Annotated in this window: 53 protein-coding genes and 1 pseudogene (1 of these 54 only partly in view); 35 read left to right on the top strand and 19 right to left on the bottom strand. The window is 56.0% G+C overall.

Annotated features, from left to right (window positions below):
- Positions 1–358: the 5' portion of a fumarate reductase (quinol) flavoprotein subunit gene (frdA, locus tag ACT3TJ_RS07010; protein ID WP_444665539.1), read on the bottom strand. 1430 nt of this gene lie to the left of the window's left edge; 358 of the gene's 1788 nt are visible here — the first part of the coding sequence; its start codon is at positions 356–358; the stop codon falls past the left edge of the window.
- A gap of 276 nt (positions 359–634) precedes the next feature.
- On the opposite strand from frdA, the gene ACT3TJ_RS07005 reads away from it, so the two are divergent.
- Positions 635–2176, top strand: a complete 1542-nt coding sequence (locus ACT3TJ_RS07005) for an anion permease (protein ID WP_444665537.1) — start codon at positions 635–637, stop codon at positions 2174–2176.
- 19 nt (positions 2177–2195) lie between these two features.
- Here the strand turns inward: ACT3TJ_RS07005 and menH are convergent, their stop codons facing one another.
- From menH to ACT3TJ_RS06985, 4 genes are read right to left on the bottom strand one after another with little or no spacing between them, the layout of a single operon-like run.
- Entirely contained in the window at positions 2196–2963 is a 768-nt protein-coding gene (menH, locus tag ACT3TJ_RS07000) for a 2-succinyl-6-hydroxy-2,4-cyclohexadiene-1-carboxylate synthase (protein ID WP_192528233.1), read from the bottom strand.
- Entirely contained in the window at positions 2953–4725 is a 1773-nt protein-coding gene (gene menD, locus ACT3TJ_RS06995; protein WP_444665535.1) for a 2-succinyl-5-enolpyruvyl-6-hydroxy-3-cyclohexene-1-carboxylic-acid synthase, read from the bottom strand. The genes menH and menD overlap by 11 nt, the downstream gene beginning before the upstream one ends.
- A gap of 5 nt (positions 4726–4730) precedes the next feature.
- Positions 4731–6125 carry an isochorismate synthase gene (locus ACT3TJ_RS06990; protein WP_444665533.1) on the bottom strand — a complete coding sequence of 465 codons (1395 nt, stop codon included), beginning with the start codon at positions 6123–6125 and terminating at the stop codon, positions 4731–4733.
- A gap of 16 nt (positions 6126–6141) precedes the next feature.
- On the bottom strand, positions 6142–6642 hold the full coding sequence (locus ACT3TJ_RS06985; RefSeq protein WP_444665531.1) for a DoxX family membrane protein: 501 nt from the start codon (positions 6640–6642) through the stop codon (positions 6142–6144).
- A 152-nt stretch (positions 6643–6794) separates the two neighbouring features.
- Between ACT3TJ_RS06985 and ACT3TJ_RS06980 the strand changes: the two genes are divergently transcribed.
- A complete protein-coding gene (locus tag ACT3TJ_RS06980) occupies positions 6795–7721 on the top strand; it encodes a 1,4-dihydroxy-2-naphthoate polyprenyltransferase (protein WP_444665530.1) in 927 nt (308 codons plus the stop codon).
- A 25-nt stretch (positions 7722–7746) separates the two neighbouring features.
- On the opposite strand, the gene ACT3TJ_RS06975 is transcribed toward ACT3TJ_RS06980, so the two are convergent.
- From ACT3TJ_RS06975 to ACT3TJ_RS06960, 4 genes are all read right to left on the bottom strand, one after another.
- Entirely contained in the window at positions 7747–8049 is a 303-nt protein-coding gene (locus tag ACT3TJ_RS06975) for an antibiotic biosynthesis monooxygenase family protein (protein WP_444665529.1), read from the bottom strand.
- Positions 8050–8354: 305 nt separating this feature from the next.
- A complete protein-coding gene (gene gabT, locus ACT3TJ_RS06970; protein WP_444665528.1) occupies positions 8355–9626 on the bottom strand; it encodes a 4-aminobutyrate--2-oxoglutarate transaminase in 1272 nt (423 codons plus the stop codon).
- A gap of 11 nt (positions 9627–9637) precedes the next feature.
- On the bottom strand, positions 9638–11089 hold the full coding sequence (locus ACT3TJ_RS06965) for an NAD-dependent succinate-semialdehyde dehydrogenase (protein WP_444665527.1): 1452 nt from the start codon (positions 11087–11089) through the stop codon (positions 9638–9640).
- A 56-nt stretch (positions 11090–11145) separates the two neighbouring features.
- A complete protein-coding gene (locus ACT3TJ_RS06960) occupies positions 11146–12561 on the bottom strand; it encodes an APC family permease (protein ID WP_087110932.1) in 1416 nt (471 codons plus the stop codon).
- A 236-nt stretch (positions 12562–12797) separates the two neighbouring features.
- Between ACT3TJ_RS06960 and ACT3TJ_RS06955 the strand changes: the two genes are divergently transcribed.
- The 6 genes from ACT3TJ_RS06955 to ACT3TJ_RS06930 all read left to right on the top strand — a co-directional run bounded on the left by ACT3TJ_RS06955 (position 12798) and on the right by ACT3TJ_RS06930 (position 18339).
- A complete protein-coding gene (locus ACT3TJ_RS06955) occupies positions 12798–14216 on the top strand; it encodes an aminotransferase-like domain-containing protein (RefSeq protein ID WP_087110930.1) in 1419 nt (472 codons plus the stop codon).
- 73 nt (positions 14217–14289) lie between these two features.
- A complete protein-coding gene (locus tag ACT3TJ_RS06950) occupies positions 14290–14970 on the top strand; it encodes a transglycosylase SLT domain-containing protein (protein WP_192528240.1) in 681 nt (226 codons plus the stop codon).
- An 11-nt stretch (positions 14971–14981) separates the two neighbouring features.
- A complete protein-coding gene (locus ACT3TJ_RS06945) occupies positions 14982–15722 on the top strand; it encodes a sulfite exporter TauE/SafE family protein (protein WP_192528241.1) in 741 nt (246 codons plus the stop codon).
- A gap of 144 nt (positions 15723–15866) precedes the next feature.
- Positions 15867–16238: a hypothetical protein gene (locus tag ACT3TJ_RS06940; RefSeq protein ID WP_192528242.1), complete on the top strand. Its 372-nt coding sequence runs from the start codon at positions 15867–15869 to the stop codon at positions 16236–16238.
- A gap of 214 nt (positions 16239–16452) precedes the next feature.
- Entirely contained in the window at positions 16453–17571 is a 1119-nt protein-coding gene (locus tag ACT3TJ_RS06935; RefSeq protein ID WP_192528243.1) for an alkene reductase, read from the top strand.
- A gap of 162 nt (positions 17572–17733) precedes the next feature.
- Positions 17734–18339, top strand: a complete 606-nt coding sequence (locus ACT3TJ_RS06930) for a cell division protein ZipA C-terminal FtsZ-binding domain-containing protein (RefSeq protein ID WP_444665526.1) — start codon at positions 17734–17736, stop codon at positions 18337–18339.
- Positions 18340–18381: 42 nt separating this feature from the next.
- On the opposite strand, the gene ACT3TJ_RS06925 is transcribed toward ACT3TJ_RS06930, so the two are convergent.
- Complete coding sequence (locus ACT3TJ_RS06925) at positions 18382–19971, bottom strand: ABC-F family ATPase (RefSeq protein ID WP_192528245.1); 1590 nt, start codon at positions 19969–19971, stop codon at positions 18382–18384.
- 83 nt (positions 19972–20054) lie between these two features.
- Complete coding sequence (locus ACT3TJ_RS06920; RefSeq protein WP_193054691.1) at positions 20055–20918, bottom strand: sirohydrochlorin chelatase; 864 nt, start codon at positions 20916–20918, stop codon at positions 20055–20057.
- A 64-nt stretch (positions 20919–20982) separates the two neighbouring features.
- Here ACT3TJ_RS06920 and ACT3TJ_RS06915 point away from each other — a divergent pair, with 64 nt between their 5' ends.
- A complete protein-coding gene (locus ACT3TJ_RS06915) occupies positions 20983–21582 on the top strand; it encodes a gamma-glutamylcyclotransferase (RefSeq protein ID WP_172117873.1) in 600 nt (199 codons plus the stop codon).
- 23 nt (positions 21583–21605) lie between these two features.
- On the opposite strand, the gene ACT3TJ_RS06910 is transcribed toward ACT3TJ_RS06915, so the two are convergent.
- Positions 21606–22133 carry an HPP family protein gene (locus ACT3TJ_RS06910; RefSeq protein ID WP_172117872.1) on the bottom strand — a complete coding sequence of 176 codons (528 nt, stop codon included), beginning with the start codon at positions 22131–22133 and terminating at the stop codon, positions 21606–21608.
- Between the two features lie 174 nt (positions 22134–22307).
- Positions 22308–22601 carry a hypothetical protein gene (locus ACT3TJ_RS06905; RefSeq protein ID WP_172117871.1) on the bottom strand — a complete coding sequence of 98 codons (294 nt, stop codon included), beginning with the start codon at positions 22599–22601 and terminating at the stop codon, positions 22308–22310.
- 244 nt (positions 22602–22845) lie between these two features.
- Here ACT3TJ_RS06905 and ACT3TJ_RS06900 point away from each other — a divergent pair, with 244 nt between their 5' ends.
- The 5 genes from ACT3TJ_RS06900 to madM all read left to right on the top strand — a co-directional run bounded on the left by ACT3TJ_RS06900 (position 22846) and on the right by madM (position 28169).
- A complete protein-coding gene (locus tag ACT3TJ_RS06900; RefSeq protein ID WP_172117870.1) occupies positions 22846–23607 on the top strand; it encodes an SDR family NAD(P)-dependent oxidoreductase in 762 nt (253 codons plus the stop codon).
- Positions 23608–23923: 316 nt separating this feature from the next.
- On the top strand, positions 23924–25261 hold the full coding sequence (locus ACT3TJ_RS06895; RefSeq protein WP_172117869.1) for a malonyl-CoA decarboxylase: 1338 nt from the start codon (positions 23924–23926) through the stop codon (positions 25259–25261).
- Between the two features lie 35 nt (positions 25262–25296).
- The gene (locus tag ACT3TJ_RS06890; protein WP_193054692.1) at positions 25297–26832 is read left to right on the top strand and encodes a malonate--CoA ligase; all 1536 of its coding nucleotides are present in this window, start codon (positions 25297–25299) and stop codon (positions 26830–26832) included.
- Between the two features lie 89 nt (positions 26833–26921).
- A complete protein-coding gene (gene madL, locus ACT3TJ_RS06885; RefSeq protein ID WP_193054693.1) occupies positions 26922–27392 on the top strand; it encodes a malonate transporter subunit MadL in 471 nt (156 codons plus the stop codon).
- Between the two features lie 15 nt (positions 27393–27407).
- The gene (gene madM / locus ACT3TJ_RS06880; protein WP_193054694.1) at positions 27408–28169 is read left to right on the top strand and encodes a malonate transporter subunit MadM; all 762 of its coding nucleotides are present in this window, start codon (positions 27408–27410) and stop codon (positions 28167–28169) included.
- A gap of 8 nt (positions 28170–28177) precedes the next feature.
- Here madM and ACT3TJ_RS06875 read toward each other — a convergent pair whose 3' ends face one another.
- The 4 genes from ACT3TJ_RS06875 to ACT3TJ_RS06860 form a co-directional block, all read right to left on the bottom strand.
- A complete protein-coding gene (locus tag ACT3TJ_RS06875; RefSeq protein ID WP_087110902.1) occupies positions 28178–29875 on the bottom strand; it encodes an ABC transporter permease in 1698 nt (565 codons plus the stop codon).
- On the bottom strand, positions 29875–30858 hold the full coding sequence (locus tag ACT3TJ_RS06870) for an ABC transporter substrate-binding protein (protein WP_176372234.1): 984 nt from the start codon (positions 30856–30858) through the stop codon (positions 29875–29877). The genes ACT3TJ_RS06875 and ACT3TJ_RS06870 overlap by 1 nt, the downstream gene beginning before the upstream one ends.
- A gap of 29 nt (positions 30859–30887) precedes the next feature.
- Positions 30888–31979, bottom strand: a complete 1092-nt coding sequence (locus tag ACT3TJ_RS06865; RefSeq protein ID WP_193056669.1) for an ABC transporter ATP-binding protein — start codon at positions 31977–31979, stop codon at positions 30888–30890.
- A gap of 74 nt (positions 31980–32053) precedes the next feature.
- Positions 32054–32941: a LysR family transcriptional regulator ArgP gene (locus ACT3TJ_RS06860; RefSeq protein WP_193056668.1), complete on the bottom strand. Its 888-nt coding sequence runs from the start codon at positions 32939–32941 to the stop codon at positions 32054–32056.
- 94 nt (positions 32942–33035) lie between these two features.
- Between ACT3TJ_RS06860 and ACT3TJ_RS06855 the strand changes: the two genes are divergently transcribed.
- From ACT3TJ_RS06855 to ACT3TJ_RS06800, 12 genes and pseudogenes are all read left to right on the top strand, one after another.
- Entirely contained in the window at positions 33036–33638 is a 603-nt protein-coding gene (locus ACT3TJ_RS06855) for a LysE/ArgO family amino acid transporter (protein WP_193056667.1), read from the top strand.
- Positions 33639–33840: 202 nt separating this feature from the next.
- Positions 33841–34332: a YciE/YciF ferroxidase family protein gene (locus tag ACT3TJ_RS06850; RefSeq protein ID WP_193056666.1), complete on the top strand. Its 492-nt coding sequence runs from the start codon at positions 33841–33843 to the stop codon at positions 34330–34332.
- 304 nt (positions 34333–34636) lie between these two features.
- A complete protein-coding gene (gene hemP / locus ACT3TJ_RS06845) occupies positions 34637–34792 on the top strand; it encodes a hemin uptake protein HemP (protein WP_226912078.1) in 156 nt (51 codons plus the stop codon).
- Positions 34793–34913: 121 nt separating this feature from the next.
- The gene (locus ACT3TJ_RS06840) at positions 34914–36908 is read left to right on the top strand and encodes a TonB-dependent receptor domain-containing protein (protein WP_193056664.1); all 1995 of its coding nucleotides are present in this window, start codon (positions 34914–34916) and stop codon (positions 36906–36908) included.
- Between the two features lie 32 nt (positions 36909–36940).
- Positions 36941–37993 carry a ChuX/HutX family heme-like substrate-binding protein gene (locus tag ACT3TJ_RS06835; RefSeq protein ID WP_193056663.1) on the top strand — a complete coding sequence of 351 codons (1053 nt, stop codon included), beginning with the start codon at positions 36941–36943 and terminating at the stop codon, positions 37991–37993.
- Positions 37990–38859, top strand: coding sequence for a heme/hemin ABC transporter substrate-binding protein (locus ACT3TJ_RS06830; RefSeq protein ID WP_193056662.1), 870 nt, complete (start codon positions 37990–37992; stop codon positions 38857–38859). The genes ACT3TJ_RS06835 and ACT3TJ_RS06830 overlap by 4 nt, the downstream gene beginning before the upstream one ends.
- Positions 38859–39893, top strand: coding sequence for a FecCD family ABC transporter permease (locus ACT3TJ_RS06825; RefSeq protein ID WP_442353342.1), 1035 nt, complete (start codon positions 38859–38861; stop codon positions 39891–39893). Before ACT3TJ_RS06830 ends, ACT3TJ_RS06825 begins: the two co-directional genes overlap by 1 nt.
- The gene (locus tag ACT3TJ_RS06820) at positions 39887–40648 is read left to right on the top strand and encodes an ATP-binding cassette domain-containing protein (RefSeq protein ID WP_193056660.1); all 762 of its coding nucleotides are present in this window, start codon (positions 39887–39889) and stop codon (positions 40646–40648) included. The genes ACT3TJ_RS06825 and ACT3TJ_RS06820 overlap by 7 nt, the downstream gene beginning before the upstream one ends.
- Before the next feature lie 121 nt (positions 40649–40769).
- Positions 40770–41261, top strand: a pseudogene (locus ACT3TJ_RS06815) (RNA polymerase sigma factor); the annotation flags it as partial.
- On the top strand, positions 41254–42246 hold the full coding sequence (locus ACT3TJ_RS06810; protein WP_193054573.1) for a FecR family protein: 993 nt from the start codon (positions 41254–41256) through the stop codon (positions 42244–42246). The pseudogene ACT3TJ_RS06815 and the gene ACT3TJ_RS06810, both read left to right, overlap by 8 nt.
- An 87-nt stretch (positions 42247–42333) precedes the next feature.
- Complete coding sequence (locus ACT3TJ_RS06805; protein WP_192535742.1) at positions 42334–42954, top strand: biliverdin-producing heme oxygenase; 621 nt, start codon at positions 42334–42336, stop codon at positions 42952–42954.
- A 43-nt stretch (positions 42955–42997) separates the two neighbouring features.
- Positions 42998–43261 carry a hypothetical protein gene (locus ACT3TJ_RS06800; RefSeq protein ID WP_192535743.1) on the top strand — a complete coding sequence of 88 codons (264 nt, stop codon included), beginning with the start codon at positions 42998–43000 and terminating at the stop codon, positions 43259–43261.
- Positions 43262–43323: 62 nt separating this feature from the next.
- Here the strand turns inward: ACT3TJ_RS06800 and ACT3TJ_RS06795 are convergent, their stop codons facing one another.
- Positions 43324–43536, bottom strand: coding sequence for a hypothetical protein (locus ACT3TJ_RS06795; protein WP_192535744.1), 213 nt, complete (start codon positions 43534–43536; stop codon positions 43324–43326).
- Between the two features lie 436 nt (positions 43537–43972).
- Here ACT3TJ_RS06795 and ACT3TJ_RS06790 point away from each other — a divergent pair, with 436 nt between their 5' ends.
- The 6 genes from ACT3TJ_RS06790 to ACT3TJ_RS06765 all read left to right on the top strand — a co-directional run bounded on the left by ACT3TJ_RS06790 (position 43973) and on the right by ACT3TJ_RS06765 (position 52886).
- Entirely contained in the window at positions 43973–46969 is a 2997-nt protein-coding gene (locus tag ACT3TJ_RS06790; protein ID WP_444665525.1) for a TonB-dependent hemoglobin/transferrin/lactoferrin family receptor, read from the top strand.
- A 128-nt stretch (positions 46970–47097) separates the two neighbouring features.
- On the top strand, positions 47098–47673 hold the full coding sequence (locus tag ACT3TJ_RS06785; RefSeq protein WP_193056658.1) for a heme acquisition protein HasAp: 576 nt from the start codon (positions 47098–47100) through the stop codon (positions 47671–47673).
- A gap of 246 nt (positions 47674–47919) precedes the next feature.
- Positions 47920–49710: a type I secretion system permease/ATPase gene (locus ACT3TJ_RS06780; RefSeq protein WP_193056657.1), complete on the top strand. Its 1791-nt coding sequence runs from the start codon at positions 47920–47922 to the stop codon at positions 49708–49710.
- The gene (locus tag ACT3TJ_RS06775) at positions 49707–51071 is read left to right on the top strand and encodes an HlyD family type I secretion periplasmic adaptor subunit (RefSeq protein ID WP_193056656.1); all 1365 of its coding nucleotides are present in this window, start codon (positions 49707–49709) and stop codon (positions 51069–51071) included. Before ACT3TJ_RS06780 ends, ACT3TJ_RS06775 begins: the two co-directional genes overlap by 4 nt.
- Positions 51068–52417, top strand: coding sequence for a TolC family outer membrane protein (locus tag ACT3TJ_RS06770; RefSeq protein ID WP_444665524.1), 1350 nt, complete (start codon positions 51068–51070; stop codon positions 52415–52417). Before ACT3TJ_RS06775 ends, ACT3TJ_RS06770 begins: the two co-directional genes overlap by 4 nt.
- 43 nt (positions 52418–52460) lie before the next feature.
- The gene (locus tag ACT3TJ_RS06765; RefSeq protein WP_193053384.1) at positions 52461–52886 is read left to right on the top strand and encodes a YbaN family protein; all 426 of its coding nucleotides are present in this window, start codon (positions 52461–52463) and stop codon (positions 52884–52886) included.
- A 29-nt stretch (positions 52887–52915) separates the two neighbouring features.
- On the opposite strand, the gene ACT3TJ_RS06760 is transcribed toward ACT3TJ_RS06765, so the two are convergent.
- Entirely contained in the window at positions 52916–53602 is a 687-nt protein-coding gene (locus ACT3TJ_RS06760; RefSeq protein ID WP_193053383.1) for a GntR family transcriptional regulator, read from the bottom strand.
- Positions 53603–53887: 285 nt separating this feature from the next.
- Between ACT3TJ_RS06760 and ACT3TJ_RS06755 the strand changes: the two genes are divergently transcribed.
- From ACT3TJ_RS06755 to ACT3TJ_RS06745, 3 genes are all read left to right on the top strand, one after another.
- Complete coding sequence (locus ACT3TJ_RS06755; protein WP_444665523.1) at positions 53888–55282, top strand: flagellar biosynthesis protein FlgA; 1395 nt, start codon at positions 53888–53890, stop codon at positions 55280–55282.
- Positions 55283–55364: 82 nt separating this feature from the next.
- Positions 55365–56330, top strand: coding sequence for a tripartite tricarboxylate transporter substrate binding protein (locus tag ACT3TJ_RS06750; protein ID WP_444665522.1), 966 nt, complete (start codon positions 55365–55367; stop codon positions 56328–56330).
- A 101-nt stretch (positions 56331–56431) separates the two neighbouring features.
- Entirely contained in the window at positions 56432–56920 is a 489-nt protein-coding gene (locus ACT3TJ_RS06745) for a tripartite tricarboxylate transporter TctB family protein (RefSeq protein ID WP_193056653.1), read from the top strand.
- Positions 56921–56946: the final 26 nt, after the last annotated feature.

The following is a 56946-nucleotide window of genomic DNA, read 5'->3' as shown; positions in this document are numbered from 1 at the left end:
GGCGTACCTGCACATTACCATCCTCCTTGCGGCTCCAGGGGCAGCCCCAGCGCTCCATCTGCACCAGTTCCTGGTAGGCATGATGCACAAAATAGTCCACCACGCCTTGCTCAACCAGCCAGTCGCCGCCCGACACAGTGTCATCAAAATGCGCCTGATACGTATCCTCCTCGCTGGTTACCGCCGCCGCACCACCCTCAGCGGCAACGGTATGCGAGCGCATAGGATAGACCTTGGAAATTAGGGCGATACTTTGAGAAATGCCCTGTGCCTTGGCGCTTTCTGCTGCGGCGATAGCGGCACGTAAGCCTGCGCCGCCTCCACCCACAATCACGATATCGAAATCTCGATGCTGCATGACATTCCCTTACTGTAGCCAAGTCAAAGGCGGTAGTGGCGACACGCTTCGATGCGGTGTCTTTTGGTTGAACTTATCACACTCCAGGTACGTGCTATCCCCTCATGCCAAGCTCTATTGACGCATATCAAGAAATGCATCTTTAAGACAGGCGATGCTTTAACAAGAGTAGTTAAGTTTAATTTCTCATTTATTAATTTTAATAAAGAATTCCAACTACAATTTTAACTATTAGTCGCTATCGCCATTCTCTGCAACGTATGCAACCGCAAGCAGATGAAAATCAACAGCGTTAGCAGTGAAGAGACTCGGCTGCTTTCGCAGCCAATAAGAGGGGGGCAGCTTGATATGAACAGTAGCGTGCAATCAGCATTTGATTGGAAGTTGTTAGCGCCGCTTGTAGTGGCCATTATCGTTGCGTTGATACCCACGCCTGAGGGGGTTGCTCCTCACGCCTGGTACTTCTTCGCTATTTTTCTGGGCTGTGTGGTGGGGCTGATTTTTGAACCCTTGCCAGGCGCGGTCATTGGGTTAATCGGCGTGATTCTGGTGGCGCTACTCTCCCGCTGGGTGCTGTTTTCACCCGAACAGCTAGCGACCGAAGGCTTTAATGCTGCCAACCAGGCCTTTTCATGGGCCGTTTCGGGCTTCACCAACTCGACAGTGTGGCTGATTTTTGGCGCGTTTATGTTCGCGCTGGGGTATGAAAAAACCGGGCTAGGCAGGCGCATATCACTTTGGCTGGTCAAGGCCATGGGCAAGCGCACATTAACGTTGGGCTACGCGGTAATGATCGCCGATGCGGTGCTGGCGCCTTTTACACCTTCCAACACGGCGCGTAGCGGGGGCACCATTTATCCGGTCATTCGCAATCTGCCGCCGCTTTACGACTCCCAGCCCAATGACCCCAGCATGAAGCGCATGGGCAGTTTTCTGATGTGGACAGCGATCACCTCGACCTGTGTGACCAGCTCGCTGTTTCTAACCGCGCTTGCCCCCAACCTGTTGGCCATTGCTCTGACAGAAAGCGCTACCGGTATTCATATTAACTGGGGGCAGTGGTTTATCGCCGTAGCGCCCGCTGGCATTCTGCTGCTGTTGCTGGTCCCACTGCTCTGTTACTGGCTATGCGCGCCAGAAGTGAAAGCCGGTGAAGAAGTGTCCAACTGGGCGCGGGATGAGCTGAACAAACTGGGTGCGCTTACTCGCAACGAGATACTGCTGGTCATCATGGTCGTCACTGCGCTACTGCTGTGGATTTTTGCGGGCGATGTTGTGTCCGCATCCCTGGTAGGCCTGGTGGTGATTTGCTGCATGCTGCTGACCGGCATCGTGAGCTGGAACGATATCCTCGACAATCGAGCTGCCTGGAATACCTTTGTGTGGTTTGCAACACTGGTGGCGCTGGCAGGCGGGCTGAGCCAGGTCGGGTTCGTCAATTGGTTTGGTGGCATGGTGGGTGAACAAATAAGTCACTTTAACCCCGTAATGGCGATGGTGGCGCTCACGGTGATTTTCTATCTCCTGCACTACCTGTTTGCCAGCGTCACGGCCCACGTTACCGCCCTATTGCCGGTGATGCTGGCGGCGGCTTCCGGTATTGCAGGGTTGGATATGCAGATGTTTATCCTCCTGCTGCTCCCCACACTGGGCTTTATGGGCATTATTACCCCCTACGGCACCGGCCCAAGCCCGGTTTACTATGGCAGCGGTTATCTGCCAAGCGCCCTTTATTGGCGGCTAGGGGCTATTTTTGGTCTGCTGTTCTTAGTGGCCTGGCTGGCTATCGGTTTGCCGTGGCTGCTGTTGATTAACTGAATCCAGGTGAGCGAGCCGTTTAGCCGAGGCGTTGATACCATCGGCTAATCGGTTCGGCGATGCTTTTCGCTTGCTCTGTATGCAGGTTATGCCCACCTTCCAGCGCCATAAGGTGCACACGAGGGGCTACGTTAGCCAAGCGGTCGGCAAGTGCATGAAATTTAGTATCCTGCCGACCTGAAAAGTAACCAATGGGAAGTGACGTTTCAGCCAGCCACGGCCACTGAGATGACTGCCTGCCGAGCGACGTGCTTCGCAGCATTGTCGCCACGGACGGGCCATGATTGGCCAGCCGTCGTTCAATCTGCCGCGCTCGCTGCGTATGCGTAAGGTCAGCAAAGACGGATTGCCGATACCAGTCGGTAAGCACGCGTTCAAGAGGTTCCAGTGCAAAACGTTGTGCCCAGCGTGCATCATGAGCAATACGCTCATCGCGCTCGCTTTCCGGCAAGCCTGGATGAGCGCTCTCCAGCCAAAGCGCCTCAAGCCCCGCAGGTTGGCGGCTGGCGTGATCAAGCGCCAAACGCCCTCCCAGCGAGTAGCCCAGCAAGCAATAGCGGCGAATATCCTGCGCGGCCAACGTATCGGTTAGCCAGTGATGAAAAGCGGAGAAAGAGTTGACCGCCACCTGGTGATTTTGGCCGTGGCCCGGTAAATCCAACGCCAGGCACGGCACATCTTTCAACGCGGCGATGACCTCCGCCCAATCGTAGCGATCACCTAACAAGCCGTGCAGCATAACCAGCGTTGGGCATGGCTGGGCGTGCTCTTCATGTTCAGTCTTCATGGTTATCGAGCCTACCCAGCGTTGCCGCCAGCGCCACAAGATCGTCTGCAACCTGCTGATGCGGCACGTTAATCTCAATCAGTGTAACGCCACTTTCCAGGGCATGGGCATAGGTCGCATCGAAACTTTCCAGCGAGCCAGGTGCAGCGTAGGCAAGCCCAAACATTTGCGCCACGTACTCAAAGTTCAAACCGTGTGGCTGACGGAAATAATGCTCAAGTAGCTCACCTTCCTTAGGCACTGGCAGCATATGAAAGATGCTGCCGCCGTCATTGTTAAGAATGATCACCACCAGCGGTTGAACGGCCTGCTTCAACAGCGCCAAGCTATTAAGATCATGCAGCGCGCTGATATCGCCCACGATCAGTGTGGTGGGCTGGTCACTGGTAGCACTGGCGCCGTAGGCCGTGGCGATCAGCCCATCGATACCGGAAGCCCCGCGGTTGGTAAATACCCGCAAAGGCGCTGTGCGGTACGTACCCAGCATGTTCATCAGCCTTGCGGGCATACTGTTACCGACAAACAGCTGCCCGGCTGCCTGCTGCAACACCCGATGACAAATGCCCAGCTCTGAAAAGGTGTTACAGCGTTGATTCACGATATCGCTGATGCGCTGTTGGCACTGGTTAAGCTGGTGCCAAGGCGTGCGCTCAGCACCTGTCCCAGTCTCACGCTCATGTTTATTTTCAGGTTCAAGCGCGGCCACCACAGCCTCGGGCGGGCAAACGAAGCGGCGCTTAACGCTGTAATCAGGGTCGAGCCGCTGGGGGCGCGAGTCCACCAGCCAAACATCCTGCCACGAATGGCGAGCAATAAACTGCGTCAGGCGCTTGGAGATAAGACGCCCACCAAATTGCAGCAACACATCGGCCCGCTCCAACTCCTCGACAAAATGTGGATCGTGCAGCGCCAGGTCAAAATGAATCACGTTTTGGCGGTCAAAACGTATCTGGCTTTGTAGATCCGCCAACAGTGGCCAGCCTAATCGACGTGATAACGTCACCACCTGCTGCGCCTGGTGCGGGTCATCTATACATCCCGCCACGATAACGCCTCGCTGACACGAAAAATCTGCCCACTCGGTAGAAAACACAGGCGCTTGCGTACTGGATACCCACTGGCTCCACGGCACTGAAGAGGCCAACCAGCTTCCGAGAGGCGCCAGATAATCCGAGGCATCCTCTCTCTGGTGGCCGGGGTAAAGAGGCTCGCGGTAGCGGCAGTTAAAATGCACAGGGCCTGGCGTACGCTGCTGTTGATCAATGGACTGATCAATAGTGCTGAGTAGAAACGCGGCGTTCAGTTCGGGGCCAGGTAGCGGAAGGTCGTGATGCATCACGGTGTGACGAGCAAAGATGTCGCGCTGGTCGATGGCCTGATTACTGCCGTTATCCAGTAATTCAATAGGACGGTCGGCTGAGAGCACTACCAGCGGCACACCCATTAATTTGGCTTCCACAACGGCAGGATACAGATTGGCAACCGCCGTACCCGAGGTGGTGATAACCGCTACCGGGCGGCCGCTTCCGCGCGCAAGACCCAGTGCCATAAAGGCCAGGCCACGCTCGTCAAAATGGCAGTGGCAGCGAAGCCCGGCATGCTCGCTGGCCGCCATGGTGAGCGGCGACGAGCGCGAGCCAGGCGCCAGCACAACGTCGCGCATGCCCAAGCGGTAAAGCTCCTCAAGCAGCAGCGCGGCCCACACATGGTTAAAGGTAGCGTGCTGAAGCGGAAAGCCGCGCGGCATGGCGTTCGCGGTCATTGGTATTACCCCATGTTGAGCAGCGACATAATGTCGGCAATTTTGTTGTCCAGCTCGCGCCACTCTGCATCAGGCTGAGAGCCCGCGACAATGCCCGCACCGGCATAAAGGCGAATTTCATTAGCGCCGATATGAGCACACCGGATCGCCACCGCAAGCTCCGTACTGGCCAGGCTCACCCGGCCAAACACACCGGCGTACCAGCCCCGCTGGTGGCGTTCGTGCTGTCGAATAAACGCCAGCGCCAATGCGCGAGGAACACCGCCTACCGCTGGAGTAGGCGGCAAACTGGCAAGCAGCGCCTGGTCCGTCACCGTGTGGTGCAACTCAGCATGAATAAGGCGGCGGATATGCTGCACAGAGCGCAGCTTGAGAACATGGGCCTCCCCGGTTTGAACAACGTGGGACAAGGGCTCAAGCTGGGCAAGAATATCCTCATAAACGCACTGGTTCTCCAGGCTATTTTTCGTATCCGCCAGCAGTGCCTCGGCAAGGTGTTGGTCCTGCTGTGCATCAGCGCCACGTTGGATGGTGCCCGCTAGCGCCTCGGTTACCAGCTGCGTACCTTCTCGCTGATAAAGGCGCTCCGGTGGGCAACCAATAAAGGCGATCTCTGAATCCCACTGAATGCCCAGTTGAAAGCACGCCGCCGCCTCTGCCTGCCAGCGTTCCAGCAGTGCCCAGGGCGATGGTGTTTTCGATGCGTCGTCCGCGATGACCAAGCGCGTCTCTCGCGATAACACCACTTTGGGTGTGTGGCACAGCTGATCAGCGTGGGTCACCTGGGATACCCACGCTGACCACTCCTGCTGGGCAGGGGCGTCATAACGTAAATAGGCATGCGGACGCAGAGGGGGTAGCGGTTGTTCTTGCTGGAGACTGGCTAAAAAGGCGCGGGCTTCGGCTATTTCGTGATCGCCGCAGCGATCGTCAAGGCGCAGATTGAGCGTCAATAGCGTCCTCTGTTGTGAGCGCTTGAGCTCAACACGCGGCAATATAAAACAGCAGTTTTTGAAATGTGCCCAGCCGGGCGATGTAGCATCAAACGCCATACCGCCGAAATAGTCCGGCTGCTCACCTGGCAAGGTCGCGAGTTTGGCAAGGTCGGCCTGCAGCATCTCAAGCGAGTCGGCCGCGCTGACCACACCTAACGTAGCGTACTCAGGTGCACCGGTGTCACGCGCTTTCCAGTAGCCGCGCGGAAAAACCGTTTGCGCTTCCAACCATCCCATCAGGCTATCAACGCGGTAAGGCACGCTCAGGCGTATAACACCCTGAAGGGACGACACAGACAATGCATCAAGCCGGTCCATAAGCTCAGCGACAGCGCTTTGGCTGTTCATATGCGCCAACCCGTAAGCGACGCTGCTGCCTGTTACCCAGCGCATGTGTTCAGACAATCAGTGGCCCCGCGTCTCAGGTAAACCGGATGCGGCGCGCAATGCCCAGCCTCTGCTTGATATAGGGCAGAACCCAACGGTCCCCCCCAAAATGGCCAGCGTTCGCGCCCGCTACCAGCAAGAAAAAGGTTAACGCAATCATCCATGGGTTGGTGGAGACCGTACCCGCCATCAGAAACGACATATTCATTACAATAGCGAAGAAGCCTGCAAAGGAGGTCAGCATCCCCACGATCAAGCCCAACCCCACGAGTATTTCGCCCAGTGGGATCACCACATTAAACATACCCGCATAGGGCAGCGCAAAATGCTCCAAAAAAGCAACGTAGTTGGGATACACCATGCTCCCTTCCCGCATCACAGGATTCGCCACCGCGTTACTCAGGAACCCTTGCGCATCAAAACCGCCCGTCAGTTTGCCGATTCCCAAACTGAGCCAAGTAATCCCAAGATAAAGCCGGAAGGCTAGCCAAACAAGCGCTGCATATTTGCTTTGTCTAAATAAGTCGCCGATCATCAAATTAACTCCTGTTAAGAGGGATTAACAATAGTTTGCGATAAGACACCGCTGCTTCTTTTGACGCAGGTCTGCTTTTTAGCACTTAATAATACAGTGACACGCACGCCCTTTTAGTCATTTAACGTCATCACGACCAGGACACCGAAGCAATGGATCAACCCGACAAGCACCGCCCGTTCCAGGTTTGGTTATTAGCGGCCCGGCCTCGTACGCTTCCCTTGGCATGCGCCTCTATCCTACTTGGTTCAGGCCTTGCGGCGCACGCACAGGGGTTTAATCCGAGCGTGCTACTACTTGCCCTGCTAACGGCGATTGCCCTGCAAGTGCTTTCAAACCTGGCGAATGATTACGGCGACGCGGCGACGGGAGCGGATGATCACCAGCGCATAGGCCCTGTTCGCGCTGTCTCGTCAGGATTACTGAGCCCTCGCGCTATGCGCGGTGGAATGGTGGTGATGGCAGTCGTTGCCGCCCTGTGTGGGCTGTTGCTACTGCTGACGGCTTTTGGCAATCAGTGGACGTCCATTCTCATCTTTATTCTTCTGGGTGCTGCCGCGCTGCTGGCCGCGGTCACGTATACCGTAGGGCTGGGCGGTACGCCGTATGGCTATCGTGGACTGGGAGATATTGCGGTCTTTATCTTCTTCGGCTTGTTAGGGGTTCTCGGCACGTACTACCTGCATGCACAACAACTGGACGGGCTTACACTACTGCCCGCGGCCGCTTGCGGGTTGCTGTCAACCGCTGTATTGAACGTGAATAACGTGCGCGATATCGAAAGCGACGCGCGCAACGGCAAGATCACCCTGGCGGTGCGCTTGGGCCGCGCTAACGCCATTACCTACCACTGGATATTGCTGGCAATGGCGCTGCTGCTCACCGTGATTTATCTGGTCGCACTGCCCGCCCCCTGGCTTAGCTGGAGCTGCCTACTGGTTGCCAAACCGTTAGCAGATGCTGCCAGAACGCTACACCACGCCACCGACGGTGAAACGCTTACCGGCATGCTGAAAAAAACCGCGCTATCGACGCTGATTTACAGTGTACTACTATCACTCGGCCTGGCGCTCTATTAAAGAGGCCAAGCCGCTGGCCCCGTGCTTAAAGCACGACCTCATACCCTTCAAATTTGGGCCGGCCCAGATAGATACCTTCCGGTGACTTGGCGCCCGCATGAGCCTTGCGAAACGCCTCTGACTGGGTCCAGGCGCGGAAAGCCGCTTCCGACTCCCATACACTGTGAGAAATAAATACGGTGTGCTCGTCCTGGCTTGCGCCCTGCAACATCTTGAACTGCTTGAAGCCGGGTACTTCATTCAAGTGCGAATCACGCTTACGCCACACCTCTAGAAAATCCTCTTCGCGGCCTGGGGCAATCTGAAAACGGTTCATGGCGATATACATGACAACTCTCCTGCTGGGTTGATCCTGCCAAGTTAGTTACGCGGCGACAACTTGATGGTAACGTCACCATCAAGTAACGAACAGCTTAGGCTTTTGAAGAAAGCTGCTTGCGCTGCTGATAGTGCCCACGCTCTATTATCTGCCAACACCAGCGGATGCCAACAAGCCTGAAGTGCTGGATTAACCTTCTCGTTGCCTGATCGGCAGCCAGTGGTTTGGCTGTCGCCGGTTGATCCCCTAGCCCGCCCCCCCCAGCAGGCAAATGCTGTTGGCGGGGGCGGGCTATAGATGCCTAACGCGGCGTATTAGCCAAGCGCTTCCAGCGACTGCTCGATAATGCTCAAGCCTTCTTCCAGCACTTGAGAAGACACGGTCAACGGCACCAGAATACGGATGCTGTTGCCATAGAAGCCACAGGAAAGCAGGATCAACCCTTTCTCGCGCGCTTTCGCACAAACTTGCTGGGTCATCGCAGTGTCGGGCTTGCCGTTACTATCCAAAAGCTCGAACGCGGCCATGGCGCCCAGCTGGCGGCCATGAGCAACCGCGGGGAAGTGCTCTTCCCATACGCCAAAACGTTCAGCCAGCAGGCGGCCCATCTGCGCGCTGCGCTCAAGGATATTTTCTTCCTCAATCACGTCAATGACCGCCAGCGCCGCCGCGCAGGAGAGCGGGTTGCCGCTGTAGGTGCCGCCGAGCGAGTTGGGGCCGGAGGCATCCATTACCTTGGCCGAACCCACAACCGCTGAAAGCGGCATGCCGTTGGCTAGGCTCTTGGCGGTGGTCAGGATGTCCGCCTCGATACCGCTATGTTCGAGGGCAAACAGCTTGCCGGTACGCGCAAAGCCGGACTGCACTTCGTCAGCAATCAGCAGAATACCGTGCTCGTCGCACAGCGCGCGCAGCGCTTTCAGGTAATCCGGTGAGGCGATATAGAAGCCGCCTTCGCCCTGTACCGGCTCGATCACAATCGCCGCTGTGCGGTGCGGGGCGATGTCGGTCTTGAACAGCGTACGAATGGCATCGAGCGAAGCTTCTTCGCTGATACCATGCAGCGGATTAGGGAACGGCGCGCGGAACACATCGCCGGGCATGGGGCCGAAGTCATTCTTGTAGGGCAGCACCTTACCGGTCATGGCCAGCGTCATCATCGTGCGGCCGTGAAAGGCACCGTCAAAGGTGATGATGCCGGTACGGCCAGTAGCGGCGCGGGCAATCTTCACGGCGTTTTCCAGCGCCTCGGCACCGGTATTGACCAGCATCGCCTTGCGCTCGGGCCCGCGTACCGGGGTCAGCTCGCAGAGTTTCTGGCACAACTGAACGTAAGGCGCGTAGGAGATTACCGCCGCGCTGGTATGCATGACCTTATGTAGCTGCGCTTCTACCGCTGCGACGATTTTCGGGTGGCGATGGCCCAGGTTGAGCACACCGATACCGCCCGCGAAATCGATCCAACGGTTGCCATCGGCATCCCACAACTCGGCGTTCTCAGCGCGCTCGGCAAAGGCCGTATTTGGAGTCGCTGCACCGTTGGCTACATAACGGTTTTTCAGTTCGTTCAATTCGTGATTGGTCATGTTCATTCCCCTTATAAGCCGCCGACGCAGACGTATTTCAATTCAGTAAATTCATCGAGACCGTGGTGAGAGCCTTCGCGGCCCAAGCCGGACTCTTTTACACCGCCAAACGGCGCAAGCTCAGTCGAGATCAGCCCTTCATTGACGCCGACCATGCCGTATTCAAGCGCTTCCATGGTGCGCCAGATACGGCGGTAATCCGTGGCGTAGAAGTAGGCCGCCAAGCCGAACGGCGTATCGTTAGCCATCTGGATGGCCTCTTCATCGCGCGTAAACCGGAACACCGGCGCGACGGGGCCAAACGTTTCTTCATCAGCCACGGCCATGGCGGTCGTCACATCGGCGAGTACCGTAGGCGTAAAGAAGCGAGCACCGGCTGCGTGGTGCTCGCCGCCGCACATCAGGCGCGCACCTTGGTTCATGGCGTCGTCCACGTGGCGCTGCACTTTATCGACCGCGGCCTGATTGATCAGCGGGCCAATGACGCTGCCGTCTGCCAGGCCGTCGCCTACTTTCAGCGTTTTTACCCGCTCGGTAAGCTTGCTGACGAACGTATCGTAAATGCCATCCTGGACCAGAAAGCGGTTGGTGCAAACGCAGGTCTGCCCGGCGTTACGAAATTTGGAGGCGATCGCACCATCGACAGCGGCATCTACATCGGCGTCGTCAAACACGATAAACGGCGCGTTGCCGCCCAGCTCCATGGCGGTTTTCTTGACCGTGCTTGCGCACTGGGCCAGCAGACGCTTGCCCACCGGCGTGGAGCCGGTGAACGATACCTTGCGTACCCGCGGCTCGGTGGTCAGCACTTCGCCTACCGCTACCGGTCTTGAGGCGGTGACTACATTGATAGTCCCCGCGGGTAGGCCCGCTTCCAGCGCCAGATAGGCCGCGGCCAGCGCTGTTAAAGGCGTGGCTTCAGCAGGTTTGATCACCACGGTGCAGCCGGCGGCGAGTGCCGGGGCGCACTTGCGGGTAATCATCGCCAGCGGGAAGTTCCACGGAGTAATCGCGGCGACCACGCCGATCGGCTCGCGCAGTACCAACAGACGCTTGTCGGCGCCGTGGCTGGGCAGGGTCTCTCCGGCCATGCGCTTGGCTTCTTCAGCGAAAAACTCGATAAACGAGGCGCCGTAAGTCACTTCGCCCTTGGCTTCCGCCAGCGGTTTGCCCTGCTCAAGCGTCATCAACCGCGCAAGATCGTCAGCATGTTCGGTGATTAGTTCAAACCAGCGGCGCAGCAGCGCTGAGCGCTGTTTGACCGGGGTAGCGCGCCAAGCGGCACCGGTTTCATAAGCGGCAGCGACGGCATCACGGGTATCTTCCGCGCCAAGCTCTGCGACACGGGCAATCGTCTCACCGGTGGCGGGGTTATCCACAGCAAAGGTTTCTTTTCCGGTGCGCCATTCGCTACCGATCAGGGCGGGAACGGCGTCGTGCAACCACTGTTCGATAAAGCTCATACAATGCTCCTCTATCTCAGGTTCATGGGCTCAGGTTCATAGGCTCGTAGGACGGCTTATAGATCCGCCATCATGTGCTGGTCGCTATAGGCGCGGCCGTAGGTGAACAGCGCGTGGATATACAGCGCGATGCCCAGTACCGACCAGCCGGCAAAAATGCTCCACTCAGCAGCGCTCAGCGCCGCTGGGCTTCCGGGCAAATAGAGGCAAGCCATACCGAAGGAAAGAACGATAGCCAAGGTACCGCATAGTTTGCCGTGGCGGATGCGGAACGGGCGCGGCATATCCGGCTCGCGCACACGCAATACCACAAAGGAGATCGCCACAAACAGATAGGCGATCACGATACCCAGACCGCCAGCGTTAACGATCCACACCAGCGCCGGGCGGCCAAAGAACGGCGCGATGCAGGAAAGAAAGCCCATCAGGAAGATAGCGTTGGTAGGCGTTTTATAGCGCGGGTGCAGCTTGCCAAAGGGGGCCGGCAGCATGCCGGCTTTAGCCAGGGCATAGATGGCCCGCGAGCCGCCAATGTAGAACGCGTTCCAACTGGTAATGATGCCCGCGATACCGGCCATGACCATCAGATTGCTGGCCCAGGGAGCATTAAACAGCGCGCCCATGGCGTCCGGTACACTTAAGGAGCTTGCGGCAAGCTCAGAACTGTCAAGCGCAAGGCTGGTCGCCAGAATGATCAGCGCATACCACACGACCGCCAGAATGACCGAGAGCATCAGCACCTTGCCGATGGCCTTATAAGGCAGATTGATCTCTTCTGCGGCCTGGGGAATCACGTCAAAACCCACAAACAGAAAGGGCACCATGACCAGCACTGCAATGATTCCGGCTACGGTACCGTTATCGCCATGGGCAAAAAGCGGCAGCATGTTGATGGTTTCGCCTTCAAACAAGGCACCGGTCACAAACATCACGCCTGCCAGGAGAATCATGCCGGTAACGACTTTCTGTACCAGCGAGGCGGTAGTAACGCCAAAGTAGTTGATCAGCATCATGGCAAGCGAGCCACCCACACCTACGGCCACCCAGGTGGCTTTTACTTCCCAGCCGGCAATCGTCCACAGGTGCCCGACGGCGTAGTTAGGCGCTAAGTGTTCGATAACCGTGGGCAGTGCGACGGCTTCAAACGCCACCACGCTTAAGTAGCCAAGAATGATCGCCCAGGTGCATAAAAAGGAGGGCAAATGACCCAGAGCGCGATAGCTATAAACGTGCTCGCCGCCCACTTTGGGCATGGCGGAGGCGAGTTCGGCGTAGGTCAGGCCCACGAGTACAATGGCTAAACCGCCCACGATAAAGGCTAGAATAGCGCCCAAGCTGCCAGCCGATTGAATCGCCGTGCCGGTAAGAACGATCCAGCCCCAGCCAATCATGGCTCCAAAGGCGAGTGCCAATACATCGCCACGGGCGAGTACCCGTACGAGCTTATCCTGTTCAGAAGAGGGAGTGTTCATGGCAAGATTCCTGCAGGTTATTGGATGTTGTCGTTGGCGCTCTATGGCGCAGTATCCTGATGCCGTTTCAACGGTATCTAAACACGCTAGCAGGCTGGACGCAGAACGCGTACACACCACTTTCGTGTTTGACTAGACCACTTTTCACGCGCACCAGCTTGGTGCGCAATTGACTCGCGTTAATCGTTTGAAAGCTTGCGCTATTAGGGCTTTTGGAGGAGGTAAAGGAGCTTTTCATGGAGCGTGAACAGGTCGTGCACCAACTTGTGCATCTTTATGCACTCCAGCCCGAACGGCTAAGCAAGCAGGTGCGTATCGAACAGACACTGCGCTATGCGATTACCCAGGAGTGGCCTGCGGGGATGCGCTTACCGGCTCACCGCAAGCTAGCGGAAGGCCTAGGTGTCGCCCGTCAGACACTGGCATTAGCGATCAATACGCTACTTAACGAAGCCTTGCTTAAAACGGCCCACGGCCAAGGCACCTGGTCCCGCAAACCAGCAACCAAACCTGCTGTTTTTACTCAGGAGCGTCCACTTTCCCAACGCGCACAGAAAGTGCTCCAAGGCCCAGGAGCCAGCCTTATCCAAAGCGGGGCTTTTGTGCCCGGCATCCCGGATATCGCCCAGTTCCCCATGCGTAAGTGGCGCCAGCTGTATGCCAGCGTGACCGTGCCGCAAAACGCTTTGCTGCTCTCCTACTCGACCGGCGGCTATGGGCCGTTAAAGCGTGCGATACGTGATTTTCTGGAACGCTGGCGCAATATTCGCTGCGACATTGATCAAATTATTATTACCGATGGTACGCACAACGGTATTGAACTGTGCGCCATGGCCTTGGCGGATGTTGGGGATACCGTGGTAATGGAATCGCCCTGCTACTGGGGGGCACGCAACGTATTTACCGCCGCGGGTTTAAACATTGAAATGTTGCCGTGGCAGCCCGGCCAGGGCCATAGCCTGCCCGCAACGTCTGGCCCTGTGCAGCTTACTTATCTCACTGGCTCCCACCACTATCCGCTCAGTGTGCCTACCAGTGCCCACGACAAGCAGCGCCTATGCGATGCATTAGCGCCTGCGTACATCATTGAAGATGATTACGAGTTCAGCCGCGACGACCATACCAATCTGCTGTTTGATCCACAGTCTGAGCGTCACTTTTTGGTTGGCTCTTTTTCCAAAATGATGTTCCCCGGACTACGGCTGGGCTATTTGGTAGTACCGCGTCAACTATCCGAACCCATGAATCGTCTGCGTAGCGAGCTGTTTCGTGAGGGGCGCATGCTGGACCAGGCGGTGCTTGCCCAGTTTATCTTCGATGGTGATCTTGACGCTTGGTGCCGCCGTATTCAGCGCGACTACCTAGGCCGCCAGCAGGTGATGCATGATCAACTGCGTACCTTGCCGCAAGTGAAGCGTATTTCACCGCCCAGTAGTGCCATCAGCCTGTGTGTAGAATTTGAACCGCCTATTGATGACGTACAGCTTGCCCAAGCGCTGCTTAAGGAGCATTTGATCGTGCGTCCTTTAAGTCCGGTATGCGCCGCGAATGATTCACGCGCTGGCTTGGTAATGGGAGTGGGTATGCTTTCAGGTGAAACGCTGGCCCGCGAGGCGCAGCGGCTGCGCCGCTGTCTGGAAAACCTGTTACCCTAGCCGCTTATAAAAGCCTGATATTAATAATCATAAAAAAGTCAGTGACGACAATATTATCCACAAGGAACTCATCATGCTGCGCCCTGTTGATAGTTTTTCCGCTGCGACTTTATCTTGGTGCATAATATTACGCACCTGGGGACTGGTAGGCATCGTTCTGCTGCTCTCTGGGTGTGCGACCTTTGCCCCCAACCCACCACAAGACCAGAGTAATATTTGCGAAATTTTCCGCGAACAGCCCACCTGGTACGACTACGCGCGCGACTCTCAGGAGAAGTGGGGAACACCCATTGCGACACAAATGGCGTTTATTCAGCAGGAGTCTTCCTTTAAAAGCCACATTCGTCCTGACCGCAAGTATTACCTGGGCTTTATCCCCGGCCCCCGCCCCTCTTCGGCAAAAGGTTATGCCCAAGCGCAAGACCCGGTATGGGGAGAGTACCGAGAGCAGGCAGGTAGCTTGTTTGCGCGCCGCACCAGCATGAAGCACGCCACCGACTTCATCGGCTGGTACAACCACCGATCTCAGCAACAAGCAGGCATTTCATTAACCAATCCTGAGCATCTCTATTACGCCTACCACGAGGGCGCAGGCGGGTATCGACGTGGCACGTACCGAAATAAGCCTCAGGTAATCAACGCAGCACGGCAAATCGTCACTCGCACAAACCGTTATCAATCCCAGCTCAATGCCTGTGAAGCCGAGTTTCAATGCCGCCGCTTTTATCAAGTCTGGCCCTTTTGCCGTAGCTAAGAAGTTTTATTATGTCCCTACTAATCGGTTCGTTCTTTGTTTTTGTAGTTTTTTTTACCTCGATGTTATCGGGTATCTTCGGCATGGCGGGCGGGCTGGTACTGATGTGGTTTCTGCTGCTCGCGTTCCCGGCGGCCAGTGCCATGGCCGTGCATGGGGCCATTCAACTGACCGCTAACGGGTCGCGGGCATGGTTATCGCGGCGGTTTATTGTCTGGCGAACGGTCGCGTTTATGACGCTAGGCGTAATAAGCGCCGCCGGGCTACTGATGCTGCTCGGCTATAGTGCTAATGCCGCCACGGTGTCACTGTTAATTGGCTTGATGCCCATTCTGGTGTGGATGCCCAAACGTTGGTTCCATCTCAACGCCAACCGAACGAGCCACGCACTGCTTTGCGGCATGGCATCGGGTGGGTTAACCATTGCCGCTGGGGTGTCCGGACCACTGATCGATATCTTCTTTGTACGCTCTCGAATGGACCGTCGTGAAGTGGTGGCCACTAAAGCAATGATTCAGGTGGTCGCCCATAGTATTAAGATTCTCTTCTACCTGAGTGCTGCGTTGGCACTGGGCGCTGGGGATTGGGGCATGGTATTGCTGGCTGCGCCGTTGGCTATCCTGGGCACTCAAGTAGGGACACATGTGTTACATCGCCTTACCGATGCCAACTTCCGTACATGGACACGCTGGATTGTGACCGGTATTGGCATTTTCTATTTTGCCCAGGGGGCATATTTGTTGAGTCAGTAAATTGACCGTTCCGGCGTGAGTACATTAAGGCGCATACCATTTATTGACACCTCCATTAACTGGCGCTATCGTCTCGATAGATGAAAATGAGAAACACTCTCTTTCTCTTATCGACGACTTGTTGACGAAGTGCAGGCAAATGACATGACCAGTGAGCAGCGACAGCTTCGCCAAACTCTTGGGTTCTTACGAACCTCGTTCGAGGCGATTCAACACTCAATTGCAGGCCGCCTAAACGACCCGCTGCCCTGCTGGCTGGATACAGGGATGCTTTCGATGCTGGCCGGAGAACTTAACCGCTGCTGCAAAGAGGCCAAACCGCTATTTTCCCCTCAGGTAGTTGAGCAAATTTTTCTCGCCGCCCAACAGTGCGAGCTACTGCTGAAACAGTGCCCTGGTGTACTCAGTAGCGCTATCTGCCACCGGCAGTTAGCCGCGATTATGCTCCCGCTCAACAATGCCCTTCAGCTAATCGTCATGCCTCCTAAGCGGCGCTGGCCTTGGCAACGAGATTGAGTACATCACTACTCAGACACTTCATTAGTCCGCCACGCTGTTAATCGACTGCGCCATCAATGAGTCATTCAAACCCCATCTTTATCAAGGTGGGGTTTTGTTTTGTGCCTGGTGGCCTCATAACAAACCACACAGAAGAGTGGTTGGCGCTTACTAGTAAACTGGTCTATTCTGTCATCACTTTGAAGCAGTGCACGCAACAGGAGTTAGCTGAATGGCATTTGAAGCACTTTTTACCCCGGCCCAACTCGGTAGTCTGTCGATTCCTAACCGCGTCATCATGGCGCCGCTCACTCGCGCACGCACACCGGATAGCGTGCCTGGCAAACTGCAGCAAGCCTACTATGGGCAGCGGGCTGGTTCAGGCCTGATTATTAGTGAAGCAACCAATATCTCTCCCACTGCCCGTGGTTACGTCTACACCCCAGGCATTTGGACCGATGAGCAGGAAGCGGGCTGGAAGGAGGTCGTCAACACGGTGCATGCCAAAGGTGGCCGAATTGCTCTGCAACTTTGGCACGTTGGGCGTGTTTCCCACGAGATGGTGCAACCCAATGGCGAACAGCCGGTCGCGCCCAGTGCGCTTAAAGGTGAAGGCGCCCAGTGTTTTGTTGAGTTTGAAGACGGTAGCGCAGGCCAGCACCCCACCAGCACACCGCGCGCGCTGGAAACCGACGAGATCCCCGGCATTGTGGATGACTACCGCCAAGCGGCGGTGCGTGCCAAGCGTGCGGGTTTCGACATGATCGAAGTGCACGCGGCCAATGCGTATTTGCTGAATCAGTTCCTGGCCACCGGCACTAACCAGCGTACCGACCAATACGGTGGCTCGCTGGAAAACCGTGCGCGCTTCCCGCTGGAAGTGGTCGATGCCGTTGTTGGCGTATTTGGCGCTGACCGAGTTGGCATTCGTATGACGCCGTTTATCGAGCTGTTTGGATTAACCGACGACGAGCCTGAAGCGATGGCGCTCTATATGGCGGATCAGCTTTCCAAGCGTGGCCTTGCCTATTTGCATCTTAACGAGCCTAACTGGGCCGGTGGCGACATTCAGTTCCCTGACGGTTTTCGCGAGCAGATGCGTGAGCGCTTTAGCGGCAGCCTGATCTACTGCGGTAACTATAACGCCGAACGTGCCGAGGCCCTGCTCGATTCAGGTAATGCGGAAGCCGCCGCCTTTGGCCGTCCGTATATCGCCAATCCCGACCTGGCTGAGCGTTTTTATAAGAACTCACCATTGAATGAGCCTGATCACGCCACCTTCTACGGTGGCGACGAGAAAGGCTATACCGATTACCCATTTATGGATAACGGTTATGATCGTATTGGTTAATATGCCGACGTAAATTGCGTGTTCATAACAGCAAAAAGCACCACTTGTGTGGTGCTTTTTGCATATATCTTAGTGCTAGAACGCTGTTAATATACAAATTCTGGTTACCAGTTCACTTAAACGTCATAACTACCGCTGCTTTTTAAACAGGTTTGAATGCCGATGGATAATAATAACACCACTGTATTACTACTTTCTGTGGCCTCATTGCTACTGGCTGGCATTGCTACCGCTATTTTTATCTACATTGTGGTGCCTTGGCATAAGCGTCGGCGCGCCCGCGCTATCGCACGCAAAATAGCGGCTAAAGCCGCCGCAACCCCGCCAACGCCTGAACCTATCGTTGAGCCAGAAGCAGCAGCTAAGCCCGCCCAAACGTTTAAACAGCATTCGCTGTTTATTCTTTTTAATCAGCCGGGAGAGAGTACTGACCAGCGTTTGGCCGAGTGGCTGAAAAGCCATAATGCCCAGTACGATTCGCTCAAGCACGTGTTTTTGATTAGTGGCCAACAGCCTGCCAACCCCATCACCGTCACGAATGCTTTTTTGCTGGGTGAGCTGCCCGACTTGTACCGGGATGAGCAAGGCACTGAAGCGGTTCGGGGTATCAGCTTGATCGTTAAACCACCGCTGCACAAACGCCGTAATCAGCAGATGCACGTGTATGTGGAGCTTGCCAAAGAAGTAGGCAGCCTTTTAAACGCGGATGTATTGGATATCCACCACCAGCCGGTAACGGAAGCGACCTACGCCACCATTATCGGCTGATGAGTTCACGCTCAATACCTTAGCCGTTGATGAGTGCGCTGTTTACACCACGCCCTGGCTGCGCAGGTAATCGTCATAGCTGCCGCTGAAGTCGACAATGCCGTCGGGCTGCATATCGATAATACGTGTGGCGAGCGACGACACGAACTCGCGGTCGTGGCTGACAAACATCAGCGTACCAGGATAGTTTTCCAGCGCCAGGTTTAGCGCCTCAATGGACTCCATATCCAGGTGGTTGGTCGGCTCATCCATCAGCAGTACATTGGGGTTGGTCAGGGTTAACTTGCCAAACAGCATGCGCCCCTGCTCACCACCGGAAATGACCTTGATGGACTTTCCAATATCGTCGCTTGAGAACAGCATGCGCCCCAGCGCGCCGCGTACGACCTGCTCGCCACCCTGGGTCCACTGTCCCATCCACTCGAAGAGTGTCATATCGACGGCAAAGTCGTCGGCATGATCCTGGGCAAAGACGCCTACTTCGGCCGCATCGGTCCACTTCACTTCGCCTTTATCGGGGCGCAGATCACCTGCCAGGGTTTTCAGCAGGGTCGTTTTGCCTATACCGTTGGGGCCGATGATCGCAATACGCTCACCGGCTTCGACGGTCATGGAGAAGCGCTCAAACAGCGGCGCACCGTCATCGTAGCCTTTGGTAATCGCGTCAACATTGACCGCATTACGGTGAATCTTCTTGTTCTGGTCAAAGCGGATAAACGGACTTACCCGGCTGGAAGGCTTGATGTCTTCGAGCTTGATTTTATCGATCTGGCGCGCCCGCGAGGTGGCCTGCTTGGCTTTCGAGGCGTTCGCCGAAAAGCGGCTAACAAACTGTTGAAGCTCAGCAATCTGGGCTTTTTTCTTGGCGTTATCCGAGTGCTGACGCTCACGCGCGGCAGTTGCTGCCGTCATGTAGTCGTCATAGTTACCCGGGAACAGAGTGATCTCACCATAATCCAGGTCCGCCATATGCGTACATACGCTGTTCAGGAAGTGGCGGTCGTGAGAGATGATAATCATGGTGCTGTTACGCGCCGTCAGAATATCTTCCAGCCAACGGATCGTGTTGATATCCAGGTGGTTGGTAGGCTCGTCGAGCAGCAATACATCAGGGTCTGAAAAGAGTGCCTGGGCAAGCAGCACGCGCAGCTTCCAACCGGGAGCCACTTCACTCATTGGGCCGGTATGCTGCTCAATGGGAATCCCCAAGCCCAGAAGCAGCTCACCGGCACGGGATTCGGCAGTGTAGCCATCCAGCTCAGCGAAGCGTACTTCCAGGTCGGCCACGGCCATACCGTCTTCTTCGCTCATTTCCGGCAGGCTGTAGATGCGTTCGCGTTCCGCTGCAACCTTCCAAAGCTCGGTATTGCCCATGATCACAGTGTCGATGACCCGCTCATTCTCATAGGCGAACTGGTCCTGGCGCAGCTTGCCCAACCGCGTGCTGTTATCCAGCATGACCTGGCCGGAGGTTGGCTCAAGCTCGCCACCCAGAATCTTCATAAAGGTCGACTTGCCGCAACCGTTAGCGCCAATCAGCCCGTAGCGATTGCCGTTGTTGAATTTGACGGAGACGTTCTCGAACAGAGGCTTGGCCCCGAACTGCATGGTGATATTGGCGGTTGCGATCAAGATGGTGACCCTGGTTAGCGGAGTAATTGCGCGTACAAAGGCTCGCGATTCTACGCGCTCTTGGACAACGTTACACCCTTCGCCTAACGCAGTGTGCTACCGGGCGCGGGCAGCTCCAGCAGAAAGCGTTGCCCATCAATCGCTTGGCATAGCCGAGAGTGCAAAATATCGACAATACCGGAATGTTCACCGACCAGCCTTGTGGCCACAACATTAAGCGCAGGGTGACGCTGTTGAGCGTCCTGGCAAATCTCGGCAATATCACCCTCTTCTCCTGCATGCCTGCCCGGCGAGAGAAACAGCATCGCCAGAACGACCGGCCCATCGTGAAAATCGGGATTATTCAGCAGGTTTTGCAACAGCGGCTCGTTAAAGCGATACGCCTCACCTTCACGCCGTTCCATGGACGCTGCGGCCACGCAAGCAACCTCATCCGCTAACAGCACGCTCAACTGCCCGGCCAGCCGATTGCGCACGGCCGTAACTTCAGGAATAGGGCTGCCATGGTCGACAAGCGCAACCCGGGGGCGCGTATCGTTAAGATGCTCGCGTACGTTGTCAGCCAACAGCCTGGCCAGCCGCAGATCGTTATCCCCCCGTTCGTCCACCAACGGCTGGGCAACTCGCGCACTCACGTTAGGAAAGCGCGCTTGTAGGGTCGCCATACGTTCGGGTAGATAGTCGGTCAAGGCCTTGCTTGGCCCAAAAAAGAACGGCAAAACGATGATCTCGGTAGCCCCTTGCTCCGCGCTGCGCTCGGCGGCTGGCCCAAGGGTAAGTGCGGGAGTGCCCCCTAGTTCATCAGCCGGGATTTTATGGGAGTGGAGCAGTGACGCGGCGCACACCGTCTCGCCTGTTTGTTGGCTGAGCAAGGCCGCTATACGGCGTAAATTGCGGGTGGCGGCCGGGCGTAATGAGCCATTATCGACCAGAAAAATAGCGCGCATGAGTGCTCCAGGGGAGAGTACCCGATCATGTTACCATGGCATTTTAAACCACGTGACGGGGCCCATGTTGATCGATACTACTGCCATCAACCAGCAGCGCCACTGCTTCGATGCAGATGCGGAAATCTGGATTTTCGGGTACGGATCGCTGATCTGGAAAGCGGACTTTCCCTTCCTGGAAAAACGCAGTGCTTATATTACCGGTTGGGAGCGCCGCTTCTGGCAGGGTTCCCATGATCATCGTGGCACGCTGGAAGCGCCTGGTCGCGTGGTCACTCTCACGCCTGTCCCAGGGGCTATTTGCCACGGCATGGCCTACCGCATTACTCCCGAGACGTTAGCGCCGTTGGATCACCGTGAGAAAAATGGCTACTTGCGCGAGTTAACGCCCCTGTTTTTTACGGACAATGTTACGGACAGTGACTCAAGCACTAACGAGGGTGATCAAGCGCAAACGCAAGGGCTGGTGTATCTGGCAACCGACGATAACCCCGCCTTTCTGGGCCCAGCGCCGCTTGATGATATGGCCCGCCAGATTGCTCACGCGTCTGGCCCTAGCGGCCCCAACCGTGACTACCTGGTTAACCTGGCCCAGGCACTGCGGCATTTAAACGTCGATGATGCGCATATTTTCGCGTTGGAGCAGCAGTTAAACCGCCTTTAGTTGCACTATCAATCGTACGGACACTACCAATAGCGCGGATAGCGGCGATGGCGTGCCAGGTTATTAACCAAAATTGCGATCGCCAGCATCACCACGCTGCCCATACCAATAGGAAGCAGCGGGTACCACCAGCCCAGATTATGCACACTGGCACCGCCACCTACCGCAATAAGCGCCGCAGCAGCGCCGGGCGGATGCACCGTATGGGTTAATTGCATAATCAGAATGGAAAGCGATACCGAAAGCGCCATGGAAAGAGGCGTTGCCCCCAAAAGCTGGTAACAGCCCACCCCAATACACGCTGACAGGACACTGCCAAACAGCACATGGCTGGGCTGCGCAAACGGACTTTCCGGTGCGGCATAGATCAGTACCGACGTTGCCCCAAACGAACCCACAATCAGCAACTGCTGGGAAAGCCATGCCGAGCTTAACCAGCAAATCACCGCCATACCGGTAAATGCGCCCAACCATGACCATACAGCATCCTGCCAACCTACCCGATTGCGCTGAATACGTTCGCCCCGCATTTTGCCAAGATACGTTTTCATCTCGCTCTCATTGCACTAAAGAAGTGCGAAATGATGGCAAATTGCACCAAATAGGCAAATGATAAATGGTCATAGCGTTATGAATACGTTTCAAAACATTAACGAGTGAAACGATTAACGCCATTAATACAGATACTTAGCAAGCTTACTTAAGCATCTTAATACTGAGACTGATTACATAATGAGCCAAGAAAGAATAAATAGCGCCAACAAAATCCGTACAATGGCGCCAAACAGTGACCCGCGCAGCAGCGCTCGTACACCACCCCACAATAGATAAAGCCCTATGATTAACACCAGAAGGCTAAAAAATGACGCGTTGATCCCCAGCGAACGACTGAGCCCATCGACAAACTCTTCAAGGGCACCGAAGAAATTGGTAAAAATAGCCAATAGGAACTCAACCACCGTACGAATTGCATCGCCGATGGTTTCCCCCACCCTGTCAAAAAAACCATTTGCCTGCATGCAATATCCCCAAACGTAACCATCGTGTTGGTTGGCATTGTCAGCTAAAACCCAGCAACGGGCAAAATAATGCGCTCGGCACATGCACATACCAACGACGTTGAGTCGCTGGCTGTGCTCTTATCTAGCCAGGCTGGCCGCGAAGATACAGAGTCAAATAGCCATTAAGCCTTCAAGAAGCCAAGCGAAACAGGCTACATTAGGACTGAATCTATTGTGTCCGCCCAATAAAGGAGTCTTCGCAATGCCCAGCGTTTTAATTACCGGTGCAACATCCGGCTTTGGTAAGGCCGCCGCCCAGCGTTTTGCAAAAGCAGGCTGGTCATTGATTTTGACAGGCCGCCGGGAAGAGCGCTTGAAAGCGCTTGAGAGCGAGCTTTCACAGCAGGTGCCGGTATTAACCCTGACACTTGATGTACGCGATAGCGACGCGGTCACCAACGCTATCAGCAATTTACCCGAGCGCTTTTTGCCGCTCACCTGCTTGATCAATAATGCAGGCCTGGCACTGGCGCCCGAGCCTGCGCAGCAGGTCGACCTCAACGACTGGCATACCATGATTGATACCAACATCACCGGGCTGGTCAACGTCACTCACGCCGCGATGCCATTGCTACTGGCGCATGGTAAAGGTGCCAGCATCTTGAATCTTGGTTCTGTAGCAGGCCAGTGGCCTTACCCTGGCGGCCATGTATACGGCGCCTCCAAAGCGTTTGTTCAACAGTTTAGCTACAACCTGCGCTGCGATTTATTAGGCACTGGCGTACGGGTTACCGACCTTGCCCCGGGCCTGGCGGAAACCGAATTCACCCTGGTGCGCACGAAAGGCAATCAGGAAGCCTCCGATGCTCTGTATCGCGGTACTACACCGCTTCAGGCCGAAGACATTGCCGAGCAGCTCTACTATCTCGCCACGCTGCCCGCGCATATTAATATTAACCGCCTGGAAATCATGCCCGTGCGCCAGGCATGGTCGCCGCTTAATGTTGACCGCGACCCTGTATAACATCGCAATCCACTAACACGCGTCTGCTTTTTATGCTGCTGCACGGGTGATACAACGCTTCTCCTTCACCAGTATTCACTCGTACAGCAGCCCTTTATTAGGCTTCTCTGCCTGTCCTTTTTTGCTGGCTAACCCGCTATTCTCACGCGCTTTTCTCCAAGCCTTCACCTTATGTCTACCCCTGCCACGCTTGACCTAAATATTTTAAACCTCTATTTGTTATATATAACAAGGCGCCTAATAAATTTCTCTACGCCGTCAAGCGTGCCCTGCCAAGGGACCGCCCATCCAGAGGTCGATGTGCATGAATGTGAACATGACGTTTCTTCAAGGGCTACTCTCCAATATCAGTACGCGTACACGTCTCTTGGGTAACGCGTCTAACACCGCACAAAGCAGTGGTGCGCACTTGCAAGCTCTCTCATCAGCCTGTGCAACGCTGATGGAGCGTGGCGGTGAAGCCTCCCAGATAATGACCGCCCAGCGTGCGCTCACTCATTATCAGCAGTTGGCGCCTGAAGAGAGACTGGCGTTCTTTTCGCTGCTGGCCAGCGACTATTCCGCTGAGCCTAGCGCCATCCATAGCGCCTACAAAGCGTACTGTGCGTCGGAGGATAACGCCGCGCTGGAACAACTGTTTAACGCTTGTGAACCGCGTCGTCAGGATTTATTGCGCCGTTTGAACCTTTGCCCAGGCGGCACCTTCGAGCTGGTCAAGATGCGTGCCGACTTGCTCAAGCAATTGCGCCATATGCCAGAGCTTGCCGCGCTCAACAGCGACTTCTCGCATCTGTTTAATTCCTGGTTTAACCGGGGGTTTCTGGTGCTGGAAAGCATCGACTGGAATACGCCCGCCGCCGTGTTGGAAAAGCTCATTCAATACGAGGCGGTGCATGCCATCAGCGACTGGCGCGACCTGCGCCGCCGCCTTGATCCAGATGATCGCCGCTGTTACGCCTTTTTCCACCCGGCCACCGGCGACGAGCCGCTTATTTTTGTGGAAGTGGCGCTTTGTAAAGGTATCCCCGACAACGTTCAGCGTATTTTGGAACATGGCGAAGAAGTGCCGCTGGAGGTAGCCGACACTGCGGTGTTCTACAGCATCAGCAACTGTCAGGCAGGACTTAAAGGGGTGTCGTTCGGCAACTTTTTGATCAAGCAAGTCGTACAGGAGCTTAGCCGCGAGCTGCCGCAGTTGAAGAACTTTGTCACGCTTTCGCCGGTACCCGGTTTCGCCGACTGGCTCGCCGAGCAGCGTGCCTCGCAGTCACTGGTACTGTCAGAGACGCTAGGCACCTTTTTACAGGACCATGAAGCAACCGAGCTGCCCGCCGCCGCGCATAAAGAGTTCATGCGCCTGGCCGCCTATTACTTAACCGAGGCCAAGCACCGTAGTGGCCAACCGCTCAATCCGGTCGCGCGTTTTCATTTAGGCAATGGCGCCAGCCTTCATCGGCTGAATTGGCTGGGTGACACCTCATCCAAAGGGCTGCAACAGGCCCACGGCCTGATGGTTAACTACCTCTATCAGTTGGAGCGTATTGAGCAAAACCACGAAGCCTATACTCGCAACCATAGCGTGGTATGTGCCAATGACATTCGCCGTTTAGCCAATCAGGCAGGCCAGTATTTCAACAGTGAAGCGAACGCCTAACAGCGAGCGCTTTGGATAATAAAAAGGACCCTTTCATGAACCACAATCTTTATCTCAAGTTCTATCCGCATTTTGAACGTCAGTCCAATAAGGTGCTGATGGATACGCTCAACGGCAAGCGCTACCGGTACAGCGATGTTCTCGCTACCAGTCGAAAAATGGCCAGCACCCTGCTTGAGCTGGGCGTTTCACCGGGCGACCGAGTGGCCGTACAGGTCGACAAAAGCCCTGAGATCGTGATGCTGTATCTTGCCTGCCTTCAGGTCGGCGCGGTGTATTTGCCACTGAATACCGCCTATACCGACAGCGAAATCGCCTACTTTCTGGAAGATGCCGAGCCACACGTTTATGTTTGCCGCCCAGAGGTGCTGCAACATGCCCGCGCTATCGCCAGCGGCGTTGCCCATGTAGAAAGCCTGGGCACCAACGCCGACGGCAGCCTGATGGAGAAGGTCGACAAGGCCTCCGAAACCGAACAGGTGTGCGAGGTGTCGGCCGACGACCTGGCGGCCATCCTGTACACCTCGGGGACCACCGGGCGCTCCAAGGGCGCCATGCTAAGCCACCAGAACCTGGCCTCCAACAGCCAGGCGTTGAGCGAGGCGTGGCACTATTCCGAGCACGATCATCTGATCCATGCCCTGCCGATTTTCCATACCCATGGGCTTTTTGTAGCGTGCAACATTACGCTAATCAACGGCGCGTCAATGACGTTCCTACCCAAGCTGGACGTGGATGAGCTGCTTGATCTGATGCCCCATGCCAGCGTGCTCATGGGCGTACCCACTTTCTATACCCGCCTGCTCGCTTCGCCGCGTTTAAACCGCGATATCGTTGCCAATATGCGCCTGTTTATTTCGGGCTCGGCGCCGCTGCTGGCGGAAACCCATGAAGCGTTTGAAGCACGTACCGGCCACGCCATTCTTGAGCGTTACGGCATGACCGAAACCAACATGAACACCTCCAACCCCTACAATGGGAAGCGTCGGCCAGGCACCGTGGGCAAGCCCTTGCCGGGCGTAGAAGTACGGATTGCCGACCGCGAAAGTGGCGCCGCACTTGCCCAAGGGGAAACCGGCATGGTTGAGCTACGCGGGCCTAACGTTTTTCAGGGCTATTGGCGCATGCCCGAAAAGACCAAGGCGGAGTTTCGTGATGACGGCTTTTTCATTACCGGCGATTTAGGCCTGATGGATGACCAGGGCTACCTGAATATCGTGGGCCGCGATAAGGACTTGGTGATCTCCGGCGGCTACAACGTCTACCCGAAAGAGATTGAGCAGTTAATTGATGACCTGCCCGGCGTAATGGAGTCGGCCGTTATTGGTGTGCCTCATAGCGACCTTGGCGAAGGGGTCGTCGCCGTGGTGGTCCCCAGTGCTTCAGACGCCATTAGCGAAGCACTGGTACTGGCCGCGCTGAAGGACCAGGTAGCACGCTACAAACAGCCCAAGCGGGTTTTCTTTGCCGATGCGCTCCCTCGCAACGTTATGGGCAAAGTGCAGAAGAATCAGTTGCGTAACACCTACGCTGACACCTTTAAAAAGGAGCACACCGCCGCTAACGCTTGATGCTGGATCCCGCGCCGCAGGGGAAGGGCTAAGCCCTGACTGCGGTTAAAGAAAGCTTCATACAACAACGATAAAACAGGAAGATTGCCATGGTGATTTACGGAGTTGCCCTGCTCGCAGGGTGTATGTTGGGTGGTCTATGGGCTGGTGATGTGCTGGGTATGCTGCTGGGCGTCAATTCCAACGTAGGCGGCGTCGGTATTGCCATGCTGATGCTGATTTTTCTGGGCGGCTACCTGATGGACAAGGGAAAAATGCCCAGCGGTACCGAAAGCGGCATCACCTTCTGGAACGGTATGTATATCCCCATTGTGGTGGCCATGGCGGCGAGTCAAGATGTTGCCGCTGCCTTCGATGGTGGGATGATCGCGCTCCTGGCAAGCCTGGTGGCCGTTGCCGCAAGCTTTGCATTGGTGCCCTTTCTCACTCGTCTCGGTCATCCGAAATCCTCATCCACGACAGCGGTTGCGTCTGCTTCAAGCGCCAGTAAGGCCAGTAAGTCTCGGGTCAAAACCTCTTCATCTTCTCCGGCGTCTGCGCGCACGCGCACGGCCCGCTAACCTGAGGCTATCGTTATGATTGAATCGTTCGTCACTCAGCTCGAAAAACAGCATCTAATCGCCGCCTTTGCGCTGGTAGGCGGTGCGATGTATATCTCTTATCTGGTCAGCGACAAGCTGACCAAGGGCCGCGTTCACGGCTCAGCCATTGCGATTATGGTGGGCCTGGCACTCGCTTACTTTGGCGGCATTCATACCGGTGGTAGCCGTGGGCTTGCCGATATCAGCCTGTTTGCAGGGCTTGGGCTAATGGGTGGCGGCATGCTGCGCGACTTGGCCATTATCGCCACAGCTTACGGGGTGCGCTTCCAAGAAATTCGCGCAGCGGGCCTTAGCGGTATCATCGCACTGTTTTTGGGCGTTATTGTGTCCTTCGTAGCGGGTGTTGCCGTGGCTTACGCATTTGGCTATCGGGACCCGGTCTCGCTCACCACCATTGGTGCCGGTACCGTCACCTACATTGTTGGCCCCATTGCCGGCGCCTCCATTGGCGCCTCTTCCGACATTATTGCGCTTTCGATTGCAGCAGGCCTTTTCAAATCGATTCTGGTGATGGTGCTGACTCCCATCGCAGCCCGCCATATCGGTCTGGACAACCCGCGCTCTGCGATGATCTTTGGTGGCTTGATGGGTACCACTAGTGGCGTAGCAGCGGGTTTAGCTGCCACCGACCCGAAACTGGTGCCTTACGGCGCGATGACGGCCACTTTCTATACCGGGCTAGGCGCACTGCTTGCCCCTTCGGTGCTGTACCTTGCTGTGCGCGCCGTTTTTTAAAGGCGTATCTAGCTGGCGATGGGCAACCGTTTGCGGCTGAAGGCCGTTAGCCCGACCAATAGCGCCGTGGTGGTAAAAATCGCCACGGCGCTCATCGCCATTCCCACTCCCGGTGAGCCCTGCTCGAATTGTCCAAATACGAATGTCGATACGGTGCTCATGCCTGCCGGCGCCACCATCAGTGATGCCACCAGCTCTCTGGAAGCGATGGCAAACACCAGCAGCATGGATACCAGAAGACTCGGCGCCAGCGCCGGCAGCAAGATACGCCGAAATGTCGTGACAAACCCGGCACCACACACTCTGGCAGCTGCTTCCAGGCTCTCCCCCATCTGCCGGAAAGCCGCACTGGCATAGCGCACAGGGTAAGGAAGCAGCAGGCACGCATACGCCAGCAGCAGCATCGCCCCGGTGTTGTACACCTGAATGGGCCAATGGCTCTGGTTCCACGCCAGAATCAAACCTACTGCGACAACGACCCCAGGCAGGGTGTTGGGCAGCAACGACAGTAAATCGAGCATCCCTTTGCCACGTACTTGAGCGCGCACCACCATATAGCCAACCAGGGCTCCCAATACACCTGTGAGCAAAGCGGCACCAACGGCCAGGCTCAAGCTCGTTCCCAATGCCTGCATGGCACCGCCACGATTGGCAAACAGCGCCTCGAAGTGGCGTAGCGACAGGTTATCCAGCGTAAGCCCGCCCGACAGCGTTCCCGTCAGCGCTGTCGCCAATACGGCCAGCAGGGGGACGGCAACCGAGATAAACGCCACGGCTGAAAAAAGCACTAAGGTCGGCCATTTCCATTTTCCAAGCTCGGCGCGCTCCCCCGTCGCTGGCTTGCCGGTCTGGCTGATAAACGAACGCCGCGTTACCAGCCAGTGCTGGACGTAGAAGGCGGCCATCGCCAGCATCACAAGCAACAGTGACAGCACGGCAGCGCCGGGGATATCGATTGGCCAGTCGGAAAAGCGCTGATGAATCCCGGTCACCAAAACGTGATAGCCCGCCTGAGCGCCCAGCGTGGCTGGCGTGCCGAACTCCTCAATCGTGAGTGCAAAAACCAGCAGTAGGCTGGCCGCAATACCGGGCGTCGAGAGTGGCAGCGTGACGCGCCAAAGCGCCTGCCACTTGCCTGCCCCACAAACGCGGGCGGCCGACGCGTAGCGCCCACCCACACTCATCATAGTGCGCGAAACGGCAAAATAGACCACGGGAAAGACGTTCAGAACCATCACGAACACAATGCCGTAGAAAGAGAATAGAAAATGGCTCGCTTCGATACCCATTAACTGCTGCGCATAGCCACGCGGCTGAAGCGTCAACATCCAGGAGAGCGCTGCGATATACGGTGGAATCATAAACGGAATCAGAAAAATCAGATCCCAAATAGCGCCGCCCGGCACACGGGTAAGCGCCCGCAGCGCGCCAAGCGGTATGGCCAGCACGGCACAGGCCAAGACCACGGCAAGGCCCAGCCGCAGCGTATTGCCCAGCAGTTTAAGCAGTGCAGGGTCGACAAGCGTTGGCACGAACAGTGTAAAAGCACCAGAGAGATCACCGCGCGACCATAGCGGAAAAATGGCCTGCAAAACGATATACAGTAGCGGCAAGCCCACCAATAAAAGCAGTATCAGCACCGTGAGCAACAGCACGATGCCTGCCCCGTCCAAACGGGGCAGGTTGAGGGCTTTGATCGACTTCATCACCCGCCCGTCAGCCCACGAAAGCGTTCCAGAATGACGTCACGCTGCTCGTTCATTGCTTCGCTATCGATATCAATCAGCGTCAGCTCATTCAGCGTCGGGCGCTGTGCTTCGATATCGTTACGTGCTGGCATCAGGTAGCTTTCAGCAACCCGCTGCTGGCCTTGATCAGAGAGCACAAAATCGATGAACTGCTCGGCCTCATGTTGCATAGCGCTGGACTCAAGAATCATCATCGGGCGCGGCGCGATAACCGTACCACTTTCGGGGAAAATGACTTCAATCGCCTCGCCGCTTTCCTGTTGGGTAAGCGCAATATAGTCGACGGCGCCAAACACAACAGACTTGGCGCCCTGCAATACGGGGTTAAGCGCGCGCGCATTAGGCCCGGGCACCACCATACCGTTGTCCATCAGTGCCTCCAGCAACGACCACGTTGCGTCTTCTCCCGTCGCCGTCAAAAGGCCGGCCACCAGCTCAAAAGCAGCTCCCGACTGAGCGGGATCAGGCATAGTTACCTGGTCGGCGTAAGCCGGGTCAGTCAGATCAGACCAGTCGCTGGGTGGCGGCGTATCACTATTTTGGTTCCAGACCAGCGACAGCGCCGAAACGCCTTGGGCGACGTAGTCATCCGCCTGCAGGAAATCAGGCACAGTGGCCGCATTAGAAGATCGATAAGCGTGCAAGAGACCATCTTCCGAAAGCGACGTAGCGCTATCCCAAGAGGCAGAAATGACGACATCTGCCAACGGATTGGCACGCTCGGCTTCCAACCGGGCCATTACCTGGCCTGTCGTACTTTGAAACACATTCACATCGATATTGGTTTGCTCGGTAAAATCGGCCGCCAGACGTTCAATCAGCGAGTTCGGCCCTGCCGAGTAGATCGTCAACGCCTGAGCATGAGCTTGACTACCCAGACTAAAAATTGCGGCGCCCGTAAGCGACACCAGCGCAGAGCGGGAAAGCAATCGAGAAAGCATGCGACATTCCTTATAGTGGGATAAATGTGTTAGCAAAGCTCCGCAGCATGCAGAGGGGAACAGGAAAGCGCCTCGCCAGTGGGTAGCCAGGCGCGTAGTGATGCGACGTCTACCGTCAGGCCAACGGATTCCGATGGCACCAGCGTGCCATGTACGCGCAGTTTTATATGGGTATGTTGATTAAGCGACAGCGTTAGTGCGGTGTGGTCGCCCTGAAACAGCCGACCTTTTACCTTGGCAATCACGTCAGCCTGAGTTGGCGACGTCAGTGTAAGTGCCCGGCGAGGTAGCAGAAGGCGTGCCGGGCCGGTGTAATCACGGTGAGCCATGACGCGTAACGTTTGGCCAGCAACATGAAAGCCATCTGCATCGAAGTGTCCATCAAGCACCGCACCGGCATCGATAAACGCGGCAATCGAGGGGGTAGCGGGCGCTTGATAAAGCGCTTCCGGGGAGGCTACCTGTTGCAAACGCCCCTCTTGCAACACTGCCACCTCATCAGCCAGGGCAAAGGCTTCGTGCTGATCGTGGGTGACAAAAACGGCCGTCAGGGCGAGCTCTTCTATCAGGGCTCTGATTTCCAGCGCCAGATTGTCGCGAAGCCCTTTATCCAGATTGGAGAGCGGCTCATCCATTAGCAAAAGCCTGGGCTTGGCCACGATGGCGCGTGCCAGAGCAACGCGTTGCTGCTGCCCGCCGGAGAGCGACCCCGGCTGGCGGTCGGCATAGTCGCCAAGGCCGACCAGCGACAGCGCCCAGGCTACCTGCTCTTCGCGCGCTTTAGGGTTAACACCTTGCATTTCCAGAGGAAACGCTACGTTTTGCGCCACGCTCATATGCGGCCAGAGCGCATAATCCTGAAAGACCATGCCGAGCTTTCGATCGTTGGGGCTCAAATGACACTGAGGCTGAGCCACAAGCTGCCCATTCAGGGAAATATGTCCGCTATCGATGCCGGTTAGCCCAGCGATACAGCGCAGTAATGTCGTTTTACCACAGCCAGAGGGGCCTAGCAGGGCCAGCACTTTGCCGCACGATAGGTGAAGGTCGATACCATCCAGCGCTTTTTTATCACCAAACGATTTCTGCAAACCTTCAATAGCAAGCGCAGGAATGGGCATAGGATTAGCACCGTCATCAAAGGAAATTATCCTAACCAAAAATGATGACAGTCGTTTGACAGCGGCAATGACCGTTAAAGCGGCACCAATGTCTCTAACGCTTCACGGCAAAGGTGCTGCGTTAACTCGGTTAGCAGGCGGCCTCCGCTGCGCCAATAGTGCCAGTAAAGAGGCACATCAATAGCACGCCCCGGCATCAATTCCACCAGCGTGCCTTTAATCAATTCATCTCGCACTTGAAGCTCTGGCACCATCCCCCAGCCAAGCCCGCTTTCCATTAGCCGTACAAAGCCCTCTGAAGAGGGGCATAGGTGATAATCAAACCCTCCCGTTACGCCAAGTTCCGCCAAAAAACGATGCTGTAGCTGATCATCGTTTCCAAACACGATTGCCGGTGCGCGGGCCAACGCCTGGGCATTGATGCCTTCTGCCAAGTAGCGGTGGACAAAGGCCGGGCTTGCCACGGCAAGATAAGGCATGGCACCTAACGCTACGCTGTTGGCACCCGCAACCGGGCGTTCGGCAGCACAGACACATCCCGCTACTTCACCAGCACGCATGCGCTTTAGTCCTACCTCCTGGTCCTCCACCACCAGCTCCAGCAACACGTTCTGGTTGGTACAGAAATCCCCCGCCGCTGATGCCCACCACGTCGCCAGGCTATCGGCGTTAATCGCCAAGCGCAGGCGTTCCGGTACGGCCTCACTTAATACCGGCACCTGCCCCTTTAAGTCGCGTTCAAGTAAGCGCACCTGCTGCACATGGTTAAGCAGTTGGCGTCCTACCTCGGTGGGCGCAGGCGGTGTGGCACGCACCAGAACGGGCTGACCAATACGCGCTTCAAGCAGCTTGATCCGCTGGGAGATAGCTGACTGCGATAACCCCAGCACCTGCGCGCCTCGCTCAAAACCACCCTGCTCTATGACGGCGGCCAGCGCCGCCAATAATTTGTAATCCAGCAATCACTTTTCCTAATGAGACATCAGCATTATTCGTTTTTCTTATACAGGTAATCTCTGCACACTGGCCAGCGATATTCATAACAGGAAAGAGAGCATGTGGCAGAGTTACAGCAATGGCCTGCTGGTCGGGATGGGGTTAATCATGGCGATTGGCGCTCAAAATGCGTTTGTGCTTTCGCAAAGTCTGCGCCGCGAACATCATATTCCGGTCGCTCTGCTGTGCATTGTTTGCGATGCCGTGCTGGTGACTGCTGGCGTGTTTGGTTTGGCGAACCTGCTGGCTCAGAATCCCCTTCTATTGGCCATTGCTCGCTGGGGTGGCACTGCGTTTCTGCTTTGGTACGCAAGTCAGGCACTACGCCGTGCCTGGCGCCCTAACGGGCTTGAGGCAGGCGGTACGCCCCCACGCTCTCTTGCTGCGGTCATACTGGCGACACTCGCGGTAACGCTGCTCAACCCGCATGTTTATATTGATACCGTATTGCTGATCGGCTCACTCGGTGCTCAGCAATCTATTCCCGGCGCCTATGCCATGGGGGCTGCCAGTGGCTCAGCACTCTGGTTTACGGCCCTGGCACTAGGCGCTGCCTGGCTGGCGCCTTGGCTGTCACGTCCCTTTACCTGGCGGCTAATCGATATCGGGGTTGCGATGATGATGTTGACGATTGCTGTCCAACTGATGATGGGTGGGCTGTAACCCATCCATAGTATGAGGGTTTTAAACTTTTAACGTAGATTAATACCACTTTCTAAAATAAAACATTTCACCACGCGCCCACTGACATTCAATTTAAAGCTTAACTTTTATAAACACTTGAGTGCCTAAATCCCTGCTAGCTTTAAATGGCTTCCGTCTTTCATTACGGACAATGCTGTATTAACCGAGAAGGAGCCGACTGATGGTTATTAAAAATGCCAAGGAACTTTTCATTCATCTGCTTTCCGATACGAACAGTGCTGAAAAGCAGATAACCAAGGCGCTGCCCAAGATGGCCCGCGCAGCTGACGACCCTCAATTAGCCGACGCTTTCAAACACCATCTTGAAGAAACCCAAGGCCAGTTGGAGCGGCTTGAGAAGGTCGCGGATAGCCTGTCGGATATCCGTATCAAGCGAATCAAGTGCCACGCGATGGAAGGCTTGATTGAAGAAGGCCAGGAACTCATTGAAGCCACCGAGAAAGGCCCTGTACGAGATGCAGGCTTAATTGGCGCGGCGCAAAAAGTAGAGCATTACGAGATTGCGACATACGGCACTCTTTGCGCCCTTGCCGAGCAGTTAGGCTATACAGACGCTAAAAACATCTTGGCCGAAACGCTGAAAGAAGAGAAATCGACAGATGACAAGCTAAGCAAACTGGCAGAAGCCAACGTTAACAAAAAAGCGGGTTAACGACTGCTTGGCAAACGGGTCTCAATAGCTGGCTCACCCCCATTATTACGACTATCAGATACTGTTCGTAGCAGGGGGAGCCAGCTATTAACGGAACTGCCCTGATGCTATTGATCGTCTATTGCGGACGTATTACGTCGTAACGGCTCGCTCACATCCTCTCCCCACGATTCCCATTCTGATCTCTGCCTGCCCTGGTTTGGCCTTAGCCAACCGATATCCGATGCTTGAGTTAACGCAAACAGGCTGATATCTTATCGATAATAACTATCATTAGCATAGGGAATTTAATCTCATGTGCAGCATGAAAAAAAGCACCTCGCGGGAGAAAACACCGCCACCACGTGAAGTGGAAAGTCGAGAGCTACTGGGGTCAGAAGGCCAGTTGGTGATTCATCACGAAAACCGGCGCTATCTGCTACGTTTTACCAAAAGCGGAAAGCTTATTTTAACGGCTTAACAACTGACCGTTACGCCCCCTTAGCATTTGCTATTAGTACGTCCCAAGCTTAATGCCAGCCAGGTAGCCGACGCACCCAGCCAGCACCTATTACCTTCTTATTGTTGGAATGGTCTGGCCCATGAAACGCGCTTACTCGCTTTGCCCGCTTTATCTTACGTTTTGCCCTCTATTGGTAGCACCTGCCTTGGCGCAACCAGAGATTGAGCCTCACTCCTTTGATCCTGTCACTGTCACCGGTACACGAGTGCCCACGGATCTTTCCCGTGCCCCACTCATCATCGATATTATTGAGCGTGATGATGCAGTGTTGGCCACCGCGAGCCGAGTGGAAGACGTACTAAGCCGTCAGCCTGGCCTACACGTTGCAGGACAAGGGCGCCGCAACGGCCAAACGCTGAGCCTGCGTGGCTTTGGCCGCGAGGGCGTACTGGTCCGCCTGGATGGTGTTCGGCAAGATATTTCCACGGGTCATATCGGTAACTTTTTCCTTGATCCCGCCTTGATTCAACATGTCCAGATTGCCCGCGGAGCGCTCTCTAGCCTTTACGGTAGTAACGCGATGGGCGGTGTGGTTAGTTTTAACAGCGTAGATGCCGAGGACCTACTTGCGCCCGACGAGGAAAGCGGTGTACGGCTTTCTGTCGGTGGCGCAAGCGCCAGTGACGAGTTACGTGGCAGCCTTACCGCTTTTGGTCGTCGTGATACGTCAAATGGCCGCGTCGATGGTCTTCTCTCAATAGGCCGTAGCAAGTCCGGTGATATTCGTCGCGCCGGTGGCGAGATGGCCGATGAAGATGCCTCGCTCAACAGCCTGTTACTAAAAGGTGGCTGGCAGCCGGATGACGACCAGCGGGTGTTTGTTAGCTGGCAACATTACGACGAGCACACCACCCAACCCGCTAATCCGCAACAGCGTTCTACAGATGCCAGCAACCCGCTGCGCGACCGCGACGTTCAGAGCAACAATGTGCAGCTCGGCCACCGTTGGCAGCCAGGTGCGGCTACCGAGATCACCTCACGACTCACCTTTAGCCAGCAAGATATTGATGAGCCAAGGGCCAGCCGCACTCTGGAGCGTGCGGGGCTGCAAAGCGACGGCTATCACCGAATGGAGCATGGCTGGCTTTCTCAAACGCTGGTATTTGGTGCTGAACTGGAGCAGGCCCGCCAACGTCCTGAAGGCGATGCGAATGGTTTCCCACGTGCCGACATTGATACGCAAGCAGCCTACCTGGATACAACGCTCACCGCTGGCCGTTACCTGACGGAGGGCGGCGCGGGAGCGTTCGACATTGGATTAGGCGCCCGCTATGACCGTTACGATGCCACCGGCCAAGGCGAGGCCAACAGCGTACATGACCAGATTTCCCCACGTTTTCGCGTTGCCTGGCGGCCCGACGACGCATTGATGCTATTTACCGGATACGCCGAGGCTTTCCGCGCTCCGAGTCTTTCTGAGCTATATGCTAATGAACGCCACTTTGCGGGGTTCTGTGCCGGGCCGTTCTTCTGTACGCCCGACAACTACTGGATACCCAACCCGGACCTTGTCCCTGAAACCAGTCATACCTGGGAGAGCGGCGTGGTTTGGCATCAGGGAGATTGGCAAGTGCGTGCCAGCTACTTTGATACCCGTGCCAATGACTTTATCGATACTCAGGTCGATATTATGGCAGGCACCACTCAAGCCGTGAACGTTCAGCGCGCCCAGCTGTGGGGCTATGATGCCCGCGTTTTCTGGCAGCCCAGCGCTTTTTCTTTCCTTACCAGTTTTGCAGGCCTTTCCGAAGTCTCCGGCAAAGACCGCGACACCGGCGCGCCGCTAGGCAATCAAACACCGCTGGAAGCGACCTTAGGCAGTGATATTGCACTGTACAACGGTAATGTGCGCCTGGGCTGGCAAGGTCGGTTTGCCCGTGATTTCGACAAACAGGGCGATGACGAGCGCTTGCCAGGCTACGGGCTACACGATGTACACCTGGCCTGGCGCCTTACCCCCGCCATTGATACCTCGCTACGCCTGGCCAACCTGGGCGATAAAGTGTGGTACCGCCCCGATGGCAGCTTAGGCGATGGGCGCAGCCTGTTCGCCACCCTCAACTGGCAGTGGTAATGCCACACCATGCACCCGATGGAGGTGAGCTCATGACGCAATCCCAACAAATCGCTATTCTGGAAGCCTTTGATGCTGCGCGTGAAGCACAGCCGCGCCTGCCCGCTATTGATATTGCCGAGCGCTTGGCCATTAGCGAAGGCGAGTTACAGGCGGCTCGCCTGGGGCGTGATGTATGGACACTGCCCCTGCCACCCAGTGAGATCGCAAGCTATCTGCCCACGCTTGGCCGCGTAAAATCACTGACCCGCTCGCGCTTGGCCGTCCTTGAACAAACCGGGGGCTATCCTGAATTGCGCGGCGGAGCCCAAACGGGACTACTGCTCGACCCCGGCGGTTTGGATCTTCGCTTGCTGTATTCCCACTGGCACTGGGTGTGCCTGATTCGCGATGCCATGCCTTCACAAGATGGCTCGGAGGAGTGGCGCTGGAGCCTGCAAATATTTAACCAGCATGGCTGCGCCGTGCACAAATGCTTTGCGCTGGAAACACCGCTTCCCAGCGCCTGGGACGCGTTAGCAGCACTCGGCACCCAGGACACTCCAGCGTTCACCCAGAGTGCACCACGCCTTAAACGCCCGCTTCCCAACGCCCCCGACCTTGCGAGCGAATGGGGAGCGATGCAGGACGTACATCAATTCTTCGCTCTGCTGCAGCGCCATCGCCTGGAGCGTATTGAGGCCAACCAACTGATGGAGGGCCACTATACCCGGGCGCTACCGGCTAACATACTGGAAAACCTGCTCCATCAGGCAAGCCAACACGCCTTGCCGCTCATGCTGTTTGTCGCCAGCCCCGGCTGCGTGCAAATCCGCACGGGGACGCTGCCCATGCCCCAGCGCGCACGGGGTTGGCTGAACCTGTTTGGCGATAGCTTTACCCTGCACCTGGACGACACCGCTATTGATCAGGTATGGCAAGTGTCTAAACCCAATCGTGATGGAGGCGTCACCAGCATTGAAGCGTTTGACGCACAAGGCGCATTAGTCCTGCAAATATATGCCGAGCGCCGCGAGGGCAATCCCGAATCCAGCGCCTGGCGGCAGCTATTGAATGAGCTTAATCAGCGTGAGGCCGTGGCATGAAGCAGCCTGTTCGACTGCTCTCCGGCGTTTTGCTTGCGCTGCTGTTCAGCCTGGAAACGAGCGCCAGCGAACGCTGGGTTGTGCTGGGCGGCGATATTGCTGAAACGCTTTCGGCCTTGAAGGCTGACATTAACCTGGTCGCCCGTGACGATACGGTTCTCTATCCTGAGACCCTGACAGCGCTGCCCTCTGTGGGTTATTTACGCCAGCTCTCGGCCGAAAGCGTACTGTCGGTTCAGCCTGACCGTATCCTTGCCAATCAGCATGCCGGCCCTAAAGAAGTGCTTGAACAGCTGGACGCTGTCGGCGTTACGCTGGATGTAGTTAGCGCACCCGCGACGCTAGCGGCCATTGCTGAAAAGGTTCGCGCGGTGGGTAGCTACACTGACCGGCATGAACAAGCCAACGCTTTAGCGCAAACCTTGACTGACAAGCTTGAATACCTGGCCGACTTGCCCCCCTTACCTTCAACCCGGGCGATGTTTATTCTCCAGCATAGCGGCTTAACGCCGCGCGCCGCTGGTCGCCAAACTGCGGCGCATACGGCACTTAAAGCCGTCGGGCTGGAAAACGCCTTTGCAGCGATGGAGGGCTACCACAGTGTTGGCGCCGAGGCGTTGGTGCGCGAGGTGCCTGAGCTGATCATTATGTCAGCGCACGGTTTAGACGCCATGGGCGGCCCAACGGCCTTATGGCAATTACCCGGTATGGCACTTACTCCGGCAGGCCAAGCGCAGCGGTTAATCGTTATCGATGATCAGGCACTGCTGGGCTTTGGGCCACGTGCGCCCGACCAACTGTTAGCCTTACGCCAGGATGCTGAAGCGCTGCTCAACGCCTCGCCCACAGCACTGGCTGCGCCGTAATGGTCAGCTTAACGGCTTATCGTCAGCGTACGATGCGACCGATGGGGCGCGCTCCACGAGTCCTTATCGGCTTAACGCTTGCGCTGTTACTTGCCTTGGCGTGGGGCGCGGCGTCGGGCGCATTAGGGCTCTCCCCATGGGCACTGCTAAACGGCAATGCCGATACGCTCAGCACACAGGTTTGGTGGCAGCTGCGCTTACCGCGCTTGCTGCTGGGGGTTGTCGTAGGCGCCATGCTTGCGGGCAGCGGCGCTGCCATGCAGGGGCTATTTCGTAATCCCTTGGCCGACCCAACGCTGCTCGGCCTTGCCAGCGGTGCCGGGCTATTTGTGGCGCTATGGATCGTTATTTTTCAGGATAGCGCCGTCAACAGCCTTTACGGCCAGTTTGCTGCTGGCTTTTTGGGCGCGCTGAGCGTATGTGTCATCGTGTTTGGCTTGGCCAAACGCCAGGGTGGGAGTGCCGCCGTTATGACCCTGCTGCTAGCGGGCCTGGCGATTAACACTCTGGCCGGCGCTGCGGGTGGTGTCCTTGCGTTTATCGCCAGCGATGAACAGCTGCGCCAACTGAGCCTGTGGGGTATGGGCACGCTAACCCATGCCTTATGGCGAACCACCGCTATCGCCCTGGTACTGATTAGCCTGGCACTGTGGATGCTAATGCGCAGCGCCAGCGAGCTTGACCTGCTTCAACTAGGCGAAACCACGGCCCATGCGGCGGGGCTGGACGCCAACCGCCTAAAACGCCGTATTGTCGTGGCCACCTCACTTGGCGTCGGGCTGTGCGTAGCCCTCACCGGTGTCATTGGCTTTCTTGGCCTGCTGGTTCCCCACTGCCTACGGCTTTGGCTAGGGCCCGGACACAGGTTACTCCTGCCTGCCTCAATGCTGGGCGGTGCTTTGTTATTAGTGGTCGCCGATACCCTGGCTCGTACGCTAGCCGCTCCTGCCGAGATCCCGGTCGGGCTGCTAACGAGCCTTTTGGGCGGGCCCTACTTTCTGTATCTGCTTATGCGCCGGAGCCCGTCATGCTGACCCTGCATCAAGCGGGGCTAACCTCAATTCCCGCACTAGCGCCCATGAATGGTGAGATCCATCCAGGCGAACTGCTCGCGATTGTAGGGCCTAATGGCGCAGGCAAAAGCACGCTGCTCAGCATGCTGTCAGGCTATCGCCGCTGCGAACAGGGCACCGTACAGTTGGATGGCCACTTGCTACATGAATGGGAGATCACCGCGCTCGCCAACCGTCGTGCGCTTGTCGCTCAGCAGGAGCCTGTCGGCTTCGATTGGCGAGTGGAAGAACTGGTGTGTCTGGGGAGCAACCCCGATAAAGCACTCATCGCCGAACTACTCGATGATCTGGACCTCGTCCCGCTCGCCAAGCGCAGCGTACTCTCGCTCTCGGGCGGCGAGCGCCAGCGAGTGATGATCGCCCGCGGCGCCTGCCAACTGCTCTCGCGGCGCTCGGACGCTGCCAGGGATGGCGGCCTGCTTCTGCTGGATGAACCCACCAGCGCCTTGGATATCGGCCAGCAGCAGCGACTAATGCGTCAACTACGCACCTGGGCCACACGGCATCATATGGCCATCGTATGCGTCCTACATGACCTGAACCTGGCCGGCACTTACGCCGACTACGTTTGGTTACTGCAAAAGGGGCAGCGTATAGCGCATGGTAAACCCCGACACGTTTTAAAGACTACGACCATCGCCAAGGTGTATGGAGCGGAACTTTACTGCATCCAAAGCGACATGGCGTTGGCTCCTCTTATTACCCTTGCGCCGTGATTTTTTTATTAATGAGATGAGCAAGCCTCGCATGACCAAAACTTCTTCTGCTCTGCTTCGCATGTTTCTTAACGAGCGGCATCGTCTTATAAAACGTATCAAGTAGGTTGTTGGTAGCACTAGTGTTGCAGAGGATCTGGCACAAGACACCTTTGTTAAGCTGTGGCAACGCCCCTCTAAAGAAACAGATACTGCTGGCTTGCTACACCGCACGGCGCACAACCTAGCGCTGGACTATTTACGATCCCAAGGGGTGCGTAAGCGTCATCAAACTCAAGAATTTAATGCCACTATTGATGAGCCCCCTCAGGAGCCAAGTCCAGAACAAATTGCTCATAAGACTCAACAGTGGCAGAAACTAATCGATCAATTAAATACCCTTCCCCCCAGAACTAAACGCGTATTCCTACTCAATCGAATTAGCGGTGAGACCTATCAGGCTATTGCCGAGCGCTTGGGCATTTCTGTTAGCACGGTTGAAAAAGACATGATGCACGCGATGCGCCAGTGTCGTAAATGGAAAAAACAATCAATCAATGAGGAAAACATTCAGTCCACTCGTTGTATTAATAACAACAGGCCACGTTCCCAGGAAGGGTTAGACCGTGACTAAACCAAACGAACCTTTGAGCCAGCCAGCGCCATCGCCTGCAATAGATGACGCCACCATGGATGATGCCATCGCTTGGTATCTTAAACTCAAGGATGCAAGCGTCACCCAACATGATCAACAGGCGTTCAACGCGTGGCTACAACAAAGCCCGCTTCACCACTTTGCGTATCAAGAAGCGAAACAGCTTTGGCAGGATATTGAAGCCCCCATTCGCCTGTTTCACCTTCAACAGTCTGCCACGCCATCCAAACGGCGGAATGAACGACCGTGGGGATGGGCAGTCGCTGCCCTATGCATGCTCGGCTTGCTGTTGAGCCTTGAACTATGGCGTGAACCAGCCAACTGGGATCGACTGACAGCCGATGCCGTCACGACACCAGGGCAAATGAAACAACTTCTACTGGCAGACGGCTCGTCTCTTTTACTGGATGGGAATAGCGCGCTGGACATTGAGTTTGACGAAACCTACAGAGGACTAACGCTAAGACGCGGGCGATTATGGGTTGATGTTACGCAAGATGCCCAGCGCCCCTTCACCATTACCGCTGGCGAAGCATCGATAAAGGTTATCGGTACTCACTTTGCTGTGATGCATAGCACTGACAGTGTCACCGTGACGGTGGCAGAGGGGCAAGTAGCCATTACAGACAGTCAAGGACACCAAGCCCTGTTGGGTGGCGGTAAGCAAGTGGCACTTATCAATGGCGAACTTGGCCCTGTCTCACCGGTAGCTCTGCCTGTAGCACTTGGCTGGAAGGAAGGAAGAGTTGTATTCGATGACGCAGGAATGAGTGAGATCGTTGCTCAATTGGAACGCATGCTACCAGGCCGCCTACTACTCGATACTCACGCTTTTTCTGACGTACGTCTTTCCGGAAGCTTCCCTGTCGACCAGCCGGAGGCTCTGCTTTCAGCCTTGACTCATGTATCTGACATTGAGGTTCATCGCTTACCCGGCGATTTACTGTGGCTACGCACGGGGTGAAGTACTCATAGGTAATACACGCACACACGGGGATTGCGCCTCCATTTACGTCCCTGATTTCATTCATCTCACTAAAGAGAACGACTCATGGAAACACTTCTTTCCCCTTCAAGAGAGACGAATACTCTCCCCTTGAGCAAGCGTCTAAAGTTGGATACCCATACTGCTCATGAACATGTTGATAAAGCCATTATGGAACTCGCCCCTTTTGCCAGCCTGGAAGGCTACAAGAGATTTCTAACGGTTCAATATCAGTTCCAACGTCACACTGAAGTGCTTTATCTTCAGCCTGAGCTGAACGACTGGCTGGAAGGGCTGGCCGAGCGCAGTCGTTACCAAGCAGTGATCAGAGATTGCCAGGATCTTGCCCTCAACCTCGATGACTTGACTGACGATGCTCTCTCAGTACCCGCTATCGAATCTCAAGCGGCTGCGGTTGGCTGGCTTTATGTCAATGAAGGCTCGAACCTGGGTGCGGCTTTTCTGCTCAAATACGCCAGCCAACTTAACCTCTCCATCAATTTTGGTGCCCGTCACCTCGCCCCCAGCGATGCAGGACGTGGGTTGCACTGGCGCCGCTTCACTGCACAGCTAGACGCCATCCCGCTCTCTGAAGAACAGGCAAACGAAGCCTTAAACGGCGCCAGAGCGGCCTTTACTTTCGTTAAATCGCTGGCCTCTAACGTACTAACTAATAACCAAAAATAACGCCAAAAGAAGCGTTACTAAAACGATATAACGGGGAATTTTAGTGAACCAGACTCTACAGGGACACTCGTCCAGATTGCTTGTATACGCCTTTCCTGCCGCCTCTCTGTTGCTCAACTGGTGGGCAGCCAGCTTATTCATGATTTCACTGATAAGCGGGTGTTTAGGCTCACTCTATGGGCTAATGACAGAAACACCTAGCGTATGGATTTCGCTAATGATCGCCTTGGCAAGCGGCGTTTTTCTGCATAGCGTGCTGATCGCAGTTGCATTGACGATTGCCGTGACCGCCGAACAAACCTGCTGATGCAGTTCGCTCAACTACAAACGGCGGCTGCAGAAACTGAGCGCAACACCTTAGCGAAATGCTCAGGTGTTGCACTCAGTTTTTGCAGCCAAGCGGTAATGTACGCCGAGATAAGGCACATAATTGCGGAAATTAAACACCTTGGACTCATGAATAGTCACCAACCCGTGCACTTCTTTTCGTGTTATACCCTCTTCATTGGGAGTTATAAAACCACCATCGTTAAAAACGATACAATTACTTCCGCCATGAATGACAAAAATATCGTCGCCCATGCCACCCATTCGCATACCGTCTATGGTGAAGCCTCCACCAAGATAAACGCCTGAACCATGCCCGCTCCCTCATACCGGGAGGGAGGCATACGGTGATATCATCCCACTCGATTTCCTGAGCCATACCATCCCCCCCTTGAATGTACCTAATCTGCCTTTGATTTGATCACTATAAAATATAAACAATCTCAAATATAAGCAAATATCAATTGCAATTGATTATGATTAACCCCGAAGTTGAACGAGGGGTATATAACGCATGCTCGTATGCCCAGAGGGAAACCTGCATGCATGGCATGCCACGCATCGCGTCCCATACCACGGCCCCACAAAATAATTTGGCAAAAAATTTATTTCAGATGAGGGAAATTCTCATCCCAATCGTTAATTAAGATACAAACGATTATTATTAGCGTAACAAGGGAGCTTTATTTCAATGCATTTTAAGGTTTTTTCCCGATCCCCAATCACTGCCGCTGTGATACTGGGCCTGCTTGCCGCGCAAACTCAGGTATTGGCACAGGCCCAGCCCTCTGTACCGAACTCATCCAAGGCGCTGCAGCAAAATCCTTTGCAGCAGCGCTACACGTTCGACCTGCCCGAACAGCACCTGCTCTACTCGCTGGGTGAATTTACCGCTACCACGCAGATTACTGTCGTCCGTCAGGATGGCCAGCCCATCAACGGTACCGCACCGGCCTTACGCGGCGAAATGACTGCCGATGAAGCACTTCGCACACTGCTAGCCGACTCATCACTGACCTTTTCATACCGCAATGGCAGAACGGCAGAACTACTGGAACCAACCACCTCAATCACCGTGGGCAACCAAACAGCCTTTAGCACTCTGACCGTATCGGCAGACCGTATCGGTGACGACTGGGTCTATCATGAGCCACGCTCGGTAAGCGTGATCACGCGCGAACAGATTGATCGCACGCCGCCGCGCCACGCCGCCGATATGCTGCAGGAGACCCCTGGTGTCTACAGTGCCGTCAACGCCCAGGACCCGGGGCTCTCGGTCAATATCCGGGGCATGCAGGACTTTGGGCGCGTCAACATGATGGTCGACGGCATGCGCCAAAACTTCAACGACAACGGTCACCAACAGCGTAACGGCACCATGTATGTCGATTCCGAGCTGCTCTCGGACGTGGTGGTCGAGAAGGGGTCCAGCACGGGCGTGCATGGTGCGGGTGCCATCGCTGGCAGTGCCAACTTCCGCACCATCGATGTGGATGATGTTCTTCTACCGGGTAAAGATATCGGCGTGCGCTTACGCGGCATGACTGGCGTAGGTGGAGAAGGCAATGGAGTCAACTTTATTGGTAGCGCGACTGTAGCCGGGCGCCTTGGCGATCGCTGGGAACTGCTGGCGGCGCGCAGCAACCGTAATTTCGGCGAATACGCCCCCGGCCGCCGTCGACCAAACTACGATTTTCTTACGGTAGGAGTCCAGGATGAGTTTCATAAAGACATCGTTCAGGATGTCGACCGAGTCCGCTTCACCGACAACGAGCAGGACTCAAACCTGTTCAAGGCGCGCTTGCATATCGATGACGACCAGTCACTGACGTTTTCCTACCTGGGTACCGAACTCTCTTACAACAACGTCTCGGATCGGCAGATAATGAGGGCTGGTGAGGTGGTCGACGGCGATGATGCCTGGCGCCGCTTTGGCGACGCCAGTACAACCTCCGACTCGGTCAGCCTGCGCTATAACCTTAACCCCTCCTCCCCTCTGATCAACCTGGAGGCTAACGCTTACTTCGTTTCAACAGAAGGGCAGCGTTATACCGAAGCTGGCCGGCCCGTGGTGCTAAACGGCACCGATATGACCGAGCTTTACTGGATGATCGGCGTCTGTGAACAGAATCCCATCCCAGATAATGCATATAGCGCCTGCCGGGCGGGGCTTGACAACAATAACCGCACTCAAATCGATACCTACGGCTTTACGCTGGAAAATACTGCGCATTTTGCACTCGGCGGGATTGATGGTTTCTCTTCCAACCACGGGGTTGAGTACTTTATCGACAAAGGCGAGTCCACCACTGCACAGGAGCGCGGCGGCCGCCAGCTGGCCTCGATCGACAACACCATGCAGCCCAGCGGTGAACGCAGTATTGCAAGCGCTTTTAGTAACTTACAGTGGGAAAACGAAGCCTTTACCCTAGCGGCAGGGCTTCGCTACGACTATTACAAGCTTAAAGGCTCTACAAAGCTGCCTGGAGTAGAGTGGACATATCATAACCGCTATGACAGAGCGTCAAGAAGAGCTGAAAACGGTCTGAGAACCAGGAGATCCAACTGCATCAGCGCTATCATTCCAGAGCAAAGTAGGCAGACAGCTTGCGATGATATTCCGACTTGGGAAGGTTATGTTAACGACCCAACCTCTATGATCGACTATGAGACAAGTTGGCGTTACGAACCTACTTGGTTATCGGACACTGTGATGCAAGATTACGACGTCGATAACAGCATGGATAAGTTGCTACCCACATTATCCGCAGCCTATCGCCCCAATGAGAACGTCGAACTATTTGCTAACTGGGGCCGTGGCTGGCGGCCACCCTCACTCACTGAAACACTCATGCAGGGCAGTCACCCCGGCGACCCCTTCGCGGTGCTATTCCCCAACCCTCATGCACAACCGGAAACCTCACGCAGTTGGGATATAGGCACCAATTTTACCGCCCAGGATCTATTTAAAAGTGGGGATCGCTTCTTCAGCAAGCTCTCTTACTACGACACCCGTGTGGATAACTACCTGATCACCTCTATGGTTAACGTGATGCCAGGGCAGCAAGGGGGATTAGGCCATACCATGTTCGTGCCAAACCTGCTACCCATGAACTTCCGCGGTTTGGAGCTGGAGATCGATTATGACGCCGAACGTTGGTACACCCAAGCCAACTATACCCATGTACTGGGGAGCGATAATCAGTTCTGCCAGAAGATCTATCCACTGGGCAGCGGGAATATCCGTGAAGATATACCGGATGAAAACGGCAACTACTCTGACGCTTACTACGAAGCCATTGAAGCCGGTTACGACTCTTATGAGGCAATGAGAGATGACCTAACTTATTGCGGCATTGATGTCATCGGTATGAATAGTGCCAGGCAATTGCCCATGGATCGCGGAAGCCTCACCTTCGGTACCCGCTGGTTCGACCAGCGCCTAGATGTAGGCACCCGCCTTAACTACAGCGCCGCGGGCGGCCCGGAGGATTTCGACTTTGACCTGTGGCCCAGCTACGTCACCTGGGACCTCTACGCCAGCTATCAGGTCAACCCTAACCTGCTGCTGCGAGCCACCATGCTTAACGTGCGCGACCGTAACTACGTCACCGGCTACTCGGATATTTTCTCCAAGAGCTATGGGGCGGGTCGCACCCTAATGGCCGGAGCAGAACTGCGTTTTTAATTAAATTACGGCGCATGACCCGCGCCGTTTACGAACATGCCCACCCTTACGGGTATGCAGGGCAGATAATTAACGTTATCTGCCAATCACGGCCTTAAGGCCAACATTGATAGATCAAGGAGACTGAAATGTCCATTAGCTATACTTATGATGAAGCCTATTTCCCTGATACGTTTTCAACCGGCACACTGGAACTCCTGTTAACAGAGTTTCAAAAGGAGGGAGCGGGTGGAGAGCACAGCGACAATAACCCGGGTGGTATTAATACTGGAGGGTTCTTCACCAACGGAGTTAACTCAGGCTTGGCGGGCGATACTTACGCTATGGCCAACAATGATGGTGACTTTGCTTTCTCCGCCACTGGCAGCCTTTCCTATAACTTCGCTGATCATGCACTGACTGGCACCTTGACGGAGCTTACGTTGGGTGCGGGCCTCAATAATGGTGAAGTGGTTAATGATTTCATTACCTTCACCTTTGACGATCCTATCGTTGCCAGCCATGACGGCCGTGGCAACGAAGTACACGACATCATCTGGGGCTTAATGAACGGTTCGGTGAACGGTGCCGACGATAGCGCTGGCACTGGCACTGATGGTGGCTTGCTGGCGGTACTGGACGATGCAGGCTTGCTCGGCGATGCCATTCCGGCATCCGTCACCGGCGTTGCTGCCAGCGACTTCGATTTCGCCCTGGCTGCGTGAACAACGCCATCGCTATAAACACCTAATAAAAAAGGCAAGGGGAATCCCCTTGCCGCAACGTTCAAACACCGCGTCAGGGGCGTTATGCCTTGGCGCGGTGCCTCGGCATTCTCGCCAGATAAGACGAGAAGTCAAGCAGAGACGTGACCAAAGCACTAATGAGAGAACGAATTCGAGACGAATGGCTGGGCCTCAAGGTTCAAGCACATTCGTTGTTTTGTCATGTCATTTTCAGGACACGCCACCATGCCCGCGCCCCCTCGCCGCCAGTCAGGTAATGAACTAAATCAAGCACTCGGCCGCTATCGCGGCACACTGCGCTCGGTAGGGCTGTTCAGTGCGGTTATCAATCTGCTGATGCTAGTGCCGCCGCTGTATATGCTGCAGGTCTATGATCGCGTACTGGCTTCCGGCAATACCACCACGCTAATGATGCTAACGGGCATGGCGCTGGGGCTGTTGGCGTTAATGGGTGCCTTGGAGTACATACGCAGCCTGGCAGTCATTCATATTGGCGAACGCTTCGATGAACAACTGGGGGAGCGGGTTTACGCGGCGGCCTTCGAGCGCGGGCTAAGCGGCCAGGCAGCCCAGGCGGGGCAAGCCACGCGGGATCTTGATTCGCTGCGCCAATTTATCACCGGCCACGCGGTATTTGCGTTCTTCGATGCCCCCTGGTTCCCACTGTATTTGCTGGTGATGTTTATGTTCCACCCGTGGATTGGTTGCCTAGCGCTAGTGGGTGCCATCGTGCTGATCGGTCTGGCATGGCTCAACGAGCGACTTTCCCAGCCGCCGCTACGTGAAGCAGGCAAGCTTTCCGTACAGGCGAATGCCATGGCAGAAGCGCAACTGCACCATGCTGATGCCATCGAGTCGATGGGTATGCTGTTGGCCTTTACCCGCCGCTGGTCGCACCTGCACGATGGCTTTGTCGCGCTGCAGGGGCTGGCCAGCGAGCGTACCGCGCTGGTTACTTCTATCTCCAAGAGCCTGCGCATTGCGTTACAGTCACTGGTATTGGGGTTGGGCGCTTGGCTAGCGATTGGCGGGCAGATCAGTCCTGGTACGATGATCGCCGGGTCTATTTTAATGGGCCGTGCGCTCAGCCCTATTGATCAGGTGATCAACGCTTGGCGGCAATGGACCTCGACACGGCTGGCTTACCAGCGCTTGGGTAACCTGCTAACAGTACACCCGGCCCGCCAGCCAGGCATGGACCTCCCTGCCCCGCTGGGCAAGCTTAATGTGGAGCCGGTAAGCGCCATGCCGCCAGGCGGAAAGATACCCACGTTGGTTCAAGTGGGATTCCAATTGGAAGCGGGCAGCGTGCTCGGTGTTATCGGGCCTTCGGGGTCAGGCAAATCTACCCTGGCCAAACTGCTAGTGGGTGTTTGGAAGCCGAAGGTCGGCACCGTGCGGCTGGATGGTGCCGATATCAAGGGCTGGAACAGAGCGCTACTGGGGCCACATATCGGCTACCTGCCTCAGGATGTCGAGCTGTTTGCAGGTAGCGTGGCGGAGAATATCGCTCGCTTCAGCGAACCGGACCCCATGAAGGTCGTCGAGGCCGCCAAAACCGCGGGCGTACACGAACTGATTCTGGCCCTACCCAATGGCTACGACACCTACTTAGGAGATAGTGGGATCGGCCTTTCGGGAGGGCAGCGCCAGCGTATTGCCCTAGCGAGGGCGCTCTACGGCCCCCCGGCACTCGTCGTGTTGGACGAACCCAATGCAAACCTTGATGACGCCGGTGAAAAAGCACTATTGGAAGCGTTACAGCGACTGCGTGAATGCCACGTTACGGTGGTGCTGATTACCCACCGCCCTCAGGTACTCAAGGCCACTTCTCACTTGCTAGTACTACGTGAAGGCCACCTGCAGAAGTTCGGCCCCACTGAAGAGATCTTGCAAGCCTTGAACACTGCCCGCCAAGCGGTAGCTCCTGCCAATGGCGCGATGGCCACTCCGTATGCGCAAAGCGCTTATAGCTACGGCAATGTTTCCATCAATCGTCAGGAGCAGCGCGCATGACCCTTCGCGATATCTCGCAGTCGCCACCTGATGCAAAACCACACACCTCCTCAGCCATACCGGACTGGCAAGCACTCGCCATGCGCCGTAAGCGACGACCGCTTCGCATAGGGAGTTGGCTGCTACTGGGAGGCTTAGCACTGTTTGTGGCCTGGGCAGCCTGGGCACCGCTGGATAATGGTATCGCCGTGCCTGCCACGGTGGTGGTGTCGGGGAACCGCCAAGCGGTCGAGCATCCTACCGGGGGCACGGTCGAAAGGCTCTGGGTGCGCGATGGTGATCGAGTGGATCAAGGGCGGCCGTTGGTTAGCCTGGATACCACGCAGCTGCAAAACGAGGCCGAGGTGCTGCGCTTGCAGCACGCCTCGGCGCTGGCGGAAACGGCGCGCTTGGAAGCCGAGCGCGATGGGCAAGCGAGCATCACCTTCCCACCCGAACTCATGCCCTCGGGCGATGCCGATATTGATACTCTCGTCAGCCAGCAGCGCCTGCTCTTTGCCAGCCGCCGCAGTGCCCTCGACGCCGAACTCGCGGGGCTTGCGGCCAGCCTTGCCGGGCAACGCGCTCAAGTGACCGGTCTCGAAGCTTCGCTCAGTCAGCAGCGAACACGCCTTGACGTGCTCAGCGAGCAGCGGCGCAACCTGAGCGAGCTAGCATCGGGAGGCTACATACCACGCAACCGAATGCTGGAGTTCGAAGGCAGTTACGTCCAGTTGCAAGGCGACATTGCCAGCGCCAACGGCACCCTGCAGCAAACCCAACGCCAGATCGACGAGCTTGAGCTGCGCCTGACCCAGCGCCAGGAGGAGTATCAGCGCGAAGTGGGCGAAGCGCTGGCTCAAGCCCGCCTGCGCGGCCAAGAAGCCGCCGGGCGCATGGCCAACAACGCCTACGAACAAGCGCACGCGGTGATTCGTGCCCCGCGCTCGGGCCGCGTGGTGGGCTTGGCCTTGCACACCGAGGGCGGCGTGGCACAGCCCGGCAGTCTGCTGATGGAGATCGTCCCGCAAGACGAGCCATTGCGCGTGGAGGGGCAGCTTCCCGTCGACCAGGTCGACCGCGTAGCACCGGGCCTGCCGGTAGAGCTTGCCTTCACCGCGTTCGAGCGCAGCAGCACGCCGCGCGTTCCGGGCACGGTTACGCAGGTCTCCGCCGACCGCTTGGTCGACGAGGTCAGCGGCCTGCCTTACTACCGCCTGGAGGTCGAGGTCGCCAACGACGACCTGGCAGTGCTGGGCACAGCGCCGCTAAAGGCGGGCATGCCAGTGGAAGCATTCATCCGTACGGGCGAGCGCTCACTGCTCAACTATCTGCTCAAGCCCCTGTTCGACCGGGCACGCATGGCATGGGGGGATGCATGAGGTTGTTACGTTCAACGGCGGTGAAACTTAGCATCGGCTGCTGGCTCTGCCTACCACTGGCTGCCCAGGCACTGGATTTCCAGACCGCTTACGACTACGCCCGCCAATACGATCCTACTTGGCTTGCTGCACAAAACGCCCGCGATGCCGGGCAGCAGGAGCGTGCCCTGGGGCGCTCGCGGCTGCTGCCTACGCTCGGCTACCGCTACTCCTACGCGCATAACCACTCTGAGGTAGAGCAGTCGACCCCGCTGGGCACGACCACCAACGACATGCGCTACTCAAGCCACACCTCGGCAGTGACTCTGACCCAGCCGCTACTGGATGCGGCGGCTTTCGCCCAGTATCAGGCAGGCAGGGCGCGTGCCGAAGCTGCCGAGGCAACGCTCGACCGCGCCTATCAAGCACTGGCCGTTCGTGTGCTCCAAGCCTATACCGATACCCTCTACGCCGAGGACGACATCGCCTTGGCCGAAGCGCACCTGCGGGCATTGGAAGAGGAGTCGGAGAAAAGCACCCAGTTCGTCGCCTATGGTGAGGGCACGCGTACCGATCAGTTGGAAATTGCCGCACAGATGCGACTGGTCGAAGCGCGCCTAATCGAAGCCGAGGACCGCTTGCAGGACGCACTCAACGCACTCGACCTGCTCATCGGCCAACGGCCTGCTTCCCCCCTGGCACCGCTTCGCCCAGACGCCTGGGCAGTGCTGGCGGAGCAGGCACAAGCCAGTGCCTCCACGTTAGACGAGTGGCAAACCTTGGCACTGGCCTGCAACCCGGAGCTTGCGGCACAGCGCAGCGCCCTGGATGCCTCGCGCCATCAGGTGCATGCCCAGTACGCAGGCCACTTGCCCACGGTGCAGCTTTATGCCCGCAGCCAGATCTCCGACTCCAGCAGCGAGAACACCATCGGCCAGCGCTACGATACCAACAGCATCGGCGTCGAAGTCAACCTGCCGCTCTATTCGGGTGGGCGGGTCGTGGCCGCCAGCCGCCAGGCACAGAGCACCTTCGAACAGCATCGCCACGAGTTGGATGCGACCACAGCAGAAATTCTCAACGACGTAGAACGCCAGTACCGGCTGGTGCGTAGCAGCCAGCGGCGCGAAGAGGCGTACCGGCAATCCGTCGAGGCCGCCACCCAGCGCGTGGAAGCGACACAGCGTAGCCTGGAAGGCGGCGAGCGTACCCATCTGGACGTGTTGGATGCCGAACACCAACGCTTCGAGGCGTTGCGCGATCTGGCGCGGGCTCGCTACGATTACCTAGTGGCCTGGCTGAGCCTGCGCTGGCAAGCGGGGCAACTTGACGACAGCGATATCGCCCAGGTAGCGAACTATTTCTAAACGATTTCCGGCGATACTGCCGAAGCCTAGAGAGCCACGACACATGAAAGAAACGCCCCCTTCATCGACATCGCCCCAGCGTGAGCCTGCACGCAGCCCGCTGGCCCGCGCCCTATGGGTAGCACTGGCCGCGCTGAGCTTCGGCATTGGAGTCGTAGGTATTTTCGTGCCACTACTGCCGACTACCGAGTTCATGCTCGGGGCGATCTACTGTGCTTCCAAGGGCTCGCCACGCTTCGAAGCCTGGATTCGTTCGCGGCGCTACGTGGGGCCATTGATCAAGAACTGGGAGTGCGAGCGCGCCATTTCACGTCGCGCCAAGTACGTGGCGGTGAGCAGCATCATCGCCAGCGCCATGCTGCTGCTCTGGCATTTGGGGGAAGGCTGGTTGCGCTGGGCCATCATCGCACTGCTGGCCGGGGTGGCGGTATGGCTGGCAACGCGCCCAGAGCCCACCAAGCAGGATTGATGTGGCAATAAAGATTGCCCAGGACGAGACTAGAGGGTCAGGTTTTCCGGCTGACCGATATCTTCCTCACCGTTCGTGTACTTTATCCACGTTTTACCCAGATGGTTGCGCAGTTCATCGCCGACGCGTGCGGCGTCGCGGGCCTCCAAGGCCGCCATGATAGCCTCGTGCTCCTCCATGGCTTTCGCCCATTTATCGTTCTTTTGATTGGACAGATAGCGCACCCGATAAAGCTGCCGACTGAGGTTGGCGTGTATATCAATTAGGGTCGTGTTCCCCGAAAGCGCCACGATCCGGTTGTGGATATCCTGGTTAAGCCGAAAGTAGTTCTGCCGATCCCTTCTTAAGAACGAAGCTTTCATTTCGTAATGCAGCGCCTGTAACTCAGCAATATCTTCGTCGCTAGCCCTGACACACGCCAGTTGCGCGGCTGACTGCTCAAGGACGCTTAATACATAGGCCTTTTCTTTCATATCCGCAGCGCTGACATCCGCAACCACAGCCCCGCGGTTGGGGGAAATCACCACTAAACCTTCTGTCGCAAGAATCTTGAGCGCCTCGCGTAGCGGCGTACGCGACACTTGTAACTCAACTGCCAGCGTGCGCTCGGGTAACCGCTGTCCCGGTTGGAAATGATCCATGACGATATGTTCGCGCAAATAATGCGCGACTTTTTCAACAAGCCCGGCGTTATGGGTTGGAGCGATATCTTCCATGGAGTTGTTCACTTTGATTAGCGTCTATTAATAATGGCATACCAAAAAACTCTTTTCAAATAACCATATATAAAAAAACATTCCTTAGAAAACACTTAAGATATTGATTTAATAAAAAAACAAACCTAATAACGACTAAAGTATCACCCCTCTAGCGTTGACCTCAACAATGGTATACCACTAAATTTCACATCTATATATTACGTCTACGTTGAAAAAAAGACGCATTTATAAGTTCATGGCCACTGTAAAAATACTTTTGCCAAACATGGAATTCTACTATTTATGAATTACTTACAACATTTTCATACGGCCAAAGTAGTTGAAGTCTGTATCGCGGGCGCTGGTGATTTTGGTCGTGGCGTATTGCGTCAAGCCCGCCAGATGCCAGGATTGTCAGCGCGTATTGCGATCGACATCAATCCTGAAAAGGCGGCTGAAGCCTTTCGCCACGCGGGTTTTCCCAGCACAAAAATAATGGTATGCCATTCTACGAGCGATGCCGAAGACGCTTGGCAGAAAGGCTTTTTCATTGCCACAGCTTCTTTCGATACGGTCGCGGCACTTCCGTTCGATATTCTGGTTGAGTCTACCGGCATTCCTGATGTCGGCGCCCATTATGCAGAAGCGGCCTTACTGGCGGGTAAGCATGTCGGTATTGCCACCAAGGAAACCGAGTCGGTTGTCGGACCCTACCTGACTCGCCTGGCCGAAGACCAAGGACGCCTTTTCACGCCGCTGGATGGCGACCAGCCAAGCCTGCTGATTGGCCTTGTCACATGGGCCAAAACGCTGGGGTTTGAGATCATTTCTGCTGGCAAGAGTAGCGAATACGACTTTATCTGGGATGAAGCGCAAGGCACCGTGACCTGTAATGGCACCCAGTACGATGCCACTGAAATTGCCGCCCTCTGGAAGCTTGACGATAGCGATGCACGCACCACAGTCAAATCCCGCGGCGAGGCCTTGTCAGCTATTCCGCAGATTTCCGTGCCTGACCTGTGTGAGATGGTCAATGTTGCCAACGCTACAGGCCTACAGCCAGATCTGCCTGAATTTCATGCCATGGTGCTCAGAACCATAGAAGTGCCCACGCTTCTGGATACCCAAGCAGAAGGCGGTGTTCTAAAAGGTAATGAGCGCCTTGAAGTCTTTAACTGCCTGCGCCGCCCAGATGAGCTGAGCTTTGCTGGCGGTGTGTTTGTAGTGGTGCGCTGTGAAGACCCGCATGTCTGGACACTGCTGCGCGATAAAGGTCACGTACTAAGCCGCAGCGGCAATAGCGCCATGGTATATCTGCCACGCCATTTGCTAGGCCTGGAAGCGCCCATCTCGCTGCTGGATGTGGTACTCAACGGCTTAACGTCCGGTGGCGGCCATGCCACCACCCCTAAATTCGACCTGACTGCGCGCGCCACCCAAGCGATCAAGGCGGGCCAGCGGCTCGAGATGAAGGGCCATCATCGGCACATCGAAGGGCTGCGTCCGGAGATTCACCCCGCTGCGGCGCTTTCAGATGACGCCAAAGTCCCTTTTTATCTGTTACCAGGCGCCGAAGTTATTCGCGATATCGCACCTAATCAACCCATTACTTTAGCCGATGTCGCGTTACCACCTTCTCGATTACATAAGCTTCGACTTAAACAGGACAACCTGTTTTATGCAGGCGACAGCCAGTAACTAACGATAGAGCGCCTTTAAGGTGCTCTACTTCGTATATTGATGGACCCTAAAAGCAACAATAATCACCTTGGAGAAAATCATGCTTATCAAACATAATGTTAAATACGCCACTTTAGGTCTTGCCATGCTCGGCGCGGCTACCAGCGCAAGCGCCAGCGATGCCGACAACTTCCCCAGCAAGCCGATCCAGTTCTTGGTAGCCGCAGGTGCTGGCGGTGGTACTGATAACTTTGCTCGGGTCGTTCGCCCGATGTTTGAAGAAGCCATTGGCGGCGCGCGTATTACAGTGGTTAACCTGCCAGCCGCATCCGGCGCTTTAGCCCATCAGCGTGCCGCCACGAGCGAGGCTGATGGCCACACTTTAGACTTTGCCTCCACTACGCTTGTGACTTCACTCGCGGCGGGCCAGAACCCCGTGGGACTGGATCAATTAACGCCGGTTGCGCGTATGCAGTCTGACGTAATGGCGCTTTTTGTTAATCCTGAGCGTTTTCCTGACTTTGATTCTTTCGTGAAATACGCTGAGGAAAATCCCGGTAAAGTCACCGTTGGGGGCACCCATACGGCAAGTCCAGATCATGTAGCTTTCCTGTCGCTGCGCGATGCGTCTGGGCTAGACATAAACTTTATCCCTTACGACAGCACCGGCAACGCCACTGCCAACGTGCTGGGCGGCAATATTGATGCGACCACCACCTCGCTAAGCCCGCTATTAAGCTACATCGAAGCTGGCCAGATGATGCCAATTTTGGTCTTCAGCGATGAGCGCCTTGAAGACTACCCAGATGTGCCGACCACGGTTGAAAACGACTGGGATCTGACAGACGGTAACGATCGCGCCATATTTGTGCATGCTGATACGCCTGCGCCGACCATGAAGCGTCTGGAAGATGCCTTTAAAGACGTATATAACTCTGAGGAGTACCAAAGCTACGCAGAGCGCGTAAACCTTGATTACCGTGAAGGCTGGATGGGTAGCGACGAGTATCGTCAGCGGCTTGAGAACAACTACGAGCTTTACTCACGTTTGCTGCAAAACGACTAAACCAGCAGCTGCTGGTTGGTGGAGGGGCGTGTCCCCCCTATACACATCTGAAAGATCGGCCTCGCGGGGCCGTTCTTCCACTATCCCCATCAAGGTTTAGCATGCACGCTAGGATCACTCTTTTTGCGCTTGGGGTCGTGTCACTCGCGGTGGTGAGTCTTTATCCCACGCTGCAATTCCCAAGCTCTGCGCAGGTGTCCACGTTTATCGGCCCTCGCGTTTGGCCACTGACCCTGCTGATCGTTCTGTTTACGCTGGGAATTGTCCTGCTCGCCATCACGTGGCGTGACCGCAAACAGGCGCTGATCAGCGAACCTCAAGCTACTACAGACACCGCAACTGAAACGGCACCAACCTCATCACGCTTCTCCCTTGGCCGCACCCGCCATTGGTGGTTTATAGCGGCGGCTATCGCCTACACGCTATTGATACAAAGCATCGGCTTTTTAATCGCCAGCCTGATATTTACGTTTATCGGTACGCTGCTGCTGGGCGCCCGTTCGTGGATGACCATTGCCATTACGTTAGTTCTTGCCGCTGTACTGATGCAGGGCGTTTTCGTGTCGCTGCTTGGCATTCCCATGCCGTAAGGCTGACCCATAACAGACCCAACTTT

The sequence above is a fragment of the Halomonas sp. AOP30-A1-24 genome (assembly GCF_052378165.1).
Taxonomy (GTDB): Bacteria; Pseudomonadota; Gammaproteobacteria; order Pseudomonadales; family Halomonadaceae; genus Vreelandella; species Vreelandella citrativorans.
The sequence above is the reverse complement of the archived record's forward strand: the minus strand, read 5'-3'. Positions and strand labels throughout refer to the sequence as shown.

Bases quoted from the DNA above. Each gene is read 5' to 3' on its own strand.
- ACT3TJ_RS07005 (WP_444665537.1), top strand. From the start codon at position 635: ATGAAAATCAACAGCGTTAGCAGTGAAGAGACTCGGCTGCTTTCGCAG.
- menH (WP_192528233.1), bottom strand. From the start codon at position 2,963: ATGAAGACTGAACATGAAGAGCACGCCCAGCCATGCCCAACGCTGGTT.
- menD (WP_444665535.1), bottom strand. From the start codon at position 4,725: ATGACCGCGAACGCCATGCCGCGCGGCTTTCCGCTTCAGCACGCTACC.
- ACT3TJ_RS06985 (WP_444665531.1), bottom strand. From the start codon at position 6,642: ATGATCGGCGACTTATTTAGACAAAGCAAATATGCAGCGCTTGTTTGG.
- ACT3TJ_RS06980 (WP_444665530.1), top strand. From the start codon at position 6,795: ATGGATCAACCCGACAAGCACCGCCCGTTCCAGGTTTGGTTATTAGCG.
- ACT3TJ_RS06975 (WP_444665529.1), bottom strand. From the start codon at position 8,049: ATGTATATCGCCATGAACCGTTTTCAGATTGCCCCAGGCCGCGAAGAG.
- gabT (WP_444665528.1), bottom strand. From the start codon at position 9,626: ATGACCAATCACGAATTGAACGAACTGAAAAACCGTTATGTAGCCAAC.
- ACT3TJ_RS06965 (WP_444665527.1), bottom strand. From the start codon at position 11,089: ATGAGCTTTATCGAACAGTGGTTGCACGACGCCGTTCCCGCCCTGATC.
- ACT3TJ_RS06960 (WP_087110932.1), bottom strand. From the start codon at position 12,561: ATGAACACTCCCTCTTCTGAACAGGATAAGCTCGTACGGGTACTCGCC.
- ACT3TJ_RS06955 (WP_087110930.1), top strand. From the start codon at position 12,798: ATGGAGCGTGAACAGGTCGTGCACCAACTTGTGCATCTTTATGCACTC.
- ACT3TJ_RS06950 (WP_192528240.1), top strand. From the start codon at position 14,290: ATGCTGCGCCCTGTTGATAGTTTTTCCGCTGCGACTTTATCTTGGTGC.
- ACT3TJ_RS06945 (WP_192528241.1), top strand. From the start codon at position 14,982: ATGTCCCTACTAATCGGTTCGTTCTTTGTTTTTGTAGTTTTTTTTACC.
- ACT3TJ_RS06940 (WP_192528242.1), top strand. From the start codon at position 15,867: ATGACCAGTGAGCAGCGACAGCTTCGCCAAACTCTTGGGTTCTTACGA.
- ACT3TJ_RS06935 (WP_192528243.1), top strand. From the start codon at position 16,453: ATGGCATTTGAAGCACTTTTTACCCCGGCCCAACTCGGTAGTCTGTCG.
- ACT3TJ_RS06930 (WP_444665526.1), top strand. From the start codon at position 17,734: ATGGATAATAATAACACCACTGTATTACTACTTTCTGTGGCCTCATTG.
- ACT3TJ_RS06920 (WP_193054691.1), bottom strand. From the start codon at position 20,918: ATGCGCGCTATTTTTCTGGTCGATAATGGCTCATTACGCCCGGCCGCC.
- ACT3TJ_RS06915 (WP_172117873.1), top strand. From the start codon at position 20,983: ATGTTGATCGATACTACTGCCATCAACCAGCAGCGCCACTGCTTCGAT.
- ACT3TJ_RS06910 (WP_172117872.1), bottom strand. From the start codon at position 22,133: ATGAAAACGTATCTTGGCAAAATGCGGGGCGAACGTATTCAGCGCAAT.
- ACT3TJ_RS06905 (WP_172117871.1), bottom strand. From the start codon at position 22,601: ATGCAGGCAAATGGTTTTTTTGACAGGGTGGGGGAAACCATCGGCGAT.
- ACT3TJ_RS06900 (WP_172117870.1), top strand. From the start codon at position 22,846: ATGCCCAGCGTTTTAATTACCGGTGCAACATCCGGCTTTGGTAAGGCC.
- ACT3TJ_RS06895 (WP_172117869.1), top strand. From the start codon at position 23,924: ATGACGTTTCTTCAAGGGCTACTCTCCAATATCAGTACGCGTACACGT.
- ACT3TJ_RS06890 (WP_193054692.1), top strand. From the start codon at position 25,297: ATGAACCACAATCTTTATCTCAAGTTCTATCCGCATTTTGAACGTCAG.
- madL (WP_193054693.1), top strand. From the start codon at position 26,922: ATGGTGATTTACGGAGTTGCCCTGCTCGCAGGGTGTATGTTGGGTGGT.
- madM (WP_193054694.1), top strand. From the start codon at position 27,408: ATGATTGAATCGTTCGTCACTCAGCTCGAAAAACAGCATCTAATCGCC.
- ACT3TJ_RS06875 (WP_087110902.1), bottom strand. From the start codon at position 29,875: ATGAAGTCGATCAAAGCCCTCAACCTGCCCCGTTTGGACGGGGCAGGC.
- ACT3TJ_RS06870 (WP_176372234.1), bottom strand. From the start codon at position 30,858: ATGCTTTCTCGATTGCTTTCCCGCTCTGCGCTGGTGTCGCTTACGGGC.
- ACT3TJ_RS06865 (WP_193056669.1), bottom strand. From the start codon at position 31,979: ATGCCCATTCCTGCGCTTGCTATTGAAGGTTTGCAGAAATCGTTTGGT.
- ACT3TJ_RS06855 (WP_193056667.1), top strand. From the start codon at position 33,036: ATGTGGCAGAGTTACAGCAATGGCCTGCTGGTCGGGATGGGGTTAATC.
- ACT3TJ_RS06850 (WP_193056666.1), top strand. From the start codon at position 33,841: ATGGTTATTAAAAATGCCAAGGAACTTTTCATTCATCTGCTTTCCGAT.
- hemP (WP_226912078.1), top strand. From the start codon at position 34,637: ATGAAAAAAAGCACCTCGCGGGAGAAAACACCGCCACCACGTGAAGTG.
- ACT3TJ_RS06840 (WP_193056664.1), top strand. From the start codon at position 34,914: ATGAAACGCGCTTACTCGCTTTGCCCGCTTTATCTTACGTTTTGCCCT.
- ACT3TJ_RS06835 (WP_193056663.1), top strand. From the start codon at position 36,941: ATGACGCAATCCCAACAAATCGCTATTCTGGAAGCCTTTGATGCTGCG.
- ACT3TJ_RS06830 (WP_193056662.1), top strand. From the start codon at position 37,990: ATGAAGCAGCCTGTTCGACTGCTCTCCGGCGTTTTGCTTGCGCTGCTG.
- ACT3TJ_RS06825 (WP_442353342.1), top strand. From the start codon at position 38,859: ATGGTCAGCTTAACGGCTTATCGTCAGCGTACGATGCGACCGATGGGG.
- ACT3TJ_RS06820 (WP_193056660.1), top strand. From the start codon at position 39,887: ATGCTGACCCTGCATCAAGCGGGGCTAACCTCAATTCCCGCACTAGCG.
- ACT3TJ_RS06805 (WP_192535742.1), top strand. From the start codon at position 42,334: ATGGAAACACTTCTTTCCCCTTCAAGAGAGACGAATACTCTCCCCTTG.
- ACT3TJ_RS06795 (WP_192535744.1), bottom strand. From the start codon at position 43,536: ATGGGCGACGATATTTTTGTCATTCATGGCGGAAGTAATTGTATCGTT.
- ACT3TJ_RS06790 (WP_444665525.1), top strand. From the start codon at position 43,973: ATGCATTTTAAGGTTTTTTCCCGATCCCCAATCACTGCCGCTGTGATA.
- ACT3TJ_RS06785 (WP_193056658.1), top strand. From the start codon at position 47,098: ATGTCCATTAGCTATACTTATGATGAAGCCTATTTCCCTGATACGTTT.
- ACT3TJ_RS06780 (WP_193056657.1), top strand. From the start codon at position 47,920: ATGCCCGCGCCCCCTCGCCGCCAGTCAGGTAATGAACTAAATCAAGCA.
- ACT3TJ_RS06775 (WP_193056656.1), top strand. From the start codon at position 49,707: ATGACCCTTCGCGATATCTCGCAGTCGCCACCTGATGCAAAACCACAC.
- ACT3TJ_RS06770 (WP_444665524.1), top strand. From the start codon at position 51,068: ATGAGGTTGTTACGTTCAACGGCGGTGAAACTTAGCATCGGCTGCTGG.
- ACT3TJ_RS06765 (WP_193053384.1), top strand. From the start codon at position 52,461: ATGAAAGAAACGCCCCCTTCATCGACATCGCCCCAGCGTGAGCCTGCA.
- ACT3TJ_RS06760 (WP_193053383.1), bottom strand. From the start codon at position 53,602: ATGGAAGATATCGCTCCAACCCATAACGCCGGGCTTGTTGAAAAAGTC.
- ACT3TJ_RS06755 (WP_444665523.1), top strand. From the start codon at position 53,888: ATGAATTACTTACAACATTTTCATACGGCCAAAGTAGTTGAAGTCTGT.
- ACT3TJ_RS06750 (WP_444665522.1), top strand. From the start codon at position 55,365: ATGCTTATCAAACATAATGTTAAATACGCCACTTTAGGTCTTGCCATG.
- ACT3TJ_RS06745 (WP_193056653.1), top strand. From the start codon at position 56,432: ATGCACGCTAGGATCACTCTTTTTGCGCTTGGGGTCGTGTCACTCGCG.